General features: G+C 41.4%; 58 protein-coding genes, 1 tRNA gene and 1 pseudogene (2 of these 60 cut by a window edge). 28 read left to right on the top strand and 32 right to left on the bottom strand.

Annotated features, from left to right (window positions below; all coding sequences use genetic code 11):
* From zapD to PSV17_RS12530, 3 genes are all read left to right on the top strand, one after another.
* On the top strand, window positions 1-192 hold the 3' end of the coding sequence (gene zapD, locus PSV17_RS12540; protein ID WP_300483169.1) for a cell division protein ZapD. It extends 567 nt beyond the left edge of the window; the window shows 192 of its 759 coding nt (coding positions 568-759); the start codon falls outside the window, past its left edge; the stop codon is at window positions 190-192.
* A 118-nt stretch (window positions 193-310) separates the two neighbouring features.
* Entirely contained in the window at window positions 311-523 is a 213-nt protein-coding gene (locus PSV17_RS12535) for a DNA gyrase inhibitor YacG (RefSeq protein WP_300483166.1), read from the top strand.
* Between the two features lie 7 nt (window positions 524-530).
* Window positions 531-1,067, top strand: a complete 537-nt coding sequence (locus tag PSV17_RS12530; RefSeq protein WP_300483163.1) for a copper chaperone PCu(A)C — start codon at window positions 531-533, stop codon at window positions 1,065-1,067.
* Here PSV17_RS12530 and PSV17_RS12525 read toward each other — a convergent pair.
* The 6 genes from PSV17_RS12525 to cysS form a co-directional block, all read right to left on the bottom strand.
* The gene (locus tag PSV17_RS12525) at window positions 1,024-2,049 is read right to left on the bottom strand and encodes a Nudix family hydrolase (protein WP_300483160.1); all 1,026 of its coding nucleotides are present in this window, start codon (window positions 2,047-2,049) and stop codon (window positions 1,024-1,026) included. The genes PSV17_RS12530 and PSV17_RS12525 overlap by 44 nt on opposite strands.
* Window positions 2,050-2,060: 11 nt before the next feature.
* Complete coding sequence (locus PSV17_RS12520) at window positions 2,061-2,936, bottom strand: ATP-binding protein (protein ID WP_300483157.1); 876 nt, start codon at window positions 2,934-2,936, stop codon at window positions 2,061-2,063.
* A gap of 14 nt (window positions 2,937-2,950) precedes the next feature.
* Window positions 2,951-4,177, bottom strand: coding sequence for a bifunctional glutamate N-acetyltransferase/amino-acid acetyltransferase ArgJ (gene argJ / locus PSV17_RS12515; protein WP_300483155.1), 1,227 nt, complete (start codon window positions 4,175-4,177; stop codon window positions 2,951-2,953).
* 126 nt (window positions 4,178-4,303) lie between these two features.
* Window positions 4,304-5,929 carry a diguanylate cyclase gene (locus PSV17_RS12510; protein ID WP_300483152.1) on the bottom strand — a complete coding sequence of 542 codons (1,626 nt, stop codon included), beginning with the start codon at window positions 5,927-5,929 and terminating at the stop codon, window positions 4,304-4,306.
* Window positions 5,930-6,133: 204 nt separating this feature from the next.
* Window positions 6,134-7,861 carry a glycosyltransferase gene (locus tag PSV17_RS12505; protein ID WP_300483149.1) on the bottom strand — a complete coding sequence of 576 codons (1,728 nt, stop codon included), beginning with the start codon at window positions 7,859-7,861 and terminating at the stop codon, window positions 6,134-6,136.
* Complete coding sequence (gene cysS / locus PSV17_RS12500) at window positions 7,846-9,255, bottom strand: cysteine--tRNA ligase (protein WP_300483146.1); 1,410 nt, start codon at window positions 9,253-9,255, stop codon at window positions 7,846-7,848. The genes PSV17_RS12505 and cysS overlap by 16 nt, the downstream gene beginning before the upstream one ends.
* A gap of 172 nt (window positions 9,256-9,427) precedes the next feature.
* Here cysS and PSV17_RS12495 point away from each other — a divergent pair.
* From PSV17_RS12495 to PSV17_RS12480, 4 genes and pseudogenes are all read left to right on the top strand, one after another.
* Window positions 9,428-9,970 (top strand): annotated as a pseudogene (locus PSV17_RS12495) (tetratricopeptide repeat protein); the annotation flags it as partial.
* Window positions 9,971-10,148: 178 nt separating this feature from the next.
* Window positions 10,149-10,742, top strand: a complete 594-nt coding sequence (locus tag PSV17_RS12490; protein ID WP_300483143.1) for a peptidylprolyl isomerase — start codon at window positions 10,149-10,151, stop codon at window positions 10,740-10,742.
* A gap of 44 nt (window positions 10,743-10,786) precedes the next feature.
* Window positions 10,787-11,278 carry a peptidylprolyl isomerase gene (locus PSV17_RS12485; RefSeq protein ID WP_300483141.1) on the top strand — a complete coding sequence of 164 codons (492 nt, stop codon included), beginning with the start codon at window positions 10,787-10,789 and terminating at the stop codon, window positions 11,276-11,278.
* 53 nt (window positions 11,279-11,331) lie between these two features.
* The gene (locus PSV17_RS12480) at window positions 11,332-12,114 is read left to right on the top strand and encodes a UDP-2,3-diacylglucosamine diphosphatase (protein ID WP_300483140.1); all 783 of its coding nucleotides are present in this window, start codon (window positions 11,332-11,334) and stop codon (window positions 12,112-12,114) included.
* A gap of 6 nt (window positions 12,115-12,120) precedes the next feature.
* Here the strand turns inward: PSV17_RS12480 and PSV17_RS12475 are convergent, their stop codons facing one another.
* The 6 genes from PSV17_RS12475 to PSV17_RS12450 all read right to left on the bottom strand — a co-directional run bounded on the left by PSV17_RS12475 (window position 12,121) and on the right by PSV17_RS12450 (window position 18,312).
* Entirely contained in the window at window positions 12,121-13,752 is a 1,632-nt protein-coding gene (locus PSV17_RS12475; RefSeq protein ID WP_300483139.1) for an HD family phosphohydrolase, read from the bottom strand.
* A gap of 49 nt (window positions 13,753-13,801) precedes the next feature.
* Window positions 13,802-14,554, bottom strand: coding sequence for an FHA domain-containing protein (locus tag PSV17_RS12470; protein ID WP_300483137.1), 753 nt, complete (start codon window positions 14,552-14,554; stop codon window positions 13,802-13,804).
* 11 nt (window positions 14,555-14,565) lie between these two features.
* Complete coding sequence (locus PSV17_RS12465) at window positions 14,566-15,357, bottom strand: Stp1/IreP family PP2C-type Ser/Thr phosphatase (protein WP_300483207.1); 792 nt, start codon at window positions 15,355-15,357, stop codon at window positions 14,566-14,568.
* A 195-nt stretch (window positions 15,358-15,552) separates the two neighbouring features.
* Window positions 15,553-16,080, bottom strand: coding sequence for a transcription antitermination factor NusB (nusB, locus tag PSV17_RS12460; RefSeq protein ID WP_300483135.1), 528 nt, complete (start codon window positions 16,078-16,080; stop codon window positions 15,553-15,555).
* Complete coding sequence (ribH, locus tag PSV17_RS12455; RefSeq protein ID WP_300432867.1) at window positions 16,077-16,526, bottom strand: 6,7-dimethyl-8-ribityllumazine synthase; 450 nt, start codon at window positions 16,524-16,526, stop codon at window positions 16,077-16,079. The genes nusB and ribH overlap by 4 nt, the downstream gene beginning before the upstream one ends.
* Before the next feature lie 103 nt (window positions 16,527-16,629).
* Complete coding sequence (locus PSV17_RS12450) at window positions 16,630-18,312, bottom strand: OFA family MFS transporter (protein ID WP_300483132.1); 1,683 nt, start codon at window positions 18,310-18,312, stop codon at window positions 16,630-16,632.
* A gap of 224 nt (window positions 18,313-18,536) precedes the next feature.
* Here PSV17_RS12450 and phoB point away from each other — a divergent pair, with 224 nt between their 5' ends.
* The 3 genes from phoB (at window position 18,537) to PSV17_RS12435 (ending at window position 21,405) form a co-directional block, all read left to right on the top strand.
* Complete coding sequence (gene phoB / locus PSV17_RS12445) at window positions 18,537-19,229, top strand: phosphate regulon transcriptional regulator PhoB (protein WP_013147205.1); 693 nt, start codon at window positions 18,537-18,539, stop codon at window positions 19,227-19,229.
* 102 nt (window positions 19,230-19,331) lie between these two features.
* Window positions 19,332-20,666, top strand: coding sequence for a phosphate regulon sensor histidine kinase PhoR (gene phoR, locus PSV17_RS12440; RefSeq protein WP_300483127.1), 1,335 nt, complete (start codon window positions 19,332-19,334; stop codon window positions 20,664-20,666).
* Window positions 20,667-20,676: 10 nt separating this feature from the next.
* Entirely contained in the window at window positions 20,677-21,405 is a 729-nt protein-coding gene (locus PSV17_RS12435; RefSeq protein WP_300483125.1) for a hypothetical protein, read from the top strand.
* 77 nt (window positions 21,406-21,482) lie between these two features.
* Here PSV17_RS12435 and PSV17_RS12430 read toward each other — a convergent pair whose 3' ends face one another.
* From PSV17_RS12430 to PSV17_RS12415, 4 genes are all read right to left on the bottom strand, one after another.
* Window positions 21,483-21,764: a hypothetical protein gene (locus PSV17_RS12430; RefSeq protein WP_300483123.1), complete on the bottom strand. Its 282-nt coding sequence runs from the start codon at window positions 21,762-21,764 to the stop codon at window positions 21,483-21,485.
* A gap of 42 nt (window positions 21,765-21,806) precedes the next feature.
* The gene (locus tag PSV17_RS12425; RefSeq protein WP_300483120.1) at window positions 21,807-22,475 is read right to left on the bottom strand and encodes an OmpA family protein; all 669 of its coding nucleotides are present in this window, start codon (window positions 22,473-22,475) and stop codon (window positions 21,807-21,809) included.
* Between the two features lie 339 nt (window positions 22,476-22,814).
* The gene (locus PSV17_RS12420; RefSeq protein ID WP_300483118.1) at window positions 22,815-23,174 is read right to left on the bottom strand and encodes a hypothetical protein; all 360 of its coding nucleotides are present in this window, start codon (window positions 23,172-23,174) and stop codon (window positions 22,815-22,817) included.
* Between the two features lie 273 nt (window positions 23,175-23,447).
* Complete coding sequence (locus tag PSV17_RS12415) at window positions 23,448-27,326, bottom strand: DUF3683 domain-containing protein (protein WP_300483115.1); 3,879 nt, start codon at window positions 27,324-27,326, stop codon at window positions 23,448-23,450.
* A 200-nt stretch (window positions 27,327-27,526) separates the two neighbouring features.
* On the opposite strand from PSV17_RS12415, the gene PSV17_RS12410 reads away from it, so the two are divergent.
* The 3 genes from PSV17_RS12410 to PSV17_RS12400 are packed head-to-tail and all read left to right on the top strand — an operon-like array spanning window position 27,527 to window position 29,288.
* Window positions 27,527-28,033: a TlpA disulfide reductase family protein gene (locus PSV17_RS12410; RefSeq protein WP_300483113.1), complete on the top strand. Its 507-nt coding sequence runs from the start codon at window positions 27,527-27,529 to the stop codon at window positions 28,031-28,033.
* A 22-nt stretch (window positions 28,034-28,055) separates the two neighbouring features.
* The gene (locus PSV17_RS12405) at window positions 28,056-28,466 is read left to right on the top strand and encodes a CopD family protein (protein WP_300483110.1); all 411 of its coding nucleotides are present in this window, start codon (window positions 28,056-28,058) and stop codon (window positions 28,464-28,466) included.
* Window positions 28,467-28,490: 24 nt separating this feature from the next.
* Window positions 28,491-29,288: a hypothetical protein gene (locus PSV17_RS12400; RefSeq protein WP_300483108.1), complete on the top strand. Its 798-nt coding sequence runs from the start codon at window positions 28,491-28,493 to the stop codon at window positions 29,286-29,288.
* A 65-nt stretch (window positions 29,289-29,353) separates the two neighbouring features.
* On the opposite strand, the gene PSV17_RS12395 is transcribed toward PSV17_RS12400, so the two are convergent.
* Complete coding sequence (locus PSV17_RS12395; RefSeq protein WP_300483106.1) at window positions 29,354-29,857, bottom strand: SRPBCC family protein; 504 nt, start codon at window positions 29,855-29,857, stop codon at window positions 29,354-29,356.
* A 212-nt stretch (window positions 29,858-30,069) separates the two neighbouring features.
* Here PSV17_RS12395 and PSV17_RS12390 point away from each other — a divergent pair, with 212 nt between their 5' ends.
* From PSV17_RS12390 to PSV17_RS12370, 5 genes are all read left to right on the top strand, one after another.
* Complete coding sequence (locus PSV17_RS12390) at window positions 30,070-30,633, top strand: TetR/AcrR family transcriptional regulator (RefSeq protein WP_300483104.1); 564 nt, start codon at window positions 30,070-30,072, stop codon at window positions 30,631-30,633.
* A gap of 76 nt (window positions 30,634-30,709) precedes the next feature.
* A complete protein-coding gene (locus PSV17_RS12385; protein ID WP_300483102.1) occupies window positions 30,710-31,663 on the top strand; it encodes a carbohydrate kinase family protein in 954 nt (317 codons plus the stop codon).
* Between the two features lie 86 nt (window positions 31,664-31,749).
* A complete protein-coding gene (locus PSV17_RS12380; protein ID WP_300483099.1) occupies window positions 31,750-32,202 on the top strand; it encodes a glycine zipper 2TM domain-containing protein in 453 nt (150 codons plus the stop codon).
* Window positions 32,203-32,401: 199 nt separating this feature from the next.
* Complete coding sequence (locus PSV17_RS12375) at window positions 32,402-33,202, top strand: GNAT family N-acyltransferase (RefSeq protein ID WP_300483096.1); 801 nt, start codon at window positions 32,402-32,404, stop codon at window positions 33,200-33,202.
* A gap of 25 nt (window positions 33,203-33,227) precedes the next feature.
* A complete protein-coding gene (locus tag PSV17_RS12370; RefSeq protein ID WP_300483094.1) occupies window positions 33,228-34,085 on the top strand; it encodes a lysophospholipid acyltransferase family protein in 858 nt (285 codons plus the stop codon).
* Here PSV17_RS12370 and PSV17_RS12365 read toward each other — a convergent pair.
* Complete coding sequence (locus PSV17_RS12365; RefSeq protein WP_300483092.1) at window positions 34,074-34,904, bottom strand: symmetrical bis(5'-nucleosyl)-tetraphosphatase; 831 nt, start codon at window positions 34,902-34,904, stop codon at window positions 34,074-34,076. The two genes, PSV17_RS12370 and PSV17_RS12365, sit on opposite strands and share 12 nt — an antisense overlap.
* Before the next feature lie 111 nt (window positions 34,905-35,015).
* Window positions 35,016-35,921 (bottom strand): c-type cytochrome, encoded by a 906-nt coding sequence (locus PSV17_RS12360; RefSeq protein ID WP_300483090.1) that lies wholly within the window; start codon window positions 35,919-35,921, stop codon window positions 35,016-35,018.
* A gap of 137 nt (window positions 35,922-36,058) precedes the next feature.
* Here PSV17_RS12360 and PSV17_RS12355 point away from each other — a divergent pair.
* Window positions 36,059-36,135 (top strand) — tRNA-Arg (locus tag PSV17_RS12355).
* 476 nt (window positions 36,136-36,611) lie between these two features.
* On the opposite strand, the gene PSV17_RS12350 is transcribed toward PSV17_RS12355, so the two are convergent.
* Together PSV17_RS12350 and PSV17_RS12345 are read right to left on the bottom strand one after the other, a co-directional pair.
* Window positions 36,612-36,812: a hypothetical protein gene (locus PSV17_RS12350; RefSeq protein WP_300483088.1), complete on the bottom strand. Its 201-nt coding sequence runs from the start codon at window positions 36,810-36,812 to the stop codon at window positions 36,612-36,614.
* A gap of 279 nt (window positions 36,813-37,091) precedes the next feature.
* Window positions 37,092-37,325, bottom strand: coding sequence for a sulfurtransferase TusA family protein (locus PSV17_RS12345; RefSeq protein WP_300483086.1), 234 nt, complete (start codon window positions 37,323-37,325; stop codon window positions 37,092-37,094).
* A 757-nt stretch (window positions 37,326-38,082) separates the two neighbouring features.
* Between PSV17_RS12345 and PSV17_RS12340 the strand changes: the two genes are divergently transcribed.
* The 5 genes from PSV17_RS12340 to PSV17_RS12320 all read left to right on the top strand — a co-directional run bounded on the left by PSV17_RS12340 (window position 38,083) and on the right by PSV17_RS12320 (window position 44,840).
* Window positions 38,083-39,021: a carbohydrate kinase gene (locus PSV17_RS12340; protein ID WP_300483083.1), complete on the top strand. Its 939-nt coding sequence runs from the start codon at window positions 38,083-38,085 to the stop codon at window positions 39,019-39,021.
* The gene (locus PSV17_RS12335) at window positions 39,002-41,200 is read left to right on the top strand and encodes an HAD-IIB family hydrolase (RefSeq protein WP_300483080.1); all 2,199 of its coding nucleotides are present in this window, start codon (window positions 39,002-39,004) and stop codon (window positions 41,198-41,200) included. Before PSV17_RS12340 ends, PSV17_RS12335 begins: the two co-directional genes overlap by 20 nt.
* A 303-nt stretch (window positions 41,201-41,503) precedes the next feature.
* Window positions 41,504-41,995, top strand: coding sequence for a MarR family transcriptional regulator (locus PSV17_RS12330; RefSeq protein ID WP_300483077.1), 492 nt, complete (start codon window positions 41,504-41,506; stop codon window positions 41,993-41,995).
* Between the two features lie 63 nt (window positions 41,996-42,058).
* Window positions 42,059-43,471 (top strand): cation:proton antiporter, encoded by a 1,413-nt coding sequence (locus PSV17_RS12325; RefSeq protein WP_300483075.1) that lies wholly within the window; start codon window positions 42,059-42,061, stop codon window positions 43,469-43,471.
* A 304-nt stretch (window positions 43,472-43,775) separates the two neighbouring features.
* A complete protein-coding gene (locus PSV17_RS12320) occupies window positions 43,776-44,840 on the top strand; it encodes a mechanosensitive ion channel family protein (RefSeq protein WP_300483072.1) in 1,065 nt (354 codons plus the stop codon).
* 720 nt (window positions 44,841-45,560) lie between these two features.
* Here PSV17_RS12320 and zigA read toward each other — a convergent pair.
* The 3 genes from zigA to PSV17_RS12305 all read right to left on the bottom strand — a co-directional run bounded on the left by zigA (window position 45,561) and on the right by PSV17_RS12305 (window position 48,428).
* Window positions 45,561-46,838: a zinc metallochaperone GTPase ZigA gene (gene zigA, locus PSV17_RS12315; RefSeq protein ID WP_300483070.1), complete on the bottom strand. Its 1,278-nt coding sequence runs from the start codon at window positions 46,836-46,838 to the stop codon at window positions 45,561-45,563.
* Between the two features lie 89 nt (window positions 46,839-46,927).
* Complete coding sequence (locus PSV17_RS12310) at window positions 46,928-47,428, bottom strand: Fur family transcriptional regulator (RefSeq protein WP_300483068.1); 501 nt, start codon at window positions 47,426-47,428, stop codon at window positions 46,928-46,930.
* A 250-nt stretch (window positions 47,429-47,678) separates the two neighbouring features.
* Window positions 47,679-48,428, bottom strand: a complete 750-nt coding sequence (locus PSV17_RS12305; protein WP_300483067.1) for an MBL fold metallo-hydrolase — start codon at window positions 48,426-48,428, stop codon at window positions 47,679-47,681.
* A gap of 93 nt (window positions 48,429-48,521) precedes the next feature.
* Between PSV17_RS12305 and PSV17_RS12300 the strand changes: the two genes are divergently transcribed.
* The 4 genes from PSV17_RS12300 to PSV17_RS12285 all read left to right on the top strand — a co-directional run bounded on the left by PSV17_RS12300 (window position 48,522) and on the right by PSV17_RS12285 (window position 50,501).
* Complete coding sequence (locus PSV17_RS12300; RefSeq protein ID WP_300483065.1) at window positions 48,522-48,836, top strand: metalloregulator ArsR/SmtB family transcription factor; 315 nt, start codon at window positions 48,522-48,524, stop codon at window positions 48,834-48,836.
* 144 nt (window positions 48,837-48,980) lie between these two features.
* Window positions 48,981-49,277 (top strand): YeeE/YedE family protein, encoded by a 297-nt coding sequence (locus PSV17_RS12295; protein WP_366910653.1) that lies wholly within the window; start codon window positions 48,981-48,983, stop codon window positions 49,275-49,277.
* A 9-nt stretch (window positions 49,278-49,286) separates the two neighbouring features.
* On the top strand, window positions 49,287-49,709 hold the full coding sequence (locus tag PSV17_RS12290; RefSeq protein ID WP_300483063.1) for a DUF6691 family protein: 423 nt from the start codon (window positions 49,287-49,289) through the stop codon (window positions 49,707-49,709).
* Window positions 49,710-50,501, top strand: a complete 792-nt coding sequence (locus PSV17_RS12285) for a sulfite exporter TauE/SafE family protein (RefSeq protein ID WP_300483061.1) — start codon at window positions 49,710-49,712, stop codon at window positions 50,499-50,501. It begins immediately after the preceding gene.
* Between the two features lie 292 nt (window positions 50,502-50,793).
* On the opposite strand, the gene PSV17_RS12280 is transcribed toward PSV17_RS12285, so the two are convergent.
* The 8 genes from PSV17_RS12280 to PSV17_RS12245 form a co-directional block, all read right to left on the bottom strand.
* Window positions 50,794-51,372, bottom strand: coding sequence for an SCO family protein (locus PSV17_RS12280; RefSeq protein ID WP_300483060.1), 579 nt, complete (start codon window positions 51,370-51,372; stop codon window positions 50,794-50,796).
* Between the two features lie 50 nt (window positions 51,373-51,422).
* Window positions 51,423-52,211 (bottom strand): formylglycine-generating enzyme family protein, encoded by a 789-nt coding sequence (locus PSV17_RS12275; RefSeq protein ID WP_300483058.1) that lies wholly within the window; start codon window positions 52,209-52,211, stop codon window positions 51,423-51,425.
* Between the two features lie 15 nt (window positions 52,212-52,226).
* Window positions 52,227-53,738 carry a copper-containing nitrite reductase gene (nirK, locus tag PSV17_RS12270; protein WP_300483055.1) on the bottom strand — a complete coding sequence of 504 codons (1,512 nt, stop codon included), beginning with the start codon at window positions 53,736-53,738 and terminating at the stop codon, window positions 52,227-52,229.
* A 143-nt stretch (window positions 53,739-53,881) separates the two neighbouring features.
* Window positions 53,882-55,720: a VWA domain-containing protein gene (locus PSV17_RS12265; RefSeq protein WP_300483053.1), complete on the bottom strand. Its 1,839-nt coding sequence runs from the start codon at window positions 55,718-55,720 to the stop codon at window positions 53,882-53,884.
* A 41-nt stretch (window positions 55,721-55,761) separates the two neighbouring features.
* Window positions 55,762-56,544 carry a CbbQ/NirQ/NorQ/GpvN family protein gene (locus PSV17_RS12260; RefSeq protein ID WP_300483050.1) on the bottom strand — a complete coding sequence of 261 codons (783 nt, stop codon included), beginning with the start codon at window positions 56,542-56,544 and terminating at the stop codon, window positions 55,762-55,764.
* Between the two features lie 49 nt (window positions 56,545-56,593).
* The gene (locus tag PSV17_RS12255) at window positions 56,594-56,863 is read right to left on the bottom strand and encodes a cytochrome C oxidase subunit IV family protein (RefSeq protein WP_300483047.1); all 270 of its coding nucleotides are present in this window, start codon (window positions 56,861-56,863) and stop codon (window positions 56,594-56,596) included.
* Window positions 56,864-56,870: 7 nt separating this feature from the next.
* Window positions 56,871-57,452 carry a cytochrome c oxidase subunit 3 family protein gene (locus tag PSV17_RS12250; RefSeq protein WP_300483045.1) on the bottom strand — a complete coding sequence of 194 codons (582 nt, stop codon included), beginning with the start codon at window positions 57,450-57,452 and terminating at the stop codon, window positions 56,871-56,873.
* A gap of 192 nt (window positions 57,453-57,644) precedes the next feature.
* Window positions 57,645-57,671, bottom strand: the end of a protein-coding gene (locus tag PSV17_RS12245) for a cbb3-type cytochrome c oxidase subunit I (protein ID WP_300483044.1). Its footprint extends 1,350 nt past the window's final position; only the last 27 of its 1,377 coding nucleotides appear in the window; the start codon falls outside the window, past its right edge; it ends in the stop codon at window positions 57,645-57,647.

Below are 57,671 nucleotides of genomic sequence, written 5' to 3'. Positions count from 1 at the left end.
CAACAAATGCTTGGTGGCAGCAAACCTGCCCAAATGTTGAAAATTGATGTTCCAGCCAACCTCACATGTTTCCCAGAGGTAAGTGCAAATAAATATGCAATCAGTATCCGTTTCAATATCTTAGACTTCACCCAAAAACCTCAAAAGTATGACGAAGATGTAAACTTTACATTAACGCTTTGCAACTTATAATCTCCTTAAAAGACTAATTATAGTTATCGTATCTTTAGCGAGCTTTTTACTGAAAGCTGTCGATATATACATTGGAATTTTGTCGCATTAACTTCAACTTAGAAACACGACCATTCATATGGAAACCACAAAAAAACGTTTAGTGACTTGCCCTCAATGCAAAAAACTATCAGAATATTCCACCAGTAATGCCTTTAGGCCATTTTGTTGTGAGCGTTGCAAAATGATAGATTTAGGACTGTGGGCAAGTGAACAGTACGCGATTCCAGTAGAAATTAAAGAAGAAGATCTTGAGCAAGGATTTACTGACGTTAACTTTTCTAGGCAATAAAATTGACATGCAAAATACTTTCTACAAATACTTTGGTCGCCTCCCCTTATCGTTAATGCTAGCGCTTATTGGTACTCAGCTTCATGCTAAGGAAGTAGTGGCGACAAAAAATCTTGTTTCAATCAGTGACGCCTGGGTTCGCCCGACCAACCCAGGGCAAGAAGTAGGCGCGGCTTATATGACATTCTTGAGTAAGCAAGATATGACGCTGGTCAGTATAGAAAGTAGCGCGACTGACAGTGTAGAGATTCACAATATGACCATGGAAAATGGTGTAATGAAAATGCGCATGATGGAAAACTTGGCGCTAAAAGCTGGCGAACCTTATAAACTCGCACCAGGTGGCTTTCACTTAATGCTTTTTGATTTAAAAAAACCACTGGCTGTGGGTGAACAAGTACGTTTTACGCTTCATTTTAAATCAACCGCAAAATCTAACGCCAAATCAAACGTGACCATTAAAAATCACAAAAATAAATCTTCTGATTTAACACAAACCATCAATGTGATGGTGCAAGCTCCACCTGAGAACACTGCTCACTAAGCCAAGCACTGCGCAGCGTGGCGATACCATGCGCACCATGCGATTTTGCTTCATGCAAATCTACGGGCAGCATGCCGCCAAGGGCATAAACTGGTAAAGCATAGCCATCAATTAAACGAGAAAACTTAGCCCAGCCCAAAGGCTCATCTTCAGGATGGCTGCGCGTCGCTTTTACTGGCGATAACATCACATAATCCAGACCAAGTGCAGCGGCATGCGCTAACTCTTTGTCATTATGACAGGAGGCACCGCATAGCATTGCATTTGGTTTTATCTGCAATCGCATTAAATCTCTAGCGCTAAAATGTATACCCGCGACATTCAATATGGCTAGGGCAGATTGGTGACTGGAGTTAATCAGTACTTTGGCACCATAGGGAGAAACCAGATTAATAACTCGCTTGGCAAATGTCTCGAATGCTTGAGTTGAAAGCTGCTTCTCGCGCAGCTGTAGCATTTTCAATCCATTATCCAAGGAAATTTGGAGGCGTTCAAAAAACAAATCTTCGCCTAATTCACTTAAATTGCTAATCGCATAATTTGAGGGCAAACTCAGCGCTGCAAAGATAGGCGCGTTAGCGGGCAGCATCGGCGAAACTTCAACTTTATCAGAAGGCTGCCAAACTAGCCGTTGATTCTCCAAACCACGCGGCTCGCCATTCCACTTGGTAACAATAAAAAAATGCAACTTAACGGATTTGGCGGGTGAATCCAATTGACCTGTTGCATGGTATTTCGCCGCGTAATCAAAGCTACGCGTTAGCCATGGGTAAAGTGATGCCACCTCGATGCCAAGCTCCTCTTGCAGCTCGCGTTTTAATGCTTGCTGTGGCGTTTCGCCCTCTTCTACTTTGCCCCCAGGAAATTCCCAGTAACCTGCCCAAGGTTTGCCAATAGGTCGTTCTGCCAGCAACACCCAGCCGTCTTCGCGCTGTATAACTCCGACCGCGGCATGCGTTATTTTGCGTGTTGTTGAATTCATCCGTTAATGTGTCAGGCGGAATGCTCAGCAGCAAGTTGTTTTCTACCTGCGTAATCTCGTGCAAATTGATAGGCGATTCGACCACTGCGTGAGCCGCGTGTATGCGACCACTGCAAGGCCGCAGTGCTAGCAGCTTCGTCAAATATGGATATTCCATAATGGCGTAACCACTGCGCGGCAATGATTAAATATTCATTTTGATCAAACGGATAAAAAGCCAACCACATCCCAAATCGGTCTGACAAAGAGGTTTTTTCTTCAATGGAATCGCCTGGTCTAATCTCGCCGCCTAAATGCTGGGTTTCTAAGCTTTCTGCCATAAATTCAGGTAACAAGTGGCGACGATTTGACGTGGCATACACTAAAATATTATCTGAAGTCGCCGCCATCGAGCCATCCAATACGACCTTGAGTGCTTTATAGCCAGCCTCGCCAACTTCAAAAGACAAGTCATCACAAAACACAATGAAGCGCTCTAATCGGTTACGTAACAACGCTGTAATTTGTGGTAAATCAGTTAAGTCTTGTTTATCTATCTCAACAATACGTAGTCCATCTTGCGAGAATTGGCTTAACAAAGCTTTAACGATAGAGGATTTGCCTGTGCCCCGTGCGCCAGTAAGCAACACATTGTTTGCGGTATAGCCTTTTACAAACTGTGCCGTGTTGCGAACAATTTCAGTTTTTTGTTGGTCAATATTATGCAAATCATCCAACTGAATAAGGTGCGGATGAGGAATCACTTCCAAATAACCATGCCCTTTATTATGCTGCCAGCGCCATGCGATGGCAGACCAATCAGGCTCACTTGGCGCGCTTGGAATAAAGGCTTCTAGCCGCGTTAGCAAGTTTTCTGCACGTTCTATTAATGGACTAAAGTCGGTCATTTTAGATATTGCAATTAAGATCTGTAGTCGGCATTGATTTTGACGTAATCATAGCTAAAGTCACACGTCCAAACCGTGCATGAAGCATTACCACGTGCTAAATCTACTCGCACTAAGATTTCAGGCTCTTTCATTACCGCTGAACCCTGTTCTTCTAAATAAGCTGTAGCTCTACCGCCATTTTCAGCCACTAATACATCACCTAAATAAAGCTTCAGTGCGCTTACATCAAGATTATCGACACCTGCATAGCCAATGGCAGCCAAGATACGGCCTAAATTAGGGTCAGATGCGAAAAATGCAGTTTTAATCAATGGTGAATGCGCAATAGCATAAGCCACTTTACGACACTCAGCTTCATCACGACCGCCTTCAATTTTAACGGTCATGAATTTAGTGGCGCCTTCGCCATCACGCACAATGGCTTGGGCTAACTCGATGGCTACATCGGTCATCGCATCGCGCAAGGCAATGAAATCGGCACTCGTTTCATTTACTTCTGCGTTACCTGCAAGGTTAGTTGCCATCAAAATCAAGCTGTCATTGGTCGAGGTGTCACCATCCACAGTAATGCAGTTGAATGATTTATTCACAGCGTAGTGAATAATGCTTTCAAGTGCAGACTGACTCACCGCAGCATCGGTCGCAATATAACCCAACATAGTCGCCATGTTAGGGTGAATCATGCCAGAGCCTTTGCTGATACCCGTGATGGTGATGGTTTTGCCGCCAAGTTGAATTTGACGTGATGTGCCTTTTGCAACAATATCCGTCGTCATAATTGCTTCAGCGGCATTCAACCAATTATCTTCTTTTAAGTTTGCTATCGCCGCTGGCAAGCCCGCAATGACTTTATCGACTGGTAATGGTTCTAAAATCACGCCCGTTGAGAATGGTAAAATTTGGTTGGCCTGCAAATTCAATAATCCACTTAATGCATCGCAAGTTTGTTTAGCACGATTCAAGCCATCTTCACCTGTACCTGCATTTGCGTTACCTGTATTCACTACCAGCGCACGAATACTTGATTTTTGTGCAAGAAACTCTTTACACAAAATAACTGGTGCTGCGCAAAACTGATTTAAGGTAAATACGCCAGCCACGTTGCTGCCTTCAACTAAAGTCATCACCAACACATCTTTACGGTTTGGTTTACGCACATGCGCCTCAGCAAAACCTAATTGAACACCTTTAACAGGCAATAGTGATGCGGCTTGCGGGGGGGTAAGTTTAACGGGCATTGCAGTTTTCCATAATGATTAATGTGGGTATTTTAACGTATTAGTGAGCTTGTGTTGATTAGTTAGTTTGTACTGATATCAAGCGAGGTTTTAAATATACAAAACTGAGAGCCTATGAGCTTCTTATTATTCGGATTGATGATGCTCTACACGATTTCTACCCAAGCGTTTAGCTTGCAACAACGCATTGTCTGCAGCTTCAATGAGTTCAGAAACACTGCCTAGATTAGGATAAGAAGCGGTACCTGCACTAAATGTAGCGTGAATGACACCGCCTGCAAAGTGATGAGTGAATCGCGCAAAATCTTGTCTAATCTTGTCAATAATAACGGCGGCTTGCCTTGCATCTACGCCAGGCAAACCAATAATATATTTTTCACCACCATAGCGCCCGATTAAATCAATTGAGCGCAAACGCCCCTTGAGCAAATAAGCTAAGGTGCGTATCACCAAATCACCTACTGGGTGCCCATAAGCGTCATTAATGGATTTAAATTGGTCAATATTGAGCATGACTACCGCCATTTCTTGATCTAACGATAAATCACGCAACATCGCTGCCAACTTAATCTTGGAACTTGCATGGTTTAGCAACCCGGTTAAGCCGTCTACTTGTGTTGAACGTTGCATCTCACGAAAGCGAGAAATTTTAGCCTCGACCACTGCGGCTAATAACACAGGATTAAATGGCTTCATTAAAAACTGGTCGCCACCAAGTCTGAGTGCTTCAACTTGCAAGCTAACTTCAGAGTCCGCAGATAAATACACAATTGGTATTGTCGCGTAATCTTCTGTTTGGCGTAGCACACGAGTCGCCTCCACACCATTGAATTTTGGCATGTGCATGTCCATTAGAATCAAATCTGGCCTATATATCTCAAGCGCATCAAATAATTTATCTGGGCTATTGATAGAAAAAGTATCAATGTCATATTGAGCCAGCGCTCTTTCTATGGACGCTAAAGCGACTCTAGAGTCTTCGACTACCAACACATGACTTTTTTCTTGAGGTGCCGCTTTGACTAAATCCAAAATGCGACTTAGCACCATGGTTGATTGATTTTTAATGGGGATAGTCGCATCCACACCAGCGCGCATCAACTTAACTATCGGCTCAGGCTCTAATGGTTCGCCTAAATAAAGCATTTGGCTTGAGAAGAATTGTTGACGAAAGTGAGCAATGAGGGCGAGTTGCTCTGCTGAATCAATATTTACACCCATAAAAATAACCGCTAAAGGTGCACTGTGTATTGCAGACTGATCTTCCCAGGCAATAATTTCAATTTTAAAACCAAAAAAAGACAGTTGCTCTTTGAGTTCATTCGCAACATCAAAACCATGGTTATCAGCTACGACTAAGATATGGCGTGGCTTTATCCATGGATCGCCTTCCGTTTCAAAATAGACTCTGTTGCGTTCTTTATCTTGATGTCGCCTCGATGCTGGTGATAATGACATGGATTCAACCATGCCATTTAGCGTATCAATTTTCTTTTGTATACTTTCCTGATCTTCACTTGAAATTGGATGGGCGCTCTCATTAGAAAGTTTGGCGAAAGCCTCGCATTCAAGCTCCTCGCACAAACGCACTAATCCTGACATATGTAAGCGATTAAAACTATCCACCAAGCTATTAACCGCCACGATAAATTCAATGGATCGTTCAAACTTACCTTCAAGTAAATAGCGCTTCCAGTGACTATTCATCGCTGCAAGACGCTCAGAAAACAAGTCTTTTCCTATAATACCCATTATCAATAGCCTTTATGGTAATCCAGAGCAACGGTGTAAGTTAAGTGCGAAATGCGTGGTTATGACTTAATTTATGAGCAATTGTTAGAATGGATGAATCAATCAATACAATTCAATACTAACATTCATACACCATACCAACCAAATGGTTATTGGCCTAAAGCCCAAGCCTAGCAAAGGTCTTGCCTGTTTTTTTATCGAGAGTTATAAACGAACAACAAAAGCCTTGGCTTGCTTACCAGCACACCAACGTTTCCACATTTGCCTAAATGCGACACTTACGGCTTTAGCGGCTATATCATGCTGGCTGAATAACGATTGCTGAAAGCGATATCTTAATTGCTGCCTAGTCTCAGCAAGTCCAGCAAGATTATCGGAAAAATAACAGGCTTTTGCAAGATAGGTGGCGGCGTCGGCGACTACAAAGTCACCCAAGCTCAAATGACGCATAATCGCCTGAGCGCCTCGGCTTATCATTCTGTCGCCAGAAATGCATAAAGTAGGCACCCCCATCCACGCAGCATGACATGTGGTGGTGACTCCGTTGGCAGGCATAGTATCTAAGCAAATATCCACTTGATGATGCAAAGCTAAATACTCCTGCATCGATGTTCTGGGCAACCAGACTACACGCGATAAATCAACCCCATACTGCTTAAACCAATCAAATATCCGTTTATGATTACCGCTTTGCGCATCGCCAATCAATATGCATTTGGAGGATGGTAGTTGCACTAACACTGAGCTCCATAACTGCACAGTACTTTGCGTTATTTTGTTGGTGCGATTAAAGCACGCGAATGTGAGATATCCATTATTTAAAGCAGGAAGTGAGTTAACATCTGGCGATTCTGTTACAGATGAAAATGGCGCATTAATCGGCAACTGTACTAGCTTTTCAGTAAACTGTTTATCAAACTGCCCTTGGGGAAGCAGGTATTCATCCGCTAAGTAATAATCCATATTACTTAACCCAGTTGTGGCTAAATAGCCCAGCCAACTCACTTGAATCGGCGCAGGTTTAAGGGCAAACATGGTGAGTCGATTACCCGAGGTGTGACCGTCTAAATCTACCAAAATATCAATGGCATCACAGCGAACCTTATTGGCTAAGTCTTCATCGTTTAACTGATCCACCACTTGCCAATGCTTAAAATAAATTTTTAACCGCTCGCTAGTTGCGTCCTCAATGGCCGTAGCGGCGTAGGCATACAAATTGAGCTCAGGATTTTTTTGTAAATAAGGTAGTAATGGCTCCAAAAAATTACTTAATGAATGCTCGCGCAAATCTGCTGACACAAACCCAATATTGAGCGGTCGGCCTGAAGCTCTTAAATTGGTATGTTTTTTAATACTAGTCTTAGTTGCTCGCTCATAGTATTGAGCAAACTGGCAATGCCGTTGCCATAAGGTTTCGGCAGTACTTGCCTCATCATGGCTTAAACAAAAAAGTAAGTTGCTAAAGCAGCTAGCAAAAGCTGGCTGTATTTGCAAAGCTCGATCAAAGCAAGCGACTCCTTGCTCAATGTCGCCCAAATCTTTTCTAACAATGCCTAAATTGTTAATTGCTGCCACATAATCTGGCTTTAACTCAATAGCTTGCTCAAAAGCTTGAGCCGCACCGATTAAATCATTTTGGCTTTTTAATGTTAAACCATAATAGCAATGCTCTTGTGGATCGAGTTTATTTAACTGCAAGGCTTGATATGCGGCTTGAGTAGCATCTTTTTTTTGCACCATATAGGTGTCGCTCAGCATTTTCCAGCCAATTAGCCATTGCGGCTGAGCATCCAACAATTCAAGCAACTGCTGTTCGAGTACTACATATTGCCCAGTCATAAACAATTGAATCAGCGCCATCACAACATCGTCATGTGGCAGTTGCTCTAATGTTTGATTATCTGACAAATCAGCGCTTACCCCTTCCGCCATGTCGTACCTAAGGCGGTATCTTCTAGCACGATCCCAGCATCGGCAAGCGCTTTGCGAATTCGATCAGCCTCAGTATAGTTTTTATTTTTTTTAGCTTCATTTCGATGAATAACCAATTGATCAATATCAATTTTAAACTCAATACTAGTTAATTGGGCTACAACATCTCCATGTAAAAATTCATCCGCGTCTCGTTGTAATAAACCCAAAACGCCAGCAAGATTTTTGAGCAAACCAGCCACTTCTAATGACTTGCTTTTATTAACTTCATTAGCTAAATCAAACAGTACCGCCATCGCTTCTGGTGTATTAAAGTCATCATCCATTGCCTCTTTAAAACGAGTTGCATATGGATTCTGCCAATCAATCGCCGCCTCATTAATCATCAACCCGCGTAAAGAGGTGTACATACGAGTTAGCGCTGATTTTGCATCATCTAAATGCTGGTCAGAATAGTTAAGCGGGCTACGATAGTGGGCGCGTAAAATAAAGAACCTAATCACTTCTGCATCGTACTTTTCTAATACAGTACGAATGGTAAAAAAGTTGCCTAACGATTTAGACATCTTCTCTTCATCCACGCGCACAAAGCCATTATGCATCCAATAGTTAACCATTTGGCAAGGCTCACCATTATGGCTGTGAGCGGCTTCTGACTGCGCAATTTCATTTTCATGATGCGGAAATTGCAGATCTTGTCCGCCACCATGAATATCAAAACGCTCCCCAAGATGATGTGAGCTCATTGCCGAGCATTCAATATGCCAACCTGGGCGGCCCTTTCCACCGTTAGGGCCTCCAAAAGGAGAGTCCCAACTTGGTTCGTTTGGTTTCACTGATTTCCACAACACGAAATCCATGGGGTCTTTTTTATGCGTGTCCACTTCTACACGCTCACCTGCACGCAAGTCTTCAAGTGACTTACCTGATAATTTGCCATAGCCTTCAAAGTTGTTCACCGAATAAAATACATCGCCATTTGCAGCGACATAGGCAAAGCCCTTTTCAATTAAGGCTGAAATCATTTTTATCATGCCATCGATGAATTCAGTGGCTTTGGGTTCAATATCGGGGCGAATGATGCCTAACTTCGCAGAGTCTTCATCCATTGCATCAATAAAGCGCTGGGTTAATTGACCTATCGTTTCGCCATTCTCATTAGCGCGCTTAATAATTTTGTCATCAATATCCGTGATATTACGCACATAGTTAACGGCATAGCCCGAACTGCGTAGCCACCGACTCACCATGTCGAACACCACCATCACGCGTGCATGACCTAAATGACAATAGTCATAAACAGTCATCCCACAGACATACATACTCACTTTTCCAGCGACAATTGGCGTGAATATTTGCTTTTCACGAGCGAGCGTATTGTAAATTTTTAGCATAATCTGAGGGTAAAGGAGGTTTAAAGAATTTGTTAATGAATAGTGGTTAAGTAAATGAATGATTTAGAAGTTTTTGCTAAATATAAGGCAATTATCCCAAATGAGCTATTGGATGTTAGCTAGGCTATTGATAGAATTACACTTTGTCTTTAACTAGAAAAAGTATATCACAATGAATAAATATATTTATCTGCTAAACGCTATAATCGCACGGTCTTTATTGGTAGCCGCCGTGAGTTTGTTAGCGACTGCGGCACACGCAGATGAGCTTAAAGACATTTCACAACTTGCAGATCAAGGTCAATCTGCAACTGCCATCGAACGCTTGAATACTTACATTATTGCTAATCCAAAAAATGCTCAGGCAATGTTCATGAAAGGCGTTTTACTTGCAGAGCAAGGTCGCCGTGATGAGGCCATTCGAACATTTACTGAAATCACTGAAAAATTTCCTAAATCACCTGAGCCTTATAACAATTTAGCAGTACTTTATGCTGATCAAGGTCAATTTGATAAAGCTAGAAAATCACTTGAAACTGCAATAAAAAATCATCCAAACTATGCCACAGCGCATGAAAATTTAGGTGATATTTATGCGCGCATGGCTTCTGAAGCCTATGACAAAGCGCGCCATCTAGACAACAGCAACCCACGTCTAGAAGGCAAGTTATCCACAATCAAAGAAGTATTGAGGGCAGGTAACAAAACCTCGCTCAACACTAAACAACCGGCTAAAGCCGTGGTAAAGTAATAAATCAAGATTTCAGTAGGTACTATTTCAGTAGATACTAAAACTGTATAAACAAAAGTTGCCGCTTATCTTAAAACCAAAAACCTTTGAATCTATTAAATCCGATATCCATTGCCGTTTTGCATTAACCAGAAGGAAGTCTATGCGTAAATTTTATGCAGTTGTCATACTTGCAGTTTTTTCAAGCTTTGCTCTGCTCAGCACACCAGCCATTGCCGCGAACCCTCAAGTTACATTTGAAACGAATCGCGGTAATTTTGTTGTTGAGTTATATCCTGAAAAAGCCCCTAAAACCGTGGCTAACTTTTTAAAATATGTAAACTCTGGTTTCTACAAAGAAACCATTTTTCACCGTGTCATTAATCACTTTATGATACAAGGCGGTGGCTTTAATGCTGACATGTCTGAAAAGCAAACACTCGCGTCTATTAGCAACGAAGCTGCTAATGGCTTAAAAAATGAAATTGGTACGATTGCCATGGCTAGAACCAGCGACCCAGATTCGGCAACCGCTCAATTTTTTATCAACCTTGAGAATAATATTCCGCTCAACTATCAAGGCCCAGACCCTGACCAAATCGGATATTGCGTATTCGGTCGCGTATTAAAAGGCATGGATGTCGTGCGCGAAATTGCGATTACTCCAACTATAAACGTGGGGCAATATTATGACGTACCAAAATCAGCAATATTGATACACCAAGTTAAACTCAACACCAACGCAACTAACAACTAGGCCTTTACGGGCTTTATTTACACTTTTAAATTTAAGGATATTTTGTGGTTAAATTACAGACAAACTTTGGCGAGATTACTTTAGAACTCGACGCAGAAAAAGCACCGATTACCGTAGCAAATTTTTTGCAATATGTAGACAATGGTTTTTATGATGGTACGATTTTTCACCGCGTCATTGATGGCTTTATGATTCAAGGCGGTGGTTTTGATACATCAATGAGCCAAAAAGAATCTGCAGACGAAATTAAAAATGAAGCAGACAATGGCCTAGCAAATGATCAATATACCATTGCTATGGCTCGTACTTCTGCGCCGCATTCTGCTAGCAATCAATTCTTTATTAACGTTGGCAAGAATGACTTTCTGAACCACTCAGCGCCTACAAACAGTGGCTGGGGTTACTGTGTTTTTGGTAAAGTAACCGCAGGCATGGATGTTGTAGATAAAATCAAAAAAGTGAAAACTGGCAACAATAAAAGTCATCAAGATGTGCCAGTAGAGAGTGTCATTATAGAAAAAGCAACGCGCTGCTAATGCTTTTACGTTAAACCGTAACTTATTAAACATATTAGATTACGCTGTTTAGCATGCAAAATCTCGGAGATAAATCGGACAAACATTTAAGTCAAAGCTTAAATGGTCACAGCCTGTTTATCTCCGATCTGCATTTATGCGCGAGTCGTCCACATATCACTGCGGCCTTTTTAGGCTTTCTAAAAAATACCGCATCGAAAGCAACTGCACTATACATTTTAGGTGATTTGTTTGAATACTGGGCAGGCGACGATGATATTCAAGATGCCCATCATCAACCAATAATCTCGGCTCTTAAGCGCCTCTCTGAGGCAGGTGTTAAGCTTTACTTGATGCATGGCAACCGTGACTTTTTAATTTCCAGCGTATTTTGTGATGCTACGGGAATGACCTTGTTGCCCGACCCTAGCCTAATCAATCTACATGGGAAAACAGTCTTGCTCAGTCACGGTGATGACTTATGTACAGATGATGTGGAATACCAAAAATTTAGGTTACAAGTACGCGAGGCTAAATGGCAGGAGGATTTTCTGAAATTACCGTTACAAGTCAGAAAAGACCAAATTGAAACTATCCGTACGCGTAGCGAGCATGAAAAATCACAGAAATCTATGCTTATCATGGACGTGAACCAAACGGCTGTTGAGCAGGTATTAAAAACTTACCACTATCCAGAGCTACTCATTCACGGTCATACGCACCGGCCCAATGAGCACCATATTCAATTAGACGGTCACAATATCACGCGTTGGGTATTAGGCGATTGGTACGAACAAGGCAGCTATCTGAGTTGCGACGAGCTGGGTTGTAAGGCCATGTCACTACTAAAAGATTGATCCAATTTAGAGTTGATAGCCTGGAATCTTAGACTCATCAACATCATCAATTTGCTCAGGCTCTAGAAATTGCTCGGCGTATCTCATATATACTTTTTCACGCACAAAAAGATCAAATAAATCTGGATCTATGTGATGATCAACTTTCATTTTACCGAGAATATATAATGACTCTGAAAGTGTTTTAGCTTTCTTGTAAGGCCTGTCTTTCGATGTAAGCGCTTCAAAAATGTCCGCAATGCCCATTACACGAGCGGGGATCGACATTTGATCACGCGTTAACCCTTTTGGGTAACCTCGACCATCCATACGCTCATGATGCCCACAAGCATATTCTGGAACGCGTTTTAAGCCATTTGGGTATGGTAAAGACTCAAGCATGTTGATAGTGACCACAATATGATTATTAATAATCTCTCGCTCTTCTTTGGTCAGCGTGCCACGTGGAATATTCAGGTTGTAAATTTCATCTTCACTCAAAAATGGTCTTGAGTTACCGTCGGTATCGATCAGCTGATAGGCGGCAATATTAATCACACGTTGCTGAGCTTCATCGGTCATAGACTCGCTACCGAAATTAGATATTCTTAAAAACTTTATATCTTCATCACATTGCTGATTAAATGTTAATAATTGAGAGTCTAGGCTAGCTAAGTCTTGTATATATCCATTTTCTAATGCCTCAATTTGCTTTTTAAGGTGGTCGCACTCCGCTTGCTTTTTAAGCAATTCAAATCGCTGCTCGATTAAATCAATGCGGTCGAAGATTCCAGACAACTTAGTGGGTTTATCCATGACATATTCTGGCGTGGTGACTTTACCGCAGTCATGCAACCAGCCAGCAATCTTTAACTCATAAAATTCTTTTTCGTTAAGTGTAAACTCTTTAAGTGGTCCTTCTTGAGTGTCAATTGCGGCCTGCGCCAACATCAAAGTAAGCTCTGGTACGCGCCTGCAATGTCCACCAGTATAAGGAGATTTCTGATCAATAGCTTCTGCCATTAATTCAATAAAGGCTTCAAACAACCCTTTCAGGCCTTCAATCAAATTATGGTTGGTCATCGCAACCGCAGCTTGAGACGCTAGCGATTCAACTAGGCTCTGGTTAGCTTGCGAAAAAGGAATAATCTCCTGCGTATCAATATCAATCGCATTGATAAGCTGAAGAACGCCAATGACTTCTGCTTCATGGTTTTTCATTGGAATGGTTAAGAAAGACTGCGAGTGATAGCCCGTTTTCTCATCAAATTTACGTGTGCCAGTAAAGTCGAAATTTTGAGCGCTATAGGCATTGTCAATGTTAACGGTTTTGTCATTCACCGTCGCATATGCAGCCACTGTGGTTAGATTTGGCCTGCCATCATCCAGATATAATGGTATAGGCATGAATGGAATTTCCTTGCCTGTCGTTCCACCCATGGCAAGAGCCAGCGTTTTATTGCGCATGATCTCAAACTTAAGATGTTTGTCATCCGTAATGGTGTAAAGCGTTCCACCATCTGCGTTGGTAATTTCCTGAGCACCTAGTAATATTGTTTCTAATAAACGTTTATTATCCCGCTCAGCGGAAAGCGCAACACCAATCGTGTTCAAACGCTCAAGTCGTTTTAATAAATATGGATGTTGTTGATCCGTCATGCTTAAAATTTGACTTCCTGACAGGTTGTAAGGGTGATTTGCAAGTCGATTAACTCGGATTAATACTGGCTAGATAAAATTCCATTTTCACGCCAGCAAGCTGAATCACATCATGATCTCTCAGCTCATATGCTTGCGCACCTATAGAATCACCATTAACAATAGGAAACACTTTTCCTTCCACATGTGTCACAAAGTAACCTTGGGATCGCTTAGTAATGACAGCCACTTGTAAGCCAGTTTTACCTAAGGTGGTCAGGGCTTTATTAAGTGTCAACTCGCGCCCTATGCTTGAACCATTTAACACCTGAATTCTTCCGACCACTATTCCAGACGTCGGAGTTTCAGTTATTTCAGGTATTACTATTTTCTCTGGAACAACTACTTCTGACTCTTCCGCAGTGGAAGTTGCTTGAGCTTGTGCTTGCGCTTTCATCATTACTGTTAATTCTGCTGGGCGGAAAAATACAGTTTTTTCAAAGGCTGAATTATGAGGACTTTGCTTATGAGGCGTAGCCTCCATCACAAATTTTAATTGATGCTTTCCAAATGAAATTAAATCTCCAGACTGCAACAAATAGCTTTTGATTAATTTGTTGTTAACCTCGGTACCGTTAGTACTTTCTTTATCCTCAATATAATAGTCATCGCCATTTCTCAATATCACGGCATGTTCACCGCTTACGGCTAAATTATCGATGTAAATGTCATTGTTTGGTCTTCGGCCAATTGTAGTGCGCTCTTTATCAAGTTGAAACTCATTCAAAATCTTATCTTCTAAAATAAAAATCAGCTTAGCCATTATCCACCCTACTATTTTAACCAATTAAAAAAGTTATTGTGCCAAGTCTTAGTGCACTCAAAAGACTCTTTGACCTTAACAAGTATGACAGAAATATTATCTTTTCCACCATTGTCATTCGCTAGCTGAACTAGCGCTTGTGCTGCCGCATTCATATCGGAGGTGAGCTTGTTAAGCACAGATTGAATTGCATCATCATCAGCTAAATCACTTAAGCCATCTGAACAAACTAGGTAGATATCGCCCACTTTAACGTCGTACACCTTAAGCTCTAGCTCAACTTCGAGGTCAATCCCCAACGCCCGTGTGACTAAATTTTTATTGTTGGCATGTTTTGCTTGTTCTTGTGTAATAAGACCCGCTTTAATCTGCTCTTGCAATACTGAGTGATCCTCAGTTATTTGGCTTAACACTTGATCGCGCAACCTATACATGCGCGAATCGCCAATATGTCCTACAAATAATTTATTATTAAAAAAAACACCTACAACCAGCGTGGTTCCCATTCCAGCACACTGCGGCTGGGATTGGGAAACACTATATATGACTTCGTTAGCATTATTAACGGCATCATAAATCAGTTGTGCTTCAGGTTGATGACTTGCTAAACATTCCATTAACTCAGCGGTTATACTGAGCACAGCCATTTCGCTTGCCACTTCACCAGCTCTGTAGCCACCCATGCCATCAGCAAGCACTACAAAGCCCATCGCTTCATCACTTGCAACTGCATCTTCGTTATGATCGCGCTGTAAACCAACATCAGTTAAACGCACAATTTCTAGTACGCCACTTAAATTCATGTTAGTCACTAAGCCATGCGTTAGCAACGCGTTGAGCGGTAGCATTTGCTACTTTTCTATCAAAAATATGCCGTAAGACTAGTAACATAATTGAATCAGAAATTTTAAGGGCATGAGCATTTTTTTAATTATCAATTGCCATTACACATTTGAGTAAATTATTAATAGCATAAAGTTTTTTGATTTAAAATTTTTTTAACTTTTACTATTTTGCACTTCTGAAGCACGCACATCAGCTGCCAGCTTATCTAACACACCATTGATATATTTATGGCCATCAACCCCACCATAAATCTTAGCTAACTCTACGCCTTCATTAATCACTACTCGATAGGGAATACTCATATCGAACATCAATTCACAACCAGAAATTTGTAAAATGGCGTGTTCTATGGGACTTAACTCACTGACTTTGCGGTCAATAAATGCTGCCATTTTTTCATCAAGTTCAGTGGCATGCTCACCAACAGCTTCAAGTAATTGTTTAAAATAGGCTTCATCGGCCTTGGCGTAATCTGGATCGTCTGCCATATCGCGATACACTGCGCTCATTTCGGACTGATTCAACATACCCCGATAAACTGCTTTTAATACCAACTCACGTGATTTTCTACGGTTTTGACCTGACTTCTTTTTTGCTGATGGTTTTTTTGCTACATTATTTTGATCAGCTTCGTTTTGTACAACAAGGCTGGTTAATAAAGCGTCATTCTCAGCCATCATAGCGATCTAACCAAATTAGCCATTTCAATGGCTACTTGTGCGGCTTCAGCACCTTTAACATGCATACGCGCAATCGCTTGGTCATCATCTTCAGTCGTCAGCACGGCGTTTGCTACTGGGATGCCAGTGTTAAATTGCACCTCAGAAATGCCGCGTGCTGACTCATTAGAAACCACTTCAAAATGGTAAGTTTCACCGCGAATAATTGCACCTAGCGCAATCAAAGCGTCAAACTTTTCACTAATCGCCATATGTTGCAAAACCAATGGAGTTTCTAACGCGCCTGGCACGGTTGCAATGGTAATATCATCGCTAGCAACGCCTAACTTCAGCAACTCTGCCGTACATGCACTAAGCAAACCATCACCAATATCACTATTAAATCTTGAAAGTACTACGCCGATTTGCAGGCCTGTTCCATCTAAGTTTTTTTCAATTTCTCTCACGTTTTATCCTTAAGCGCTACTGCACAATTCACAAAACCGTATTTTACCGCATATCGCTAATAATGATTTAGTAAAATGGTCATATTGACGCTCTACATCTGATTTATTGAAATAATCCCCAAGCCTTTTGAATAGTGCTCCAAACACCATAACTGATAGGAACTAAGACCAAAGCCCATGCAAGTACTACCAATATTGGATGGCTAGTCGATTGCGAAGTATTATTCACCGTAGAGTTTGTATTAGTAGCATTAATAACATCAGATTTTTCATGCGCCGATTTCCTTACAGCTTCAAGCTCGGTATCCGTCATGTAGAATTTTCCAGCCACAGGCTTAACTAAAAAGTTCGCGATAAAACCCACAACAAGTAAACCTGCCAGCACCATAAATATGGGCGCATATACTTGGTCAAATGGCACTTTAGCTTCTAAGCGCGTGTCATGCATATAATTCACTACGACTGGCCCTAAAATTCCAGCTGTAGACCATGCTGTGAGTAAGCGCCCGTGAATCGCACCCACAAACTGCGTACCGAACATATCCGCCAAGTATGCAGGTATCGTAGCAAAGCCACCACCATACATAGAGGCAATCACACAGAAAGCCCCTACAAATAAGGCTAGTGATTTAAAACCCGCCACATAAGTTGCGGTGCAATACATCAACGCACCCAATACAAAGAAAATGTAGTAAGTCCGTTTACGTCCTAATTTATCCGATGAAGTAGCCCAAGCAAAACGGCCAAAAATATTAAATAATGAAATCAAGCCAACGAAACCCGCCCCTACTGCCGCGGCCGCAGCAGTCAGTGCTTCATCTTTTTTTATGTCAGCAAAACCAATGTCAGGCTGCCCTATTAGTGCGCCGCCAAAGGTTTCTTGTAACATAGGTGCAGCTGCGCCAATAATACCGATACCTGCAGACACATTCATACACAACACCAACCACAACAACCAGAACTGTGGTGTTTTGTGGGCATTATTAAGATGAACATGTTTGTTAGAAATCATCACATTATTTTGTGATGCCGGAGGTGTCCAATTTGCAGGTTTCCAGCCTGTTGGCGGTACGCGATAGCTTAGCGAACCCCACAACATAAATACAAAATAAATAGCAGCTAAAGCAACGAATGTCTGCCAAACGCCTGGATTATTTGGTGTTGCGAAGTGCAACATCAATTTAGCGGCAAGCGGTGAGCCTATCATCGCACCACCGCCAAAACCCATAATCGCCATGCCAGTAGCCATGCCGCGACGATCAGGGAACCATTTAATTAAAGTGGAAACTGGTGAAATATAACCTAAACCAAGGCCTATACCGCCAATTACACCGCTACCTAACCACATTAACCACAATTGATGCGCATACACCCCGTATGCAGAGATAAGCAAACCGCCGCACCACAAGACCATAGAGACCAAACCTGCTTTACGCGGGCCTTCACGTTCTAGCCAGCCACCCCAAAGCGCAGCCGAACAACCGAGCAGCACAAAAAATAGAGTAAACATCCAACCTAAATCAAACTGTGTCCAATTACAGTCTGTCGCAAACAAAGCCCTTGCCGTGCCAGAAAGCTTTTCAGATAAATTAGTTGCTCCAGCCGCACAAGCAGCTAAGGGCTTGCCATCCACACCCATTAGTGCATTACCTAAGGGCTTCCAGAAAACACTAAACCCATAGGCCATACCGATGGACAGATGTACAGCCAATGCAGCTGGGGGCACTAGCCAGCGATTAAAATTTGCATTTGCGGTAATATGCTCTTTGGATAAAAAATTCGCCATGCCAGCCTCTTAAATATAAGAATTATTATTGCGTAATTACAACATGTTACATGATGTAACAAATTAAAAAAAATGGCAATTCAAAACGTGGTAATTGGGTGCAAGCGCTTTAAATATAAGTACTCTTGTGGAATTTTAAAATTCATTATTTGTCATTAAAATGTCACATTTAAATCATAAACTGGCAAAAATAAAGTCATAAAAAGTATATCCAAGAGGAAATTATGCCAGCCAATATATTAGTTGTGGAAGATGAACCAGCGATTCAGGAACTACTCGCGCTAAACATTACCCAAGCGGGACATAATGCCATGCGCGCATTAAGTGTAGAAATAGCACAAAACCTAATGCGTGAAACCATCCCCGACTTAATTTTATTGGACTGGATGTTGCCAGGAATGAATGGCCTAGAATTTGCCCGTTTGTTGAAATCAGACAACCTAACAAAGACTATCCCTATTATTATGCTAACTGCTCGGGGCGATGAATACGACAAAGTACGTGGTTTAGAAGTTGGCGCAGATGATTACGTCACCAAACCATTTAGTCCACGCGAATTAAATGCACGCATTAAAGCCGTGTTACGTCGCCGCGCACCACAAATGACAGATGATCCAATTGAAATGGCTGGTCTACGACTAGACCCAACCACTCATCGTGTCACTGGCAATAACAAAACGATCGACCTAGGCCCAACTGAGTTTAGACTATTACACTTTTTTATGACGAATGCTGAACGTGTTCACACGCGCAGCCAGCTTTTGGATAAAGTTTGGGGCGACCGGGTGTTTGTTGAAGATCGCACAGTAGACGTGCATATTCGCCGTTTACGTAATGCACTTTCCCTATCAGGTCACGAGGATTTAATTCAAACAGTTAGAGGCGCAGGCTATCGATTGTCAGAAAAAAACGATTAACTATACGATTAATATAGCAATTAAATATATACGTTATAGCTCCATATTCTGCTTGAAAGCTCGCTATAATTGAGTACGTCAATTTATTGAAAATGTTAATCTGTGCTAGATATTCGTTGGAAAGCTGGTTTATTCGTTTGCGCGCTTAGCGCCATTTGCCTATTTTTCTGGTTAATCACTAGCATTAATACAGCTCTAATTGTATTTGCTGCAGGTCTTCTAATCTATCTAATTAGCCATGTATATTGGCTACATACCCTGCAAAACTGGTTTAAAAATCCATCTATCAAAGAAATCCCCGAAGGCTCTGGCGTGTGGGAAGATATTTTCATCGCACTGCTGAAATACGAGCGTAATAATAACCAAAATCAAAAACAACTTAACGCCGCACTTGAGCGGTTTAACCTTGCCACTAGTGCTATGCCAGACGGCTTGGTGATACTGAGCGCCAGCAATGAAATTGAATGGTGCACGCCCAATGCTGAACATCAACTTGGCTTAAATCTAGCTACAGACAAAATGCTTCCACTGGTTAACTTAATTCGCAACAGTCACTTTATTGCTTATTTATATAATGAAAAATATGATGAGCCTTTTAAACTCAAGTCTTGGCGAAATTCTGAAGTTATCCTCGAAATTCAGTTAATACCATTCGCCAACAATCAAAAGCTATTAATCTGTCGCGACATGACACAACACGAAAAAGTGGACGTGATGCGTAGAGATTTTATTGCGAATGTTTCACATGAGTTACGTACACCGCTCACCGTGGTAGGTGGCTTTTTAGAAACGCTGTCTGACATGGAAGGCGCGGTGCCAGATAACTTAAAAAATTATTTTGCCATGATGGAAGATCAAACCATACGCATGCGCCGCATTATTGAGGATCTACTCACGCTTTCGACTATAGAGAGTAATACCGAAGAACCTGACGACAGTGAAATTGATATGTCGAGTTTATTAAAATCTGTGCAAAATGATGGCATTGGATTAAGTCAGGGCTTGAATAAAGCGAAACATATCATTCACCTTGAAGCTGATTCTAGACTCAATCTGATTGGCGCCGTGGATGAGCTACGTAGCGTTTTTAGCAACTTAGTGAGCAATGCAATACGCTACACGCCTACAGAAGATAAGAAATCAGGTAAAACGGGTGAAATCTTTATCCGTTGGGCATTACAAAATGGTGAACCTGTGTTTTCTGTGCGCGACACAGGTATTGGTATTGAACAACAGCACATTGATCGACTCACTGAGCGGTTTTACCGAGTAGACCGTAGCCGCAGTCGTGAAACTGGCGGTACTGGGCTTGGATTATCAATCGTGAAACATATTTTAATTCGTCATCAAGCCAAACTAGAGATCACTAGCGAGTTAGGTGTAGGAAGCACATTCAGCGCAGTATTCCCTAAAGCACGAATTGCACTTAAAAAATAACTGATTAAAAATGCGCCCCGCCATTATTGCTCTGCTAATTGTGATGTTGCCAGCTTGTGCCAATATTTCCAACAACACCGCCACTCAAGCCGCCAAGCCAATTCCAGAGCAAGGAGACCGCACAACAATTAACCAGCTTGGCAAAGGCGACTCCGACCGCATGGCCGATGTTGAAGTACGTGAAAACACGGAAAGCCTGCGCTTACTGATGTTAAAGCTATATAAACGCAACCCACACGAGTTGCAAAAAAGCACAACGGATATTGCAGAAAAAATGGTCAATTGGGTTTTCAATGGTGAAACGCAACATCATTACCTATTTGAATCTATACACAATCAACAAGGTACCGAAGCTATATTTTTAGCGTTTAAACCAGAGTTTACTGGCGATAGAGTATTAGCTTTTATCGTAGGGCTGCAAACGATGCTGCTTAAAGCGCACGGTAACAAAACCGACTTTTACCTAAATGACAGCATAGATCCGCAACATATGTATAACATGTCGAGAAACATTGAGATTGCATCTTGGAAACTCTCCAATGCTAGAAATGAAAGCGGAGCACTGTATTTACTGAGTAATGAGATTAACGATAAAGACAAAAATCTATCATTCGAACGTGAGTTTGGAAAAATGATAGGCCGTACAGATTTATTTGCTATCACCTTGGCAGAAAAATCACAGCGGCTTATTTCACGTGTGGTACAAAGCCTTGCAACCGCAGTTTTCTTGCCTTTCTAACTGGCAGCACAATTTAGATAATAAAAAAGGAGCCTAAGCTCCTTTTTTATTAAGCACCAGAATAAGTAGGCTAAAAATTATTTAGCCACCGAGTCTTTGGCTTCTTGCACCGCATCAACAGTTGCATCTCTAGCATCACCAGCAGCCTCCTTAGTAGCCGCAGCAACTTGTTTAGCCGCATTCTCAGTTTTAGCCGCTGCATCTTTGGCAGCATCAATAGTCGTTGCTTTCATTTCCATGACAGCTTCTTTCGCTTTTGAGGCAGATTCTGCTGCGGCATCTTCTGCTTTTTTGCTACAGGCGGAAAAACCTACAATCATCACTAAACTTGATAACAACACTTTTAGCATCTTATTCACTTATAAATCCTTTAAATAGTTGGTCTAGGATAAATAGGATTATTACTTGCTTGGAGCAACAGCTGGAGCAGGCTCTGCTACAAAAATTTCCACACGACGATTTTTAGCTTTATTTGCTGCAGTATCATTCGCTACCAATGGCTCACGTGAACCGCGACCATCTATAGTAATACGGCTGGTAGCAATGTTTTTGTTCGTTAGATAGTCACGCACGCTAGCTGCACGGTTCAATGATAATGGGTTATTCACTGCATCGCTACCTGAGCTATCCGTATGACCAATAATTGTCACATTGCTATTTGGATTAGTCACCAATCCACTCGCAAAAGTATCTAATATCGCTCTGAAGTTAGGCTGTACATCGGCGCGACCGACTGCAAACGAAATATCACTTGGAATATCCAGTTTCAAGCGGTTATCAGCGGTCTGCGTAACAGCTACGCCTGTACCTGCCGTAGCCTCTTCCATTTGTCTTTTTTGCTCTTCTTGACGTTTAGTCCACACGTTACCTGCCACACCACCCGCAGCCGCACCAACGGCAGCACCAATCACAGCACCACGTGTATTACCAGCAATCGCACCGACCACAGCACCAACACCAGCCCCGATTCCCGCGCCTTTAGCTGTACCTTTTTGGGTTTCTGTCATATTGGCACAACCGCCCAATGTAAACGCAACCAATATAGAACTTACAATAATTTTATTACGCATATTAACTTCCTTAACTAATGAAAACGACTATTGATTAACCAATTAAATTAACTATTCATTCACGTAAAAAAAGCATCTGGGAAATAAAATAGAAACTCAAGAACATCATTGATTATGAACGAGATGAAAAAAAAATTATGTTGGTTAACGCACACAAGAGGGTTTGTCTAACAATATAAATTTAGTAAGGATATTAACTAAATGTAAGAATCTTCAATAATTTCAGGTTAAATAAATATGAAATAGGAGAAAACCAATCAATCCTAGAAAAGCGCCCTGCTTCGATATTTAGAAAATATTAAAAGAATTAACATGCGCATTTGCTCGCTAAATACTCTTTTAATCCATTAATTTAATTATAAATCTTAAAGATTTATACTTGCTAGTTTTAAAGTAATTATTAAGAAAAAAACTAAGTTTGTTTTGAACTCCTAATTTTTTTCTTTCGAAATCAACTATTTTCCCGCTTTTTACAAACTCAATATACTGCCCATATAGCATTTGAGTAATGATAAGAGAATATGGGGCAAACTCACCAAAAATCTTTTCTCTATAATATTGCCGAATAAAGTCATCTATATTATTTGAAACAGTGGAAACCCAATAAGTATTTTGGTCAACTTCTTTAAACCAAAATGTATACTCATTTTTTCCAACAACAATGTGATAACGATTTAATGTTCTGATTTCTTCTGGCACGTATGACTCTTTTGAGTAACACAGAGGCAGATCGAGTTTACTAAATACCTGCAATGGTAATTGCAACGAGTAATGGGCACTTATAAAAGCCGACTTAAACAACCATAATCGAATCCTTTGAAGCATGATTTAGTAAGTCTATTGAGAACGCGTAGATAAATATTTTATTCAATATTCGTGAACACGTCCAGCAAAATACAATCACTCTAAATGACCCTTATTTTGCTGGCTTAACAAGCTTTCCTTATTTCACCCAATTACATTGTAATAACTTTACAACAAGACTTTCTCGATCCCGCCATTATTGACTCGCGCTACATATTCCGGCATCCAGTTCTCACCCAGAATATGTTTTGCCATTTCAACCACAATGTAATCTGCCTCAATGCCAGTATCTTCACCGTATCGTGCTAAGCCTTGTAAGCAGCTTGGACATGAAGTCAAAATTTTCACTTTTTCTTCAGGATTACCCACCGTTAAGCCCATTTTACCCATGCCTTTTTCCAGTTCTTCCTGCTTACGCATTTTGACTTGGGTAGCAATGTCTGGGCGAGCAACAGCAAAGGTGCCGCTTTCACCGCAGCAACGGTCATTCAACTGAACATCTGTTCCCATGAGTTTGTTCGTCACTTCTAGCGGCTTATAAGTCTTCATCGGCGTGTGACATGGGTCATGGTACATATATTTTGTACCTGTAATGCCTGCTAGCTTAATGTCTTTTTCCATTAGATATTCATGAATATCTAACAGCCTGCAACCAGGGAATATTTTCTCAAACTCGTATTTTTGCAGTTGATCCATACAAGTGCCGCAAGACACAATAACTGTTTTAATATCCAAATAATTGAGCGTATTGGCCACACGGTGAAACAACACGCGGTTATCCGTAGTGATTTCCTGACCTTTATCGTGATTACCACTTGCAGTTTGTGGGTAGCCGCAACACAAGTAACCGGGTGGTAATACCGTAATTGCGCCCACTTCATACAACATCGCTTGCGTCGCTAATCCTACGTTTGAGAACAAACGCTCTGAACCGCAACCTGGGAAGTAGAAGACCGCGTCTGAATCTTCAGTGACAAGTTTAGGGTTACGAATGACTGGAATCATCGTGTCATCTTCAATACCTAAAAGCGCACGCGAGGTTTTTGTCGGCATTTTTTTCGGCATCGGTCGATTGATAAAATGAATCACCTGCGCTTGAATTTCAGGCTTACCTACTGTTGCTGGCGGTCTGATTTTATCTTTTAACAGGTGGAGTTTCTTCGCCAAGTTATGCGCGAAAGTTTGCGCTCGATAGCCAATGGTGACCATAAAGGTGCGCATCAACTTAATTGTAGCTGGGTCTTTAGCATTTAAAAATGCCATGCCCAACGCCGTGCCTGGATTAAATTGTTTTTTACCTTGTTCACGTAAAAAGTTACGCATAGCGACTGAAACATCGCCAAAATCAATATCCACTGGGCATGGGTTTAGGCATTTATGACAAACCGTACAATGGTCGGCCACATCATTAAACTCATCAAAGTGTTTTAGTGAAATACCGCGTCGGGTTTGCTCTTCATACAAAAAGGCTTCTATCAATAAGGACGTACCTAAAATCTTGTTTCGTGGGCTATACAGCAAATTAGCTCGCGGCACGTGCGTGGTACACACAGGCTTACATTTACCGCAGCGCAAACAATCACTAATTGAGTCGGCAATCTCGCCAATGGCTGATTGCTCCATAATGATAGACTCTTGTTCAAGCAAACCAAAGCTAGGCGTGTAGGCATTCTCAAGCCCAGAACCCGCCATGAGCTTGCCTTTGTTAAAGTGACCATTCGGATCCACTTTATTTTTGTATTTAGTAAAAGCTTCAATGGTAGAAGTTTCCAAGAACTCCATTTTAGTGATGCCAATACCATGCTCACCTGAAATCACGCCATCCAAACCCTTAGCTAGCGCCATTACGCGGGCTACAGCGTCATGAGCGGTGCGCATCATTTCGTAATCATCTGAGTTCACAGGAATATTGGTGTGAACATTACCGTCACCAGCATGCATGTGCAAGGCAATGAATACGCGACCTTTAAGCACGGTTTTGTGAATTTCATCGCATCGATTTAATATTTTTTGATACTCACGACCCGCAAAAATATCTGCCATGGGGCGTTTAAGTTCACGTCTCCATGAAATGCGTAAGTCGTAAGATTGCACAGCACGAAACACATTTTCATATTGACCAAGTGATTCGCCCAGCTGACCGAGTACACTCACTGGTTCATCCAACGTGTTTAAAATCATGCGCCATTTAGCGCGTAAATCACGTAGTAATTGTAAAGCAATCAATTGCTTTGATTGGACCATTTGCGCATCGGCGTTGCCATCTTCATCGGCTTGCAAGGGTAGATCGCCTTGCATAAATGTTTCTAAAGCATCTAGCAATTGCAATTTGTTATTAATAGAAAGTTCGATGTTAATGCGCTCAATACCGTCTGAGTAATCACCCAAACGCGGTAACGGAATCACCACATCTTCGTTGATTTTAAATGCGTTGGTATGCTTAGCAATGGCGGCAGTACGCGCCCTATCTAACCAGAATTTTTTACGTGCTTCTGCTGAAACAGCGATAAAACCTTCACCGTCGCGTGCATTACACAAGCGTACGATATGTGAAGCGGCTTCGCCCACTGCATTTTCATCGTCAGAAGCAATATCAGCAATCAACACCATTTTAGGGCGCTGTTGACGCGCGGCTTTAGTCGCATAACCAACGGCTTTGATATAGCGCTCATCCATGTGCTCTAGACCTGCCATTAACACTAGTGGATCTTTTTTCGCGGTCGCGTCTAAATAATCTTTAATTTCAACAATGGCAGGCACCGCGTGCGATACGTTGCCAAAAAATTCTAATGCTACAGTGCGCACATGCTTAGGCATACGATGCAAAATAAATGTCGCAGATGTAATTAAACCATCGCAACCTTCTTTTTGTATGCCTGGCAAACCACTCAAAAATTTATCAGTAACGTCTTTACCCAAACCAACTTTACGGAAGCTAGGCCCTGCGATTTCTAAAATCTCAGGTTTCGACAATAAGGTTTTCATGTCTTCTGCATAACGGCTTACTTTAAAGCGCGCAATGGCAATATCATGAATTTTTCCTAGATTATGGTCTAAGCGCTCCACTTCTAGCCATTCAGCATCTGGCGTCACCATGCGCCATGAAGCAAGATTATCTAAAGCAGTACCCCAAAGCACCGCTTTTTTACCGCCCGCGTTCATGGCAACGTTACCACCTATGCAAGAGGCATCAGCTGAAGTTGGATCGCAGGCAAATTCTAAGCCGGCTTCACTTGCGGCCTCCATCGCGCGGCGCGTCACCACACCTGCGCCACACTCAATGGTCGCCACTTGCCTTGCCACACCTGGCAAGGTGCGCATTTGTATACCCGTATGTTGGTCTAGCTTTTCCGTATTAATCACGGCAGACATAGGTGTTAATGGAATCGCACCGCCTGTGTAGCCAGTACCGCCTCCGCGTGGAATGACTGTAAGCCCTAATTCGATACAAGCACGCACTAAATAGGCAATTTCTTTTTCCGTGTCTGGGTTAAGCACCACAAACGGATACTCAACGCGCCAGTCGGTGGCATCTGTAACGTGTGAAACTCTTGCTAAACCATCAAACTGAACGTTATCTTTACGCGTAATTTTCGTAAATTTAGCTAAGGCTTTTTTACGCAAATCATAAGTTTGGCGGAAATCATCAGCAAATTTATCTACAGCTTTTTTTGCAGCAGAGACCATTTTTTGTACTTTATCACTGGCGGTACTGCCCGTATTACGCTCATCAATCGCAGCAATGCGGTGATGCAAGGCATCTATCAAAGCCTTGCGACGCTTAGGATTTTCTAACAAATCATCCTGCAAGTAAGGGTTGCGGGTCACTACCCACAAATCACCCAGCACTTCAAACAACATGCGCGCAGAGCGGCCTGTTTTACGCTCCCCGCGTAATTCGTTTAAAGTTTCCCATATCCTCTCACCCAAGAACCGAATGACGATTTCACGGTCTGAGAATGAGGTGTAATTGTAAGGAATCTCGCGTAAGCGCGCTGCAGGTTTTGCTTCTGCATGATGAATATTGCTATGTAGTGGTGCGTTCATTGTTTTTTTGATCAAAGTCTTTTTGATAAATGTCTTAATAAATAGTTTTGCTATTAGATACCGTGATTATAACATGTTGAATCACGGCAAATAAGCGCGACTGTTTTGTGGTTATAGAACTTTTTATGACCTTTTTTAAAAGATTAAGTTGCGCATTAACTTGTGACAAATTGAATCAACAAATAGGTTAGACTATTTGCATGAACTATATATTAAAAAAACCTCTGATTACTACCCTCATTGTGGTGCTACTTAGTTCGTTGGCAGTATTTACTTATAATAAAAATACAGCACCAGACGTTACTTTCACCACCATTGAAGGTAAAAAAATCAGCATGGTGGACTTAAAAGGAAAGATAGTATTAGTGAATTTTTGGGCAACTGACTGCTTAGCCTGCATTACGGAAATGCCTGCATTAGTCAGCACATATCGGCAATATCAACAAAAAGGCTTTGAAATTATTGCCGTTGCAATGCCTTACGCCCCCCCAGCTCAGGTGTTGAATTATGTTACGCAAAAGAAGATACCTTTTCCCGTGATGCATGACGGGCTTTCAGAAGTTACAGAAAAATTTGGTAATGTGGATTTAACCCCAACAACCTTTATTTTTGATAAGCAAGGAAAGCTATTACAACATACAATTGGTGCATTAGATTTTGTTAAGTTAAATCAACTTATAAGTGCAGAATTCGCTGCAAAAAATTAAGAGTTATTAAAGGATTTTATTGATGTTATGGGTCAAGGCATTTCATATTATTTTTGTCACTAGCTGGTTTGCTGGGTTATTTTACTTGCCTAGACTTTTAGTAAATCACGCCATGGTGACCGATGTCGCAACATCCGAGCGACTTAAACTCATGGAACGTAAACTGTATCGCTTCATGTTTCCTCTCGCTGTATTAGCGCTGAGTTTTGGTCTTTGGTTGTGGCTAGGTTATGGCGTAACGGGCAAATGGATGCACCCAAAATTAACGCTGGTTGCCGTACTTGTTGCCTACCATTTTTATTGCGGCAAACTTGTGAATGACTTTAAACATGACAGAAATACTCGCAGCCATATCTGGTATCGCTGGTTTAATGAGCTCCCTGTTGTTGCGCTCACTATCATTGTCATACTGGTTGTCGTTAAACCATTCTGACGATTGAAGAGATTATTTTAAGAGATGGATATTTTCAATTCACAGTGGCTACTTAATATGCTGGCTAAGTCCAGCAAAACGCCACAAGGCCGCATACTGAGTCTGTTTGATATTTTGAATGACTGGCTTGGCGCACCTGATACGCAGATATCCATCACAATATCCTCATTTGCGAATAGTCAGCTTATCGAGTTTTTAGTAGTAGAAGCTAAAAGCTTAGGCGCTGCCAACCCCTCAATCCTTGCTGAACATATCGCTCTGATTGCTTGCAATGCCGCGCAGCAAGAAATTAATCATCCTGGCTGCGGTAGTTTACTTCACGCTAAAAAGGCAGCGAATGCCCTGATTCTGGCGCAAACTCAAAACGAGTGGATTTGGTTTGAAAACCTACGCGATAAACTCGCAGAGTTCAAACCATCCATGTCTAAGCGAGCTATTTTTGGAGTAGCCGCAAGTTTATTTCTAATTATTGGAATTAGCTCTATGTGGCTACCTGTGCTTTTACACAAACAAACAAGCCCTTTAATCGCTAAATCTTTTAGCAATGAAACAACAAAAGTGAGCGTTGCACTAAATCCGAGTACTACCAGATTAACTGCTCAAGAAGCAGCATCGATGTATGCAAGGTATGAGCAAATGCGTCATGGCACCTGTCAGTTTCCCGAAGCTATTCAGATTCCAGATAAAGATAAAGCGGTTTACTTGGAAAATGTAGTGGGGGGGAAAATACCAGCCAATCTCCATGACTTGGCAATTGCTAATTCATATTTAGAAAAAGTACGCTGTAATTTCACGCCAATGTTAATGGCAAACTCTAGATAATCATTGTTACTACGTTAATTAAGAGTGTGGCGACACGCTCATATCGCCACACCTGCTTAAAGCAACTACTCTAAAATTTTCTTAAGATTAGCTAAACCACCTTCGTATACCCCACCAATAACATCAGATGCAGCTTTTTCATCCGCAGGCGCTTTTGGCAAAAAGCTACCTTCCCACACAACCACTGATTTATCATCGCCATTTGAATACACATGTAAGTTTGAAGCATAGCTAGTCACGGGTAATACACCATCTGTAATGATATAGCTCATGGTTTTATTTTTTGCATTGTATGCAGTGAGTGTTTCATTGATTTTGCCACCATCTTGCAAAGTAAGTGTGCGTTTCGCACCTTTTTTACCTTCAGACCCTGCGATTATTTCTGTTTTTGTAACGGCTGGATGCCAAGCGCCTAAATCGCCAAACTTAGAAAGTTTTTCCCAAGCAGTTGCAGCTGGTACATTGATGTTGACTGACTTAATCACATAAAGCGTTGCTGGTGATGCCGCATTAGCCTGTGCCACAAAACCAATTGCTGCTAAAGATAGTGCTATAAGTAATTTACCCACGTTAATTCTCCTGAAAATATACATATTGGTATAGACATTTAACTTCGCATTATTGCAGTTTTATTATTTACAATGTTCTTATAAATCAACAATTAATCGTGTAAAAACTGCAACAGTGAAAATAGTTTATCTTATATATACAGGTCTGTATATGGATTTTTTATTTATTTTAGTATAAAATAAGATTCAAGTGTTAATTGGAGGCAAGTCAAATGTCTTCGTTGAAAAGTAAAATTTTAGTGGTAGCTACCGACCTGTTCCAAACTAGGGGTATAAATTCGACTGGCGTGGATACGATTGTTGCCGTAGCGGGTACAACTAAAATGACACTCTATAAATACTTCACTAGCAAAGAAAATCTAATACTTGAAGTGCTGGAAAAAGGTCATCAAGACTTTCAAAGCTGGTTAAGCGAACAACTCAATTCCAATGTAAAAAAACCTAGCGATAAACTACAAAAGCTATTTGAATTTATTGAAGAATGGGTCACCTCGCCAAATTTTCGTGGCATGGGCTTTATTAAAGCGTCTGCGGAATTTCCAAATGAAGAAAGTCCCATCCATCAACTCTCTTCAGAACAATCCCGTCAATTTAGACAATTCATTTCTAGCCTAGCCACAGAAGCTGGCATTCATGACGCAGATGGCTTAGCGCTTCAACTCTCGCTCATCTTTGAGGGTGCAGTGCAAGCCGAACAAATGAAACGTGGCTCTGGCGCTATGAAATATGCGAAAAAGGCTTCAAAAATACTAATCGATAGCGCGCTTACCAATTAGCAAGAGCATTAATTTGGCTTGCCTGTGCAAGCCAATACCTAAGATAATAGGGACTTTATTTTAATCTATTATTTTAATGAACACTCTTATTTGCGGCTCGCTTGCTTTTGACACCATTATGGTGTTTCAAGATAAATTTAAAAATCACATCTTGCCAGATAAAATTCATGCCTTAAGCGTGGCATTTTATGTGCCAGAAATGCGCCGCGAGTTCGGCGGCACCGCAGGCAATATTGCATACAACATGCAATTACTTGAAGGTAATCCACTCATCATGGCAACCGTGGGGGAAGATTTCTCTACCTATACTCAATGGCTGAATCAAAACAAACTTAACAACACCCACATCAAAACTATTCAAGGTAGCTTTACTGCACAAGCATTTATTACTACCGATACCGATGACAATCAGATCACGGCTTTTCATCCAGGTGCGATGGTAGAGTCCCATCAAAATAGCGTTAAGAATGCTGAAAATGTAACATTAGCTGTGATTGCTCCTGATGGACGTGATGGTATGTTTCAGCATGCGCGCGAATGTTTTGAAGCTGGCATTCCATTTTTGTTTGACCCAGGCCAAGGCTTGCCGATGTTTAATGGTGAAGAGCTTTTACAATTTATTGAAATGGCCGACTACCTAGCGGTAAACGATTATGAGTCACAAATTATTCAAGATAAAACTGGGCTAAATTTAGACCAATTAGCGCTTAAGGTAAAAGCCTTAGTCGTGACACTGGGCGGTGCTGGCTCACAAATTTATGCAGAGGGTCAACGTTTTGACATTCCTTGCGTTAAAGCCATGAAGATTGTCGACCCGACTGGCTGTGGTGACGCCTACCGCGCTGGCTTACTTTACGGCATAGCAAAAGGTTGGGATTGGCCGACTTGCGGCAGGTTAGCCTCGACTATGGGCGCGATTAAAATTGAAAGCCGTGGTGGACAAAACCACAAGCCGACCCGTGCAGATATTGAAGCCATCTACACACAAGCACTGGTGGATGAAACGGCACTGACTGAAAATTTAGGCTAATGGCGCAACTATAGTTAAGAATAAATAGTCTGAGTATTAACATTTAACACTAACTAATGTGAGTGTTAAAATTTAGGAGGCATCATATGAAAACAACAAGATTATTGGCCGTTGGTATATTAAGTGTATTTCTTGCTGCTTGCGCAAGCTCAAATTCTGGCAGCGTTTATAGCCGTGACGATGCACGTAAGGTGCAAACAGTGAGAACTGGTGTGGTAGAAAGTGTGCGCTTAGTAAAACTAGAAGGTACTAAATCCCCTGTCGGTACAATCGCAGGTGGCGCAGTAGGCGGCATTGCTGGTAGCTCAATCGGTGGCGGTCGCGGTAGTGCTATCGCAGCGGTAATTGGTGCGGTGGCTGGCGGGCTGGCAGGTTCAGCAGTTGAAGAAGGCGTAACACGTAAAGACGCATATGAAATCACTGTAAAACTAGATGGTGGCGCACTCATTGCCATCGTACAAGAAGCGGATGAGGAATTTAAAGCTGGCGATAAAGTACGCTTGGTGGAAAACGGCGGCACTTCACGCGTTACACACTAAGAAGCCCTTCATGCCCAATCAAGAGACGCAAGCTAATTGCGTCTCTTTTTTTAATTAATTTTATAAATTAAATTTCCTCTTTAACAAACTATTGAGAATATTCACCCGCAAATAGACTGTCAATAAAAAGTCATATTTCCGTCATCTCTTTTTCACTTTTGTTCATTAAAGTCACCTTAAATTTAAAAGGAGACATTTAATGATAAGTAAAGAATTTTCAGCACTTGATATTGCTTTGGCTGGCACACTAGCAGTCAAGCAAAAGCTTGCCCATGTAGCCATTCACGAGCAAAAACGCCTGAGTATCAGCCTTGCGCACAGCCAAGTAGAAATTGAAGAAGCTCAGCGCTTACGTTACAAAGTGTTTGCTGAAGAAATGGGCGCTCAGCTCTTAGGTACGGGTGGACTTGATGTAGATGGTTTTGACCAATATTGTGATCACTTAATTGTAAGGGACACCAGCACCAACCAAGTGATTGGCACCTATCGAATGTTAAGCCCTTCAAAAGCGAATGACGCTGGCGGCTATTACTCTGCTGCCGAGTTTGATTTAAGCCGAATCTCACATCTATTTGACCGTACAGTTGAAGTTGGTCGTGCATGCGTACACAAGAATTATCGTAATGGCGGCACAATCACAATGCTTTGGGCTGGCCTTGCCAAATACATGCAAGTTCACAATTATGAATACATGATAGGTTGCGGTAGCGTAAGCATGAGCGATGGCGGTCACGCAGCGGCAAGCTTGTATCACAGACTGCAAGATGATTTTTTATGCCCACTTGAATATCGTGTATTTCCACGCAATCCACTATTAAACGACTCTCTGCGAACAGATATGCAAGTAGCTTGCCCACCGCTAATTAAAGGCTACCTACGCCTTGGTGCTTACATTTGCGGCGAACCCGCATGGGATCCTTACTTCAACACGGCAGATATGCTGGTCATGTTGCCGCTTAGCAGAATGAATACTAGATACGCAGCACACTTTTTTAAATAAGGGCTAAGAAAAACCTCTAGAATAAATGATTAGTTTTGCAAGTGCGTTCCGTATAAAATATGACGTATTGATATCGACTAAAAACAACGCCATTAATACGCCAACTCATACATCCTCTAGAACAAGCAGACTTACTCGCTACTTTAGAATCAGCCGCATTTTCTTGCATACCTTGCTAGGGATAGCCCTAGCGGCTCTGGTATTTCCGCTGTCTGGTAAATTGTTTAAATTACGGTTAATCAAATGGTGGTGTAAACATTTATTAGGGATTCTTAATATACGTCTTGAAAGTCACGGGCATTTACCTCCGCCCTACCAAACTGCCCGCAATATCATGTTTGTTGGCAACCATATTTCCTGGATTGATATTCACGTACTTAATAGCATTATTCCGACAAGATTTATTGCAAAATCAGACATTAAAAGCTGGCCTGTATTTGGCTACTTAGCAAAAAAATCGAATGTATTATTTATTTCTAGAGTAAAGCGTCAAGATGCCGCGCGTATTGTCCATGCGACCAACAATAGCCTGCTAAATGGCGACACTGTTTGCTTATTTCCAGAGGGCACAACAACAGACGGCACCGAGATAAAGCCATTTAAAAGTAGCATTATTCAAGGTGCGATTCATGCAAATGCTGTGATTTGGCCAATCGCTTTTCGCTACCCTCTCAAAAATGGCAGCGTAAACACGGAGATTGCATATGCTGGCGAAACTACTTTAATCGAGTCCATTCAATTAGTATTGCAGCAAAAGAAAATCTCAGTAGAGCTGCATTTTCTGCCACCAATCGCCACTTCTGACTTAACTGAAATAGAGAAAGACCGCCGAAAACTCACCTCACATATTGAGCAGTTAATCAAAGAAAAATTAAAGCTTTAACTTAATTGGCTTATCGAGTGGATGTGATTGTACTTGTGTAATCGCTTTGGTTTCTAAATTCATTGCGGTTAGCTGACCACCCCATAAACATCCTGTATCAAGTGCATATACATTCTGCCGTTGCTGCAACCCAAGGGCAGACCAGTGTCCAAAAATAACATGTTTATCTTGGCTTGCTCGGTTTTCCACATCAAACCAAGGTACAAATCCTGCAGGGATATCTGCCAACTCACCCTTAAAGCTAAACTCCATCGCACCTTGCTCTGTACAAACTCTTAGACGCGTCATGGCATTAGTAATAACACGTAGCCGGTCTAAACCTAGTAACTCATTTTTCCAACCATCAGGTTGGTTACCGTACATATGCGCTAAGAAATATAGGTAATCATCTCCACGCAATGCTCCCTCAACTTCTTTAGCATAGTCAGCTGTTTGTTCGATTGTCCACTGCGGTAATAACCCTGCATGAACCATCAAATACGATTCATTTTGGTACACCATATGCTGATGTCGCAACCAAGTTAACAACTCATCGCGATCATCAGCCTGCAATATCGCATCTAAAGTATCGCCTTTGTGTGCGTTAACAAAACCAGCCGCCACAACCAACGCATGCAGATCATGATTACCCAGCACCACTTTTAAGCTATGCTGATGCTCATAGCACCAACGCAACACTTCAAGCGAACCACTACCTCGATTGATTAAATCCCCCACTAACCAGAGTTGATCAACTTTTGGATTAAAACTAATCCTCGCCAATAATGCTTGAAAAGCATGATAGCAACCTTGAATATCGCCTATTGCATATGTTGCCATTGATTTATTGCCCATAGTAAAAAAGCCACTTAACAGTGTAAGTGGCTTTTTTATTTTTAATGTTTACTATTTAAAACTAATTTAATAACAGCTAAGTTTTAATTTATGTAATTAAAATTTTGCCCCAGCTTCATTCGCCATGTATGTGACAGCGTCAGCAACTTCATTATCGCTCAAATCCGCATTACCGCCTTTTGCTGGCATCATACGAATACCTTTAACCGCGTGGGTGACTAATGTGTCGTGACCTTGTGCAATACGCGGTGCCCATTGCTCTTTATCACCCAGTTTAGGCGCACCCATCAAACCACCGCTGTGACACATACTGCAAACAGCTTTGTAAACTTCTTGACCGCTTTTACCTTTACTTGCCGCAGGGGCAGCATTTACAACGACTGCTGACACTGTAGGTTTTTCTACTACGGCAACAGATTCCGTTTTCTTCTCTACAACTTTTGGGGCTGGTACCGCAGCAGCTGGTGTAGCTTCCGCCGGTTTCAAATCAGAAGGTACATCAGTTTTTGATGTTGGTGCTGTAAAATTAGCCCCGCTTTGATTTGCCATATAGGCTACCGCATTTGCCATTTCACCATCTGTTAACGCACTGTTACCACCGCGAGCAGGCATAGATCGAATACCATTAATCGCATTACTAACGAGCGTATCGTAACCTTGGGCAATACGAGGAGCCCATTGATCTTTATCTCCAAGTTTAGGCGAACTCATTAAACCACTGGCATGGCACGCACTACATACGGCATTAACGACCTCTTCACCACTTTTATCTACATGTGGGCCAGCGTCTGCCACGGCAACTTCTACATTAGCCAATGGCTTAATATTTTCTTCAACTTGAGCAACCACTGCTTGGGGCACTTCGGCCGCGGGCGTACTTAAAATACTAGAGGTCTTTGCAATTAAGGAAATTAATAAGGTAAACGCTAAAATAGCACCCGGAATCACCAAGATTAATTGCTTTAAAGTGGAACCTTTATATTCATTATCGCGATTGCTCATAACAGTACATTCCCTAATTTAGTTATATAGATACATATTATTAACATTATCCCACACTTTAACTTATGTCAAAAGACCATACTCATTCAGTTAAAAAATACATGAAAGCCATGGTTTGTTATAATGCGTGCATATTTGCGCCCGTAGCTCAGCTGGATAGAGTGTTGGTTTCCGAAGCCAAAGGTCGTGGGTTCGACTCCCGCCGGGCGCACCAAATATTCCATATAAAACGGTTAATTAATGTCAGAGGAAGCATAACCTTGTCCAAAAGACAGCTTTATGCTTGCAACTTAAGCGTACATTTCTCCAGTACTGCTTTTTCTGGTAATACAAGTTTTGTTAACTGATGAGTAAATCTACATTATCGAATTAATTAGAAAGTTAAGTAAATCAATACATTTCTCACACCCACCATCTTTGCGTAGAATATGTTGAATAAATAAAAAATACTTAGGGGCAACCATGTCACGTTGGATTGAGCAGTTTGAAAGTCATCCTTTTCATATTGTTTGAAATGAGCTTAAAGAGACCCTAAGTTCCGCGCCTGTAGATGACGAAATAATTTTGACTTCGGTTACGAAGATAGCAAGACTTACTGTTCAAACCCACTTTAAAAATTTAAGTTCCAATCTGGTTTTTTCCGAGACATAAATCGAGCATTTCAACACCACTTAATACCTTGCCTAAGTTTTAGTTTAAGGCTAAATCATGCTCCGCAATGAGAGTCTGCAGCATTCCTACCAAAGAGTGAGCAGCATCTGGATTTTTTTCAGTAAGCTGCTCCGCTAATAAACTCAATCGACCAACTAGTTCAGGATTTGTAGCATACGCATTTTCTTTAGTTAAAATTGACTGTGCTAATTTGCATACATTAAGTGCATTTCCAGACATTCTACGAAACTTCCCTGCTGCAATTTTAGATGCTTGCGATGCATCAATTCCAAGCCTTCTTGCAACGCTGGATCTTGATTCTGCTCCTGATTTAATAACTGCTTGTAAAGCAGCAATACCTATTTATTAGTTTATATGGATTTTAATTCATCAACATGGAAGTAGATTTTGCTCGCATTTAATTCAAAGTGTCAATTCGGCGAAATTGATACAAGAGGCTAAATTTAGCTTTTTATCTCGAATTAATTTCCACTGCAGTATGGAACAAATACCGATTATTTAAAGCTTTTGTATTATAAATACAAAGTCCTCTTCTTCTTTTGATTCGCTAAGCAAAGTATATGGATTATTTGCCACGAATGTACGAATGTTTTTGATTGTTCCCTCTTTGCTTGTTAATAGTTTTAACGTTTGTCCTGCAACCATGCCATCTAGAGCATTTCTAGTGTGAATGGTTGGCATTGGGCAATCAAATTCAGTGGCATCAAGAAAGATGTCGTAGTTATTCGTCATAAATTTCCTTTTCAGTTTCGTTTCTTATTTTATTCAGTTATTTAATGCTTGCTGTTCAAACAACAGTAGAAATAGTCTGATATCGAATGTCTAACAAAAAATTGCATCTAGGTTAATTATATTTGCTATAATTAATTTGTACAAATGTATTAAATAAAAAATTTTAGTTTAAGTATAAAAAGTAATCGAATGAATAGGTATTTCCTACCACTGATGTGATTAGGGGCTGATGTCGGCATCTGCTTGGTCCCATATACAAGAAACTCCAAGTAGCGCTTCGTACCTACTAGCTGCCCCAAGCCCCATTAACTTCATTCATTATGGTTATTGAAATGGTCACCAGCTTGATAGCGGTTGCTATGATTGCACCTATCATTTCCAGAGTTTTCAGCAAACTCCTTTATTCAACGTTAGCTGACGCTCAGGGGCATGAGCTGAATAGTCATTAAATACTATTAGTTTGTACCAACCGCTTAAGTATATTAATAAAACTTAAACAGCGATTAGATGCACTTGATCAATGCAATAGTCCTTGAAATAAAGAGGCTGAAATTGGCACTTGTGCTACGCGTAAATATATTTGTACAAATTAAGTTTAAGGGCAGATACTGAATCTATATTAGTCAAGCTAACTACGCTTGATCACTTTGTTAAGTTGATGGTGCGATTGTGAATGCAGCTGATAGTTGTATCGTTGAAAATAAAACAGGAAGTTAGAGGACGTAAATTGTTGAATCAAAAAAAGTACGAGTCAGACTTGTCAACAAAACAAAAGGCAAGTAACCATACAATTGCATTATTTGGTGAAATGCTAGCGGATATATTTCCAGATCGGGCAGTGCTTGGCGGCGCTCCATATAATGTTGCGCACCATTTGCAGGCGTTTGGTCAGCACCCAGTGCTGATTACAAGAACAGGAAATGACCCGCTTCGTGATGAGTTTCTTGCCGATTTGTCTCGCCTTGGTATGGATGACTCCGGTGTGCAATGTGACCAAATAAGACCGACTGGCCAAGTAATTGTTCATATGGATGAAAGTAATCATCGTTTTGAAATACTTCCAGAACAGGCGTATGACCATATTCATTCTGGAGTCGTCCATTTAGTCACAATGGCTATGCACCCAGAAATGGTCTATTACGGAACATTAGCCCAAAGGGGCGTAGAGTCAAGACTCGCTTTAGATACTTTTTTGAGTGACACAAAAAGCCCTCGATTTTTGGACATAAACTTACGTCATCCTTGGTATGACAAACACATCATCAAGCGGTCCTTATTAAGGGCTAATATAGTAAAGATCAATGAAGAAGAACTTAAGTTAGTAGCTGGCTTACTCAAGCTCACTGGCGTTAGTGCTAATGATCTTGGTCTAAGTTTGATGGGTAAGTTTGATTTGACATGCCTGATAGTCACATGCGGTGCTGATGGTGCGTGGATGCTTTCTAAAGACGGTAAAGAAGCCAGAGTATCCGCCTCTAATCTAAATGGAGGCTTGGTTGATACTGTAGGCGCTGGAGATGGTTTTGCTGCAGTCTGTATGTTAGGTATTCTTGAGAACTGGTTGCCCGAAGTAATGTTAACTAGAGCTAGCACATTTGCTGCGGCCTTGTGTGGAATTAGAGGCGCTGTTCCAAATAACAGTGATTTCTATCGACCTTTTTTGGAAGGAGAAGCTTATGGTAAACCAACCGAATGACAGGGCGAGCTCCATCTATATTCTCATGATCAGTGTGCATGGTCTAATCCGATCTCACAATATGGAGCTTGGACGGGATGCTGACACGGGCGGGCAAACAACCTACGTAGTCGAACTGGCTAAAGCGTTAGCAAAGCATCATCAGGTTGGGAAAGTAGACTTGCTGACCAGACTCATAGAGGAACCATTATTATCTTCTGAATATCTTCAAACAGAAGAGAAATTTGAAGGGGGAGCACGTATTATTCGCCTGCCCTGTGGTCCTAAAAAATATATTCGTAAGGAATTGTTGTGGCCACATCTAGATCAGATGGTAGATAAATGTTTACACTTTCTTCGGCAGCAAGGCCGACTTCCTGATTTAATTCACTCACATTATGCTGATGCTGGCTATGTTGGAAAGCAGCTATCCACGTTACTGGGTATCCATCTAGTTCACACGGGTCATTCACTTGGTCGACCCAAGCAATCGCGATTGCTGGCAAGTGGCCGGAAGAAAGGAGCTATCGAACGGCAATTCAATTTTGAGCATAGAATTGCCGTGGAAGAAGAAATTATTCAGTATGCATCGATGGTGGTGACTAGCACTCGTCAAGAGATTGACGAGCAATATGCTATGTATAGGAACCATGCACCGCAACGCTGCACCGTCATTCCACCAGGAACGGACACCTCACGATTTTCACCGCTTGGACGAAAAAAAATAAACCCGATTCTAGAGGCAAGAATCGACCGTTTTTTACATCAGCCTAACAAGCCAATGATTTTGTCTATCTCACGCCCAGTGCTACGAAAAAATCTAAAAGGATTAGTTGCGGCATACGGCGAAAACAAGCAATTACAGGATAAAGCCAATTTAGTCATTTTGGCTGGAGTGCGTGAGGATATACGCGACCTTGAAGAGTCGCAGCAAACGGTGATGAACGACCTTTTGCTTGATATAGATCGATATGACCTTTGGGGGAAAGTTGCGATTCCTAAACATGTCACTCAAGAAGATATGCCAGAGCTTTATCGGCTTGCAGCGCATCGACAAGGCATATTTGTTAATCCAGCGATGACTGAGCCGTTTGGGCTGACACTGATTGAGGCTGCAGCAAGTGGCTTACCCTTTATTGCCCCAGATGATGGCGGCCCTAGAGACATTATTGCTAATTGTCATAATGGCTTGTTAGCGAATACGCTGGAAAGTGATGACATAGCAGCCGCAATGAACCAGATGTTGTCAAACAAAAAGCAATGGAGAACTTGGGCAAAAAACGGCATTCTCAATGTTAAGCGTCACTACAGTTGGGATGCGCATGTCACTAAGTATATGAAGGAAGTAAGTCAATTACTCCATCGCGATCGTAAGCGTATGCGCAGACAGCATGCAATGGCATTTAACATAGGAAAATCACCTATACCATTGGTAAAAATGATGCTTATCAGTGATATTGATAATACGCTTATCGGAGACAAAAAAAAGTTAGAAGAGCTAACCAATTGGCTACGACAGAATTCGAGTACTTTAGGTTTCGGTGTTGCTACTGGACGTTCGCTAGAAAGCGCGGTAAGCATACTGAAAAAGCATCGAGTCCCATTACCGAGCATTTTAATCACCTCCGTAGGTAGTGAGATTAACTATGGTCCAGAACTCTTTCCAGATATTGGTTGGGCCAACCATATTCGTCATTTATGGCGTCGTGATGATTTAGTGAAAGCGATGTCTAGTTTTCCTGGGCTTGAATTGCAGGCTCAAGAAAATCAAAGAGAATTCAAGCTGAGCTATATTGCAACGCCAGATAAGATGCCACCTCTGGAAAAAATGTATCGGCATTTACGAAAATTAAAACTACATGCACAACTCATCTATTCCCATAATGAGTTTTTGGATATTTTGCCCATACGCGCTTCAAAAGGACATGCTATACGATACCTTGCTTACAAATGGGGACTTCCTTTGCAAAGTTTTCTAGTTGCAGGTGATTCAGGTAATGACAGCGAAATGCTTGTTGGTGATACATTAGCCGTTGTAGTCGGCAATCACAGCACTGAGTTAGAGTCCTTGCGTGGGTTGGAACAGATTTATTTTGCGCAGAATCACTATGCTGCTGGCATTTTGGAGGGACTTGATCATTATGGATTTGGTGGGTTTGATTTACCTAGTAAGATAAAACAGGTTTTAGATCATGTATGAACATGTCTCGCATTCTTTACTGAATGACATATTGATAGCACTTAAGCTGGAAATAATTAATCAGAAGTAGCAACATTTTTACTCGCGATGCAGCAAGTGCTAGATTTGGTTCAGATGCGACGCACGGGATTTCTTCAGCATATTGCTGTACAAGATTTATATACAGGGGAAACATTTAACTTACTAAATGAGACAATTATAATTCCCGTATTATCTTTTTTCTGGTTTCAAACTTGATAAAATGATTGATGACTTTAAATCCTACAAAAATTGCTATTTCACGATAAAAGACGCGGCAACAATATGACCACACCAACTATATCCTCGAATATTCATCATACTGCGTTAGAGACGCTGAAATTATTCCGGATTATATTTAAGTCTACCAATAGGCATTTTCACATTGTTGAAAAGGTCACAGGTGTTGGTGGCGCCTCATTATGGGCATTAGCTGAAATTGCCGAAACTAAAGATTTAACCGTATCAGGTTTATCTAAGGCTATGTCCATTCATCAGTCCACTGCCAGCAATTTGATGGAGAAGCTAGTCACTGATGGGTATGTGATAAGAGCCAGAAACCATGAAGATCGCCGCATTGTACATCTTTCCCTAACGCAATTAGGAAAAGATGTATTAAGCAAAGCGCCGCAGCCTTATCGAGGAGTGTTGCCAGACGCATTAATGCGTCTGAACCCATTAACATTACAGGCGCTTAATGAACACTTATCTCAACTTGTTGTTGGAATGGACAGCAAATCTTACGATAGTGCATTTGAACCACTCGGTAAACCTTAGATTTTAAAATCTACTGACTCTGCTTTACCTCAATCAAAAAAATCAATAGGATTTCTCTAGCACATGATTATCACTTTACTAATGATTGCTGGGATATTGTACTTTGCATTACAGCTTGAAGATAAGTTTAAAGTACCATCACCGCTTGGCTTAATTGCACTATCTTTTTTTGCGCACTATGCCTTTAAGCAAATACCTATCCTTACCGGCGATGCTGAGCATTTTGCAGTCCTAGTCATATTTCTTTTACCTATTCTACTTATTTCAGATTCTCTTGAGCTTAAAGTGTCTGATCTCAAAGCGCATGGGCTAAGTCTGTTCTATCTTGCAATAGTAGCTGTGGTGCTATCAGTACTAATGGCTTTGATCGTTTCTAATATTATCTTTGCCGATGTTCATCTCTCATTAGCGGCTGTTATTGTGCTGTTTGCAATGGTGCTAGCAACTGATCCAGTTTCTGTGGTCAGTATATTTTCTAAATTTGAATTGCCGCATCACTTAAAAATACTAGCTGAAGGCGAAAGTCTGTTTAATGATGCTACAGCACTTATCGTATTTGTATTTGTTGGATTATATGCATTGGGTGGCGGAGAAATTACGGGCACTTATATTACCGAGGTTAGTTTCGCAGTAGTCTTTGGCTCTCTGGCAGTAGGTATTGTGGTCGGATATATCGGGTTGTTATTAATGAAAACGACCGACAATCGTATCGCCGAAATGATGCTGCTCATTATTACAGGGTATGGCGCATTTGAACTAGCAGAACACTTTTATAAGCTCATTAATTTTTTAGGTGGTCATTCACATACGCACCTTTCAGGCATACTTGCCTGCATATTTGCCACAATTACGGTGCATCATGTCATGACGCAAACGGTTGTTAAGGTTGGCGATCAAATCGAAAGTGATGAAGCTGAGTTAAATCTTGAAGTCGTCAAGGAAGACACATCATCAAGCATCATGGGTAGTGTACTGAGGCGAGTCAAATCGACAATAGAAGAACGCGACCGTCATTTACGCACCAAAGAAGATATACAGTTGTTAGCACTAGTGGCCAACACTATATTGTTTATCGCGATGGCTGAAATGATAGATATGAACCTGTTATGGAAATATCATGTGGAGATTTTGACCATGTTCTTAGCCACCACCATAATACGCGGCCTGATGATGGCAATGTTTGCTTTGGTAGCTAACCGTACTAAAAAAATGGTCAACATTAATTTTCGTTGGTGGGGTGTTTTGACCTTTGCGGGAATAAAAGGGGGGCTATCTATTGTCATGTTGACTATGATTCCCAACTCTTTTGAGCATCTTGAGATGTTTAAAGCCGTTGTGATTGGAGTGGTAATGCTCTCGACCTTTATTTACTCAGCAGTGCTTTTGGTATTAATCGGTCATTACAAAGCGCATTTTTTGGCCGAAAAAAATGCAGAGCACAAATCATTGCTTTATCAGCAATCCCCTAGCCTTTGATGCTTTATCAACAGCTTACCTAATATCTAAAGACTAGTTGAGTCTCTATGTTTACTATGTCAGATAGTATTTGCTATAATACATTTGTACAAATTAATTATCTGCCTATTATTTAATTTGCACCTCCCAAAGGTACCAACACAACATTAAACTACCCAAATCAAACAACCTGAAATTGCTTGATCAATAAAGCAGCATTTACTGAAGGCAAATTAAACTTTTACTACCCTTTAGATGCCTTTATATATTCAGTTTAATATCCAACTCACTTTCATAGCAGAAGCTATAAACATTAAGGATGCCTATGAAAGAAGTACTTCATTATTCTTTTCTCGGAAATACAATTACCAATTATTTATCGGCAACCGCAGTTTTCATCTGCGGAGTTGCTGTGATATATGTATTCAAAAAATATATTTTAAGCTGGTTAAAAAAGAGTGCTGGTGAAACTTCTACAGTAATAGATGATTTACTCGTAAGTGCAATTGAAAAGTCGCTTTTACCGTTGATTTATTTTGGAGTTTTTTATATAGCACTCCAAACTTTGGACTTATCTTCTGGTTTTAATCAAGTGCTAGAAAAGATTGCAATTGCGTTAATTACGCTGCTTGTGGTAAGGGCTGTCATATCCATCGTCAATCACATTATTCAATCTTATTTGAATAAGACCGCGGATTCAGGAGGTGGTGATAAGCAACTCAAAGGCATTCTTAGTCTAATCAATTTTATAATCTGGGCCATGGCATTAGTTTTTCTTCTGGATAACCTTGGCGTAAAAATATCGGCTGTAGTAGCCGGCCTTGGTATAGGCGGTATCGCTGTAGCCTTAGCAGCACAAGCAGTACTTGGGGACTTGTTTAGCTATTTTGTTATATTTTTCGACAAACCATTCGAGGTTGGTGACTTTATCATCATTGGCGACAAGATGGGCGTAGTGGAATACATTGGCGTTAAAACCACTAGAATAAGGGCAATTGGAGGTGAGCAGTTAATACTTTCAAATACCGATTTAACTAACTCTCGTGTACATAACTTTAAAAAAATGGAGCGTAGAAGAGTCGTTTTTAACTTAGGTGTAACCTATCAAACGCCTGCTGTGAAATTAAGAAGTATTCCTAAAATGGTTAAAGAAACCATTGAAAAATTGGATGATGCTATTTTTGATAGAGGGCACTTTGCATCCTATGGGGATTTTAGCCTCAACTTTGAATTCGTCTATTATGTAACTTGCGCAGATTACAATAAGTACATGGATGCGCAGCAGAATATTAATATGGCAATTTACGAAATGTTTGAGAAGGAAGGCATTGAGTTCGCCTATCCAACGCAAACTATTTTTATATCTAAAAATGAAAATGTAAAAAATTAACTTCGATGTGTTTTAATTTTTAGGTACATATTAGGGGGTATCTATCTAACGTAGGTCGCGGCAAATGTATGATTTTACCTACTAGTAATTTGACAAGGTAGATGCCTTGCCTGTTTCACACCCCCGCAAATAGTCACTTGCAGACCTTGCATCAAGGTCCGCTTTAGGCTGTGGATTCAACCGATCGATGCAACACATGCTTTAAATCTCTCTACTGGGGTTTCATAGGCCAAAGTTTTACGAGGTCGTTCATTGAGCTGTCGAGCCACTGCATTGACGTAACCGGTCCATTTCAATGGAAGTTTAGTCAGAGCCTTCAGATGCTGGCATCCAACTAAAATACACCTAATGAAATAGGATTTCATTAAATTGATACGGGTAAATAAAGTGTCGCAATTTTGTAGAAAAGTTGTATCTTTTACACGATGCAGAATTAAATTTGAAATATTACTTACAGCATTCTTTTTGGAGCTCATTTTGAACCCATAAGCTATGGCAATAATATAGCTATTTTTCAGATGCAACTTTCCGATTTATATACTCTGTTTGCTATCAGCCATAAGTTGAAATGCGAAGTACCATTGCCAACGGAACCGACCTTGCTGACTTTCTTTTGAGTAAGCCGAGCATGTTGGTAAGCATATAAGTGCAATGAGATTAGCAAGTGTTTTATGTCGCATCGTGCATGTATATCTTTTGATTTTTTGGTTTAAGGTAAAGCTAAGCAATTACTTGGAGAGCTGCGGATTCAATAGACTCGTTGTCAGGAAAATCTAACTTTGGAAAGGGATCAGGAAATTGACTCCAGCCTTCAATGCCAATAGCAATTTCGTCAGCTGTGAGTAAGCAAGCATCAAAACCTGCTTCGATCATGGCCTTATCCATTTGCATGCCAATAATGACAATTTCTTGCTGTCTGTCCCCATAGGGTTCTTCCCAACGAGATTTAATGCTATTGAAGCTTTCTTCATCTTCAGGCCAATGCTCACTAGAAGAGGCTACCCACCAAAGGCCAGCAAGCTCTGTACGCTTAATGCTGCCTGCTTGCGACCAAGTAGCACAAAATTCTGGTCGAGTGGCTATCCAGTAGTTTCCTTTGGAGCGCAAAACGCCTGACCATTCAGTGTTGAACCATTTCCATAGGCGCTCAGGGTGAAAAGGTTTACGCGAGCGGTATACGAAGCTGCTAATACCGTACTCTTCTGTTTCAGGTACATGCTCGCCTCGTAACTCTTGTAGCCATCCAGCCGCTTCAGAAGCTTCGTCAAAATCGAATAAACCTGTGTTCATGATACGGTCGAGTGATACTTTGCCAAATTGGCTATGGATAATTTGAGCGCGTGGATTTAAGGTTTGGAGGATGCTTTCAAGTTTAGCAATCTCATTTGCCTGCATCAGATCCGTTTTATTTAATAACAACACATCACAAAATTCGATTTGCTCTACTATTAAATCAACAACTGTACGTTCATCGTCTTCTCCAAGTGACTCGCCACGAGCCAAAAGCAGATCCTGTGAGTTATAGTCTTTTAGAAAGTTAAAGCCATCAACTACAGTGACCATGGTGTCGAGTTTTGCAACATCGCTCAATGAACTGCCATTTTCATCAGCAAAAGTAAAAGTTTCCGCTACTGGCAGCGGTTCAGAAATACCAGTCGTCTCAATGAGCAAATAATCAAAACGATTCTCTTTTGCTAGGCGGGTGATTTCAATTAGCAGATCTTCCCGCAAAGTGCAGCAGATGCAGCCATTACTCATTTCTACCAATTTTTCTTCCTGGCGAGATAGTGCTGCCCCACCATTTCTTATTAATTGGGCATCAACATTCACGTCGGACATATCATTTACGATGACGACTACACGCTTGCCTTCACGATTATTCAGAATATGGTTCAGCAGCGTGGTTTTACCTGCGCCTAAAAAGCCAGATAGTACGGTTACTGGGAGCTTGCTTGTCAAAGATAATTGAGAGTTTGAAGGTAAATCAGAGTGCTTCACGAGAATTCCTTAAGTTAATAATTGCAACTAAGTTGCATATTAACCTCAAAGGATGCTATTTGCAACTAAGTTGCAATTTGTGGCTTGTTTTACCTATGATCAGGATTGACTAGTGGCTCGAGTGGCTTAGCGCAGTTAACACATTTACCTTTGATATTGATTTCAATCGAATCAACGACAAAGTCGGGAGGGATATCATTTGTTAGCTTTGGATGCACGTCGTTTAAGCAAAACATCTTCCCGCAGTTTTCACATTGAAAGTGTGCGTGAGAATGCTGGTTCAGCTTATTTGACTTAGAAGTAGTGGGAGTGCTGTTATACCTGGTAGTTTGCTTATTAGTTAGATCACTATTATTGATATGGAACCGCCATGTGCGGTCCTCTCCAGCAATTCGATGAATAACACCATTTGTGAGAAGCCAATCTAAAACTCGATACAAGGTTACACGGTCAAAGCTTTCAGGTAGTTCTTTTAAAATATCCTGATGTGTCATTGGATATTCGCTTTGAGCAAGAACACCAGTCACCTCTAAACGGGATTGAGTAGGTTTTAAACCAGCTTCTTGAAATATCTGACTTGAAGTATGCATAAGAGTAATTACGTAATAAAAAGAAACTATAAGTATTTCGACAATTGCATCTCAGCTTATAACTTCTTATAACAGAGTTAGATATATTTCGCAACGTAGTTGCGTTTATATTTAAGTCTAACTAAAGTCTACTTAGGGCCAAAGCAGATATTGTGTACCGTCATCACGGGGTTCACAAATTTATGTGTTATCTAGGGCAGCCCCTAATTTTAAAAATCACCAAATAAGATAAGTTATATATGGCAAATAACTATCCCTGAATACTCTCAGAAGACTTTCTGCAATATGCTTCTAAGTTATTTGGTAAATCAGTTGGGCAGACTCCACACAATGTATTGCCTGGGACTGCAAAATCTATAAATTTCGGATAAGGTAAATTTAATTTATCCATAATAGAAATAAATTCTTCAAGGCTTTTCCCCTCTCCGAGCCGAGGATTTCTAATTCTCTCTTGGCCAATGGTCGATACAAAACGATTTTGATAGTCATGACCCGGATAAACTAAAAAATCATTTGGCAAATTGAATAGTTTTTGATTAATGCTCTGATATTGCTGCTCAGAGCTGCCATGTTGAAAATCTGTTCTACCACATCCATCAATTAGCAAAGAGTCTCCAGTAAAAACTTGATTATTGATGACATAGGCAAAATGCCCCGCAGTATGTCCAGGCGTATGTAGCGAATGTAGTTGAATACTCCCAACCTCTAATGGTTTGCCTTCTTCTAGATATACATCAGCGCATGGCAGGCGATCTATAATAGGATTTGCTATTTTGCTACCGAGTTTTTTCTTTAACTCTAAAGCGCTTGTAATATGGTCAGCGTGAATATGGGTATCAATTGCGTATCGTAGAGTTAGTCCATATTCTTTTAGCTCAGCTAAATCTCTGCCTATCGTAGCGATCACAGGGTCTATTAAGATTGCCTGCCGTGTTTCCTCGCATGCAATGAGATAAGTATATGTACTTGATAAAGGCTCAAACAATTGCTTAAAAAGCATGATTAATACTCCTAGATATTGCAACAATTTAATTAAAGATATATTATAAAAATATATATTGAAATGCAAGGCTTATTAATTAATAGCTAAATTATGAATACAACTGACATCAACATTGATTTTGAACTAATGCGTGGGAAAGCAACTCAAGCTAGCGATTTTTTAAAAACTCTGGCGAACCCAGATCGACTTCTACTGCTCTGCCAACTGAACCAGAGAGAAATGTGTGTGAGTGACTTAGAAAATGCGCTTGCCATCAGGCAGCCAACACTTTCACAACAGCTTAGCGTATTGAGAACAGAAAATTTAGTTAAAACAAGACGTGATGGAAAACAAATTTACTACAGTATCGCCAGCCAAGAAGCATTATCAATATTGCAACTTTTGTATAAGCAATTTTGCAAATAAACCTAGGAGAGCTCATTGATCAACTGGATTGAAGCTACACCTTTCTAATCTCTGTTGGGCGGCATGCTCATTGGGGTTGCTGTTTCCATTTTGATATTATTCAATGGGGAAATTGCTTGAATCAGTGGGATACTTGGTGGCTTATTGAAGCCAAAGAAAGGAGACGTTAACTGGCGACTTATATCTATTATCGGACTGATGATTTCGCCTATTATTTATGCACTACTTAAGCCGCTTCCCGAAATAACTATCACCGCTAGTTATTGGGAAATTTTAATAGCTGGTTTATTGGTTGGAATAGGAACAAGATTTGGTTCGGGATGCACAAGTGGCCATGGGATATGTGGAATTTCAAGACTTTCCATTCGTTCTGTAGTGGCAACTATTTACTTTACCTTGGCTGGGGTTGTGACCGTGTTCATAACCCGACATCTCCTGTAGGAAAAAAAGATGATATTAATCTACGCTTTAATGTCTGGTTTGTTATTTGGATTGGGTTTAATTATTTCAGGTATGTCGAATCCAGCAAAGGTTATCGGTTTCTTAGATATCACAGGTCAATGGGATCCGTCACTAGCTTTTGTTATGCTTGGTGCTATTTCAGTTGCATTCTTACCTTTTAAACTTGCAAAAAGTAGATCAACCACATTCACGGGTCAAGCTCTACAGCTTCCGTGTATTCAAACAATAGATTTAAAATTCATACTTGGATCAATCACTTTTGGAATTGGTTGGGGGCTAGCAGGCTATTGTCCAGGCCCTGCATTAAATTCAGTACTGACTGGATATTTTGAGCCAGTGCTATTTGTAATATCGATACTTTCAGGCATGGGTATCTTCGAAATTTTAAAAAAAATAAGACCACCAATTTAAATGATGATCATTTTTTTAGGCCTGTTTGTTGGGCTGGTAATGGGCCTCACTGGCGCGGGTGGCGGAATCATCGGGTTGCCACTTTTAGTTTTTTTCTTAGATATGGCTATGGTAGATGCGGCTCCAATCGCACTTTCAGCTGTTGCAGCCGCTGCGACTTTTGCTGGCATCCTAGGTTTGCGTAAGGGTATTGTTCGATATAAAGCTGCCATCATCATGGCGGTCGCTGGGTCCATGCTATCACCTGTTGGGGTGTTGCTAGCTCATAAAGTAGATAACCAATACTTGATGTTTCTTTTGGTAATCATTTTAGTGTTTATCGCTTATAAAACCATTAGAGATAGTCATTCAGAAATAAATTTAGAACAGGACAAATTGGTTCCATGCTCAATAAGCACTAACAGTGGAAGATTTATATGGACACGCAAATGTTCAATTGCAATCGTATTTTCAGGTGCAATAGCGGGATTTTTGTCAGGATTATTGGGCGTGGGAGGTGGATTTATTATTGTCCCTATATTAAATAGATTTTCCATGTTATCCAAAGAATCGGTTATTGCAACCTCGCTAGCCGTAATTGCATTGATATCAATAAGTGTGCTATTGAGCACTGCTGTTCATTCATACATCAACTGGTCTTTGGTGATGCTATTTTCAGCTGGAGCAGTGGTAGGCGTTGTATTAGGAAAATCGCTGCTTGAAAAAATTTCAGCTAAGTATTTGAAATATGGATTTTCCTTATTATTAATTATTGTCGCATTAATGGTGTTTTTAAAAGATTTGAGTAGCTGAATCCAATTTTTATACTACAAAGCATAGAGCTTAGCGGTTGCTCAGCGCGCAGCTCTCTCAATAATTAACTGGTTAATAGGTTAGAGGGAATGACTCTCGTCGGGCGCTCCCAACTAAAATAGGGTTGGGCACTTGATGGTTGAGGAATTAGAACCTTGTCCAAAATTGGTGTGGGAAATAAGTATCTTATGCCAGGATAGTTGTGGCATAAAACAGAACTAAAAGTGATAACAAAATTTTTGATGTGTTTTTCATATCAAACCCTACCGCTTTCATAAACATTTCTAATCTATCAGCGACTTGAATCATTCTGATAAATCGCAAATTCCTTCTCAACCACCTCTAAAATAGGTTTAATTCCTGTGATTGTTCCGCTTGCTTGAACTTGTATTTGACCTTGGTTGTTTAACAGTGTGACTGTATTTGAATGGGCGACATCGCCTTCTTTAATGACTTTATATCTACCGTTGAGTGCATTCGAAAGTGCGCGAACTAGGTCGTTATTGCCCCGGAGTACTTTCCAATTTGAATTTAAACCCTTTTTTCCCGCAAAGGCTTTAAGCGTTTTTGGAAAGTCGGAGTCCGGTGTAAGTGAAACCAACACGAAGCCAATTTTGTTGCGCATATTTGCTGGAAGCTGCTTTTCTACTCGCCTCATACTTTCCACAATAACCGGGCAAGAGTTAGAGCAACCCGTATAAATAAGCGCAATCAGTTGCGGCTTACCTGCTAATGATTCCAGTTGAATAGATTCATTGTTTTCGGTAAACCAAGTTCCGCCAACTTGATAAACGGAGTCGCCAGGTAGCTCCGGAGCAGCAAAAACTGTAGTGCTGAAGCTAAACAAAAAACTTACTATTAACATTCTCATACGGTTAAATCCTTAATATGGATTCTAGGCTTGGGATAGTGTGTACAGAACTATTGATCGCCATCCATAGCGCATCTGAAACCTAAACTACCTAGGGTAAATTTAGCATTTAGGCTGGAGCGAAATCCATAGCGCATAAACGCTGCATAATCACTGGGGTTCACTGCACCAGCACTCCCAGAAGCACAGTAAAGATCTTTATTCACACTGCTATCATCACGTGACTCGCCGCTAATAAGGTCAGAGTTGAAGTCTTCTGTCCACTCCCAAATCAAGCCGTGCATATTATGCACGCCCCAATAATTTGGCTCATCTTTACCGACTTCTGTAAGCGTATGTTTTGCCGCTTTAGCGTACCAATCCAATACTTTTTGGTTGTAATCCTTTTCCTGACTTCCATCTTTTTGGGTAAAAGAAGCTTGGGCTACATACTCCCATTCAGCTACTGTTGGCAAACGTTTCTGTTGAGCCTGACAATAAGCTTGAGCTGCATACCATGAAACAAAAATCACCGGCTTTTCTAAATCAGCTGAGTTAGGGCGAAATTGATTAGCGCCTTTCTCCCAGTGACTTAAGTAAGCATCTTCTACAAATAAACTGTGGGAAATTGCCCGTTGCCACTTAGTATTTTGTGAAACAAAATTTTGATACTCACGATTTGTAACAGCTTGCTTATCTAGCTTAAATGGCGCCACACTGACTAATGGACTGTCCAAACTAAGATACAGCGGGCGATATTCACCCGCTGTGATATTAGCCATGCCATTGTTTGCGATACTATCTTGCCCCCAAGTGCTAGGGGAAATGAACATCATGAGGGCAAAATAGTATAGCAACACAATTAACCCCAGCTACTAGCCGTGGCTATCGACATTTGCCGGAGCGACTTTACGCTGTTTATCTACTTGAGCAGGCGTTACTTGACCACCCATGTTGCCAAAACTATTCAAGACATAGGTTAAGACATTAGAAATTTGCTCATTATTAAGCGCAACCGCCGGCATTACGCTGTCAAAAGTTTTACCATTGACGGTAATTGGACCTGAACGGCCATGCAGTAATATATTGATTGCGCGGTCGTGATCAGCATTTAAATAGTCTGACTTAGCAAGGGGTGGGAACGCATTAGGAATTCCCTCTCCATTAGCTTGATGACAAGCTAAACAATTAGCCTCATATACGTTTTTACCTTGGGCAATACGTTCATCCTTAGTCAAAGTCTTGGTAGCTGCCGCGGTAGGGTTGGCAATTGATTGTGTTGCAGAGCCTTCTGGTAAGTAAACCTTATCTGCCTGTTTGCCTGAATAAACAATTTTATCTTCTGGGCCTGTAACCTTTAACATACCCAAAGCCCCTTTATTAAAGGCACGGAAAATTGAGTGGTCAACCATAATAAATGTACCAGGAACATCCACCTTAAATTCAGTAATGGCTGCACCACCTGCTGGCACTAGCGTTGTTTGAACGTTATGATTTTCTAATTTGCCACCCTCTACGTAAACTTTGTCAAAAATCTCGCCAATGACATGGAACGAGGAAACCATATTCGGACCACCATTGCCCACAAACAATCGTACAGTTTCACCGACCTGAGCGGTAATTGCCTTTTCCCCATTGAGCGCTCCTACTGAGCCATTAAATACCACGTAATCTGGCTGCTCTTTAATTGCCTTTTCCATATCAAAGGGTTGCAAACCAGCTTCGCCATATTTGCCTTTGGTGTAGAAATCACCTTGCATCACATAATATTCACGGTCAACCTTAGATAGCCCTTCTTTAGGTTCTACTAGTATCAAACCGTACATACCATTCCCAATGTGCATACCCACAGGTGCCGTGGCACAGTGATAAACATACAAGCCAGGATTAAGTGTTTTGAAACTGAATGTAGAGGTGTGCCCCGGCGCTGTGAATGACGCTGTCGCTCCACCACCAGCGCCTGTCACTGCATGTAGATCGATATTATGTGGCATTTTGGAATCAGGGCTATTGGATAAGTTAAATTCGACTTCATCGCCCTCGCGAACACGCATAAACTGCCCTGGGACTTGTCCGCCAAACGTCCAGAACATATAGTCCACACCATCCGCCATGCGCATAACTTTTTCTTGTGTTTCTACATTAATAACGACCTTTGCAGGATAATTACGGGTAATTGGGGGTGGCACATTGGGTGCAAAGGTTAAAACGCCCTCAATGACAGGCAACTTTCCAGCGACTGTTACGTCATTCTTTGCACTATCTGAAGTGGATTGAGATGCCGATTTTTCTGTAACTTGTGCACATGAAACAAATACTAATGCTGCACTGAGCATAGTCACGAGTACTTTAGTTTTGAAATTAAATTGGTGCTTGAAATTAAGCATGATGGCCTCCCTTTAGCGATAGGTATGACATTTTTTTCAAATGTCTGCGGCCATTTGCCGCACCTTGAATACAGAATAGCGACTAAACATGTTGGTTATCTTGACCAGCATCAAGAACGGAAAATTAAATAGCTAACGCTGCTCTAGCGCGTCATTTGCGCATACAGCAGTGGAAGTTCTTTAGGCAAATCTTCTGGTTTGCGTATCACGGCAAAGCCGCCAACACCAAACAAATGCGGTAGATACTCATTAGCTTCATTATCAATTGTCACGCAGAATGGTCGTAAACCTTGCTGGCGCGCTTCGTGTAGCGCCATGCGCGTATCTTCAATACCATAGCGGCCTTCATAGCGATCTAAGTCATTAGGTTTACCATCGGTCAGCAATAACAGTAAGCGCTGGCGTTGTGGCTGTGCAGCAAGTAGCGCACTGGCTTGGCGTATAGCTGAACCCATGCGTGTGTAGTAGCCGGGCTTAATGGCCTGAATGCGTCCACGTGCAAGGCCATCATAGCGATCATCAAAACTCTTTAAGCGATTAAAGCGCACATTCCCGCGTTTGAGCGATGAAAAACCATACATAGCAAAACGGTCACCCGTTGCAGAAAGCGCTTCAGAAAATAAAAATAAACTATCACGTATGACATCAATCACACGCGCATGGTCAGAGGCATAAGCATCGGTAGAGAGTGACAAGTCCGCCAATAGCAAACATGCCAAATCACGTTGCTGATTTACTTGCGCACGATACATGCCACGACCGTCTGCATGAGTGCCGCTGAGTAAGTCTGCCTCTTGTCGCACCCAAGCATCAAGGTCTATCTCATCACCATCCTGTTGTCCTTTTAGCCAAGTTCTGGTTGGCACCAGCGCTTGAAATTGACTACGCAAGCGCCTTGCGGTGCGCCGAAGCTGTGTTGGCAATTCGCAAGGCTGGGCTTGAGGAGAGACATACTCTTGTAAACGGCAATAATCTGGCTGCATCACTTGCTTTTTATAATCCCACTCAGGCAATGGAATACCCTCACCCAGTGGCGTATCATCCTCACCTGCAGATGGGAGGTCAAGGTCGAAACGCAGCTTCGCAACACTCGTTTCTCCATCGCGGGCAACAGTCATGGTATCCATATCCTCGGCGGCGAGGGCTGCGCGTTCAATATCATCTTCCTCATCTTGCGGACGATTCACATTGATATATTCAGTCCATGAAAATAAGCTCTCAGCGCGAAACATCATGAGAAATCCATCCTTACCATCGGGCATATCAGTGCGCTCAGCAGCATGCTTCCGACGACTTTTAGCTACATTTTTATCGTCTGACTGCTCTCGTTCAGGTGCCCCATCACTGCTGCTGACTTTATTACTCGCATTGACTGGCGGGCTTGGGTGTGTCCAAAGTAGCACAGGTTGAAATGGTTTTTTAGCTGTTGGCAAATCATAAATACTGCCTGGCTGTTGAAGTGCTTGGCGAATAGCACTCTCTTGCGCAGCTTCTTCAATAGGCAGTTTCGAGGGTAAAGTACGCAATAGCAGTAGCGCGCCTACCAGCCGATAATATCGAGAAACCAGACCTGGAAAACGTGTCAGTGTGGCTAATGTTGCCGTTTGATTACGAACGATCCAAGGTAAGTTGTCATCAACATCGGCTGCTGAAAGCGCTGTCAACCAGAGATACATATCACGGTTAAGGCTGCGCTCAGAAAACAGGTCTATTTTTTCAGGTAGGCGTAATGTTTCGCCATCTCGCCAAGACAATTCAATTCGTTCACCACTGCTAGCAAGCCTATCCCGCCAGCCACGGCGTGCACCATGACGAGTGGATGCGGCAGCCGATAGGTTCAAGCCCGCATCGCCACCTAAAGCTCGAAAGAAAATAGCCGCGGTTTTGCTGATCTCATCCAAGTTAACAGCAGCCTCCGCGTGTTGCTTATCGGCAACGCGTGTGACCAACTTATGCCATAACTCACCGACATATTCTTCCATGTTAACGTGTAATCAAGTAAGGCGATTTCATGGCGCTAGGGCTAAAGTCCGAATGTCGCATCAATCACTTCGCGCAGAGCAACTGCGGTCTCTGGGTCGTCGGTCAAAGTCTCAACAAAGGCCGCGCGACAAGCCAATGTTGGCTCGCAGCCATCTTTAATCAGAATGGCGGCATATACCAGCAAGCGCGTACTAGCGACCTCTTCTAAATCATGATCACGCAATGCACGAAAAGCGTTAGCAATAGAGACCAAACGCTTTGCTAACATTTCATCGATGCCTGTTTCACCAATGAGAATGGCTTCCTCTTGCGCGGCGGATGGAAAATCAAAAGCAAGTGAAATGAAACGCTGCCTGGTTGATGGTTTCATGCCTTTTAAAAAGTTTTGATAGCCAGGGTTATAAGAAACCACGAGCATGAAAGAAGGTGGCGCGGCCAATATTTCACCGGTACGGTCTATTGGCAATATGCGCCTATCATCAGCCAATGGATGCAATACAACCGTTGTGTCCTTACGTGCTTCAACTACTTCATCTAGATAACAAATGCCCCCTTCACGCACCGCGCGTGTTAAAGGACCATCACTCCATACGGTTTGACCATCCACAATCAGATGGCGACCGACCAAGTCCGCCGCAGTGAGGTCATCGTGACAGGCTACGGTGTAGAGCGGTAAATTAAGTTGTGCTGCCATGTGTGCTACAAAACGTGTTTTACCACAACCCGTTGGCCCTTTAATAAGCAAAGGCAAATTGTTACGCCATGCACGCTCAAAAAGCTCAATTTCGCTCCCGTGCGATTGATAAAAAGGTAGGTTTTCCATGATGTTTCCCGTATTGCTTTTAAATTTAGTCGGTTTAAGGCGTTTAAAATTATTTAAGGCCCATTAAATAAGCCATTGCAATTAAACTGCCCACGATGATGAAATAGCCAAACATAATGGCGCGCCACAAAAACTTAGTTTTGCGCAAAGCCATAAAATAATTAGCCACCAACTGACTTTTAATCATGGTGATCGCTAAAAGCGTAAGCATTACGCCTTTACCAGACATTGCAGATTCACCTAAGCTAAACGTTATGATTGTCAAGGCAACCAGCGTGAGCCATATGACTGTAGGAAATAGTGCTTTATTGTTTGCCATAATCGCCCTAACGTATGATGTAAACCAGTGGGAATAGAATAATCCATAGAAAATCTACCATGTGCCAAAACGAGGCGCCAGTTTCAACACCCACGTAGTCTTGGGTACTATACCCGCCACGTTTAGCCTTCATGATAATCATGGCTAGAATCACCATGCCCATCAATACATGCATAAAATGAAAAAAAGTGAGTGATAGGTAAAACATATAAAAATTGTTAGTGCTCATGGTGATATCCGCTGCAAACTTGGCATGAAATTCCACCATTTTGATAACGACAAACACACCACCCAGTATGAATGCGCCTGTCAGCCAATGTGCACATTGTTTATTTAAACCACGTTTAATAGCCGCAACGCCTTGAACAACAAAGTAACTACTGGTAATCAGCACCAGCGTGTTGATTGCACCAGAAATACGACTTAATGTCAGTTGCGACGCATTGAATAGCTCAACATCTTGAGCTCGACTAAACGCATAGGCGACAAACAGCACGCCAAAGGCTAACATTTCGGCAAATATAAAAATCCAGATAGCGAAGTCCCCTGGAAGGTCATCTTGATTATTGATGTTGATAGCTGGTGGCACTTAATTCCTATGGTTAAATTTAATGATTAATTTTGTTAGTAACATTGTCTGTATCTTGCGTTTTATAGCTGGCCTAGTCATTGACCGAAATCAAGTTGTAAAAATCAGTAGTAAAAATTAGGCGTAAAAATCAAAGTCATAAAGAAAAAAGAGGAGCCGAAACCCCTCTTTCTAATTCAATCTTTTAGTAAATTACTCAAACGCTCGGCTTTCGCCTTT

It is taken from the genome of Methylotenera sp., from assembly GCF_029946165.1.
Lineage (GTDB): Bacteria > Pseudomonadota > Gammaproteobacteria > Burkholderiales > Methylophilaceae > Methylotenera.
This window is presented reverse-complemented; position numbering and strand designations above follow the sequence as displayed.

Coding starts and splice junctions, on each gene's coding strand:
- PSV17_RS12260 (WP_300483050.1), bottom strand. CDS start 56,544: ATGGAAAACCTACCTTTTTATCAATCGCACGGGAGCGAAATTGAGCTT.
- PSV17_RS12345 (WP_300483086.1), bottom strand. CDS start 37,325: ATGACGAATAACTACGACATCTTTCTTGATGCCACTGAATTTGATTGC.
- nusB (WP_300483135.1), bottom strand. CDS start 16,080: ATGATGGCTGAGAATGACGCTTTATTAACCAGCCTTGTTGTACAAAAC.
- PSV17_RS12370 (WP_300483094.1), top strand. CDS start 33,228: ATGATTAGTTTTGCAAGTGCGTTCCGTATAAAATATGACGTATTGATA.
- PSV17_RS12435 (WP_300483125.1), top strand. CDS start 20,677: ATGCGCCCCGCCATTATTGCTCTGCTAATTGTGATGTTGCCAGCTTGT.
- PSV17_RS12360 (WP_300483090.1), bottom strand. CDS start 35,921: ATGAGCAATCGCGATAATGAATATAAAGGTTCCACTTTAAAGCAATTA.
- PSV17_RS12450 (WP_300483132.1), bottom strand. CDS start 18,312: ATGGCGAATTTTTTATCCAAAGAGCATATTACCGCAAATGCAAATTTT.
- PSV17_RS12255 (WP_300483047.1), bottom strand. CDS start 56,863: ATGGCAAACAATAAAGCACTATTTCCTACAGTCATATGGCTCACGCTG.
- PSV17_RS12510 (WP_300483152.1), bottom strand. CDS start 5,929: ATGGGTATTATAGGAAAAGACTTGTTTTCTGAGCGTCTTGCAGCGATG.
- PSV17_RS12310 (WP_300483068.1), bottom strand. CDS start 47,428: ATGCATACTTCAAGTCAGATATTTCAAGAAGCTGGTTTAAAACCTACT.
- PSV17_RS12525 (WP_300483160.1), bottom strand. CDS start 2,049: ATGAATTCAACAACACGCAAAATAACGCATGCCGCGGTCGGAGTTATA.
- PSV17_RS12350 (WP_300483088.1), bottom strand. CDS start 36,812: ATGTCTGGAAATGCACTTAATGTATGCAAATTAGCACAGTCAATTTTA.
- PSV17_RS12320 (WP_300483072.1), top strand. CDS start 43,776: ATGAAAGAAGTACTTCATTATTCTTTTCTCGGAAATACAATTACCAAT.
- PSV17_RS12480 (WP_300483140.1), top strand. CDS start 11,332: ATGCAAAATCTCGGAGATAAATCGGACAAACATTTAAGTCAAAGCTTA.
- cysS (WP_300483146.1), bottom strand. CDS start 9,255: ATGCTAAAAATTTACAATACGCTCGCTCGTGAAAAGCAAATATTCACG.
- PSV17_RS12405 (WP_300483110.1), top strand. CDS start 28,056: ATGTTATGGGTCAAGGCATTTCATATTATTTTTGTCACTAGCTGGTTT.
- PSV17_RS12390 (WP_300483104.1), top strand. CDS start 30,070: ATGTCTTCGTTGAAAAGTAAAATTTTAGTGGTAGCTACCGACCTGTTC.
- PSV17_RS12535 (WP_300483166.1), top strand. CDS start 311: ATGGAAACCACAAAAAAACGTTTAGTGACTTGCCCTCAATGCAAAAAA.
- PSV17_RS12465 (WP_300483207.1), bottom strand. CDS start 15,357: ATGAATTTAAGTGGCGTACTAGAAATTGTGCGTTTAACTGATGTTGGT.
- PSV17_RS12520 (WP_300483157.1), bottom strand. CDS start 2,936: ATGACCGACTTTAGTCCATTAATAGAACGTGCAGAAAACTTGCTAACG.
- PSV17_RS12415 (WP_300483115.1), bottom strand. CDS start 27,326: ATGAACGCACCACTACATAGCAATATTCATCATGCAGAAGCAAAACCT.
- PSV17_RS12400 (WP_300483108.1), top strand. CDS start 28,491: ATGGATATTTTCAATTCACAGTGGCTACTTAATATGCTGGCTAAGTCC.
- PSV17_RS12290 (WP_300483063.1), top strand. CDS start 49,287: ATGATATTAATCTACGCTTTAATGTCTGGTTTGTTATTTGGATTGGGT.
- PSV17_RS12305 (WP_300483067.1), bottom strand. CDS start 48,428: ATGCTTTTTAAGCAATTGTTTGAGCCTTTATCAAGTACATATACTTAT.
- PSV17_RS12530 (WP_300483163.1), top strand. CDS start 531: ATGCAAAATACTTTCTACAAATACTTTGGTCGCCTCCCCTTATCGTTA.
- PSV17_RS12330 (WP_300483077.1), top strand. CDS start 41,504: ATGACCACACCAACTATATCCTCGAATATTCATCATACTGCGTTAGAG.
- PSV17_RS12285 (WP_300483061.1), top strand. CDS start 49,710: ATGATGATCATTTTTTTAGGCCTGTTTGTTGGGCTGGTAATGGGCCTC.
- PSV17_RS12325 (WP_300483075.1), top strand. CDS start 42,059: ATGATTATCACTTTACTAATGATTGCTGGGATATTGTACTTTGCATTA.
- PSV17_RS12425 (WP_300483120.1), bottom strand. CDS start 22,475: ATGCGTAATAAAATTATTGTAAGTTCTATATTGGTTGCGTTTACATTG.
- PSV17_RS12475 (WP_300483139.1), bottom strand. CDS start 13,752: ATGACGGATCAACAACATCCATATTTATTAAAACGACTTGAGCGTTTG.
- PSV17_RS12265 (WP_300483053.1), bottom strand. CDS start 55,720: ATGGAAGAATATGTCGGTGAGTTATGGCATAAGTTGGTCACACGCGTT.
- PSV17_RS12375 (WP_300483096.1), top strand. CDS start 32,402: ATGATAAGTAAAGAATTTTCAGCACTTGATATTGCTTTGGCTGGCACA.
- PSV17_RS12490 (WP_300483143.1), top strand. CDS start 10,149: ATGCGTAAATTTTATGCAGTTGTCATACTTGCAGTTTTTTCAAGCTTT.
- PSV17_RS12365 (WP_300483092.1), bottom strand. CDS start 34,904: ATGGCAACATATGCAATAGGCGATATTCAAGGTTGCTATCATGCTTTT.
- PSV17_RS12300 (WP_300483065.1), top strand. CDS start 48,522: ATGAATACAACTGACATCAACATTGATTTTGAACTAATGCGTGGGAAA.
- PSV17_RS12335 (WP_300483080.1), top strand. CDS start 39,002: ATGGTAAACCAACCGAATGACAGGGCGAGCTCCATCTATATTCTCATG.
- nirK (WP_300483055.1), bottom strand. CDS start 53,738: ATGCTTAATTTCAAGCACCAATTTAATTTCAAAACTAAAGTACTCGTG.
- argJ (WP_300483155.1), bottom strand. CDS start 4,177: ATGCCCGTTAAACTTACCCCCCCGCAAGCCGCATCACTATTGCCTGTT.
- PSV17_RS12410 (WP_300483113.1), top strand. CDS start 27,527: ATGAACTATATATTAAAAAAACCTCTGATTACTACCCTCATTGTGGTG.
- PSV17_RS12280 (WP_300483060.1), bottom strand. CDS start 51,372: ATGAGAATGTTAATAGTAAGTTTTTTGTTTAGCTTCAGCACTACAGTT.
- PSV17_RS12380 (WP_300483099.1), top strand. CDS start 31,750: ATGAAAACAACAAGATTATTGGCCGTTGGTATATTAAGTGTATTTCTT.
- PSV17_RS12505 (WP_300483149.1), bottom strand. CDS start 7,861: ATGGCGGAAGGGGTAAGCGCTGATTTGTCAGATAATCAAACATTAGAG.
- PSV17_RS12470 (WP_300483137.1), bottom strand. CDS start 14,554: ATGGCTAAGCTGATTTTTATTTTAGAAGATAAGATTTTGAATGAGTTT.
- PSV17_RS12385 (WP_300483102.1), top strand. CDS start 30,710: ATGAACACTCTTATTTGCGGCTCGCTTGCTTTTGACACCATTATGGTG.
- phoB (WP_013147205.1), top strand. CDS start 18,537: ATGCCAGCCAATATATTAGTTGTGGAAGATGAACCAGCGATTCAGGAA.